We start from the raw sequence: 57,671 nt of genomic DNA on the forward strand, positions 1-57,671 counted from the left end.
ACGGCGGCGACCTCGCCGTGCTCGCGTCCCGCTATCCCGAGGCCCGCCTGATCTGCGCCCATGCCTGCGGCGGGGGCGACTGGGAGTGGACGATCCGGGCGCTCCGCCACGCGCCCAGCGTCCATCTCGACATGAGCGGCAGCGTCCTCGACGCCGGGGTCGTGGCGATGGCCGCGAAGGTGCTGGGCGCGGGCCGGCTCCTGTTCGGCTGCGACATGTCGATGACCGCCGGGGTCGGCCGGATCCGGGGCGCCGGGCTCGCGCCGGACGACGAGGCGCGGGTCATGGGCGGGAACATGGAGGCGCTCCTGAAGGGGCGGGGCTCATGATCGTCGACGTCAACGCCTACCTCGGCCCGTTCGCCTTCCGCCGGCTCCGCGACCACACCGCCCCGGCCTTGCTCCGCCGGATGGATGCCGGGAAGATCGACCGGGCCGTCGTCTCCAGCGCGGCCGCGATCACCTATCGGAACGCCCAGGAAGGCAACGAGGAGCTGGCCGAAACGATCGGCCCCCACGGCGACCGCCTCACCCCGTTCGCCGTCATCAACCCGGCCTATGCGGGCTGGGAGGACGACCTCAAGGCCTGCCACGAACGCCTGGGCATGGTCGGCCTCCGCCTCTACCCCCGCTGGCACAACTACAAGCTTTCGGATGCCTCCTGCCTCGACCTGATCGACGCGGCGACGGCCCGGGGGATGATCGTCTCGATCCCGTTCCGGGTCGAGGACCCCCGGCAGAGGAGCTGGCTGGTCGACGTGCCCGACCTCGGCTTCCCTGAGGTCGCGGCCCTGATCGCCGCCCGTCCCGACGCCCGGTTCATCCTGCTCAACGGACTTGGCTACGCCCGGTCCCCGCTCGGTCGGAAGGACGGCGGGCTGCCGGCCAACTACATGGTGGAGTTCTCGCGGATCGACCCGTTGCTGTCCGACGAGTTCGCCGGCCTCCTGGACGCGATCGGCCCCGGCCGGATCGCCTTCGGGACCGGGATGCCGTTCCACGACCCGGCCCCGGCCCTGCTCAAGCTCGACGTCCTGGACCTGCCCGCCGACCGGAAGGCCCTGATCGCCGGGGGCAACGCCGCCCGGTGGCTGGCCTCGGCGGGACGGGCCCGCCCGGATCCAAAACGAACCCAATGAGGCCGGGGGAGGGCCCGACGATGCGAGGTGATGACGAACGGCGGACGCGGCGGGATGTCCTGAGGTCGGCGGGGGCGGCCGCCGCCGGCCTGGCGGGGCTCCCGACGACATCGGCGGCCGACGAGCCGGCGATGCTCGGCGGGCCGCCCGCCGTCGCCGCGTCGGACCGGGCCCACGCCGATGCGTCACGCTGGCCGATCTACGGGCCGGAGGAGGAGAAGGCCGTCCTGGATGTCCTCCGCCACCCCGACTACGGCCCGGTCGCCGCGCTGGAGGCCGACTGGCGGGGCTTCCTCCAGGTCCCCCACGCCAAGGCCCATTGCAACGGGACCTCGGCCATCGCCTCGATGTTCTTCGCCCTGGACCTCCCGCCGGGCAGCGAGATCCTGGTCCCCAGCTACACCTTCTTCGCCACGATCGTGCCGATGCGTTTGTTCGGGCTGGTGCCCGCCTTCGTCGACGTCGATCCCCGGACGCTGAACCTCGACCTCGACGACGCCGCGAAGCGGCTGACCAGGCATACCCGGGCGATCTTCCCGGTGCACTGGATGGGCCTGCCCTGCCCCATGGACGAGGTCACGGACTTCGCCGACCGCCACGGCCTCGTCGTCCTGGAGGATGCGGCCCACGCCCACGGGGCCTCCTACCGGGGCAAGAAGATGGGCGCCTGGGGGCGGATGTCGATCTTCAGCTACCAGACCTCCAAACCCTTGCCGGCCCTGGAAGGCGGCATGGGGGTCTACCGGGAACGCGCCGACTACGAGAGGGCGACGACCTTCGGCCATTCCGATGCCCCCCCGTCGTTCCCCGAGAACAGCCCCTATCGCAAGTACGCCGGCACCGGCCTGGGACTCAAGCTGCGGATGCACCCGATGGCCGCCGCGCTGGCGCGGGCCCAGCTGCGGACGATCGACGACCGCAACCGGCATGGCGTGGCCCGGGTCCGCGCCCTGAACGACCGGATCGCCCGCCTGCCCGGCCTGACCGAGCCGCCGGTGAAGGCCGGCACGGAGCGGATCTACTATTCCGCCAACATCCTGTCCCTGGACGAATCGAAGGCGGGGATCTCCCGCGATGCCCTGATCAAGGCGCTGCGGGCCGAGGGGGTCCGGGCCCGGGCCCATCGCTACCCGCTCCAGCACACGATGGCCCTGTATCGCGAGCCGGGCCTGTGGCACCACCCGCCCGCCATCCCCGACCTGCCCGGGTCGGACCAGGCCAACCGGACCGCCATCTCCCTCCCCTACTTCACGAGCGAGGTGCCCGAGCTGATCGATGCCTACGCCCGGGCCTTCGAGAAGGTCTGGGCGCACCGCGATCGGCTCGCCTAGAATCCGGCCGTCACCGAGGATGAACCCGCCATGATCCTGCCGCTGTGCCTCGCCCTGCTCGCCCAGCCGGGGACGGACGCCCCCCCGGCCTTCCCGCGCACGCCGCCGACCGAGCCGGCCGCGGCGGCGGCGACCTTCCGGGTCCGCGACGGCTTCCGCATGGACCTCCTCGCCGCCGAGCCCCTGGTGATGGACCCGGTCGCGGCGGCCTACGACGAGGACGGGCGGCTGTTCGTCGTCGAGATGTCCGACTATCCCCACGTCAAGGCGGAGAACGACAAGCCCTTCGCCGAGAACACCCTCGACCCGCCGGTCGGCCGGCTCAAGCGGCTGGTCGATCGGGATGGCGACGGCACCTTCGACGAAGCCTCGATCCTGGCCGACAAGCTGTCGTGGCCGACCGGGGTGGCGATCTGGAAGGGCGGGGCCTTCGTCGCGGCCACGCCGAGCATCTGGTACATCAAGGACGCCGACGGCGACGGGCGGGCCGAGATCCGCGAGGAGGTCTATCGAGGCTTCCGCAAGTACAACGTCCAGGCCGTGATGAACAACCTCCAGTGGGGCCTGGACCACGCCATCTACGGGGCCGGGTCGAGCAACGGCGGCGACGTCCGGCCGGCCGATGATCCCGCGGCGGCAGCCGTCACGGTCCTCCGCCGCGACTTCCGGTTCTCGCCGGGATCGCGGTCGTTCGAGGCGATCTCCGGCGGGGCCCGGTTCGGCAACACCTTCGACGACTGGGGCAATCGCTTCCTCTGCGACATCCGCAACCCGGCCGAGCATGTCGTCCTGCCCGCCCGCTACCTGGCCCGGAACCCGAAGCTGGCGGTGCCCAAAGCCCTGCACGACATCGCCCCGGCCGGCGACTCGATCCCGATGTTCCGGATCAGCCCGCCCGAGCCCTGGCGCGACTTCCGGGCCCGGCGCTGGGCCGGACGCGGCAAGGTCATGCCCCGGAGCGAGCTGGTCGGCGCCGGCTTCCTCACCTCCGCCAGCGGGCTGACCGCCTACCGAGGGGACGCCTACCCGCCCGCGTATCGCGGGCAATTGCTGCTCGGGGAGGTCGCCAACAACCTCGTCCACCGGATGGCCGTGGAGCCCGACGGCGTCACCTTCCGCGCCCATCGCGCCGACGACGGGGCCGAGTTCGTCGCGTCGACCGACACCTGGTTTCGCCCGGTCAACTTCGTCAACGCCCCGGACGGCACGCTCCACGTCCTGGACATGTACCGCGAGACGATCGAGCACCCCTGGTCGATCCCCGACGACATCAAGGCCGCGCTCGACCTCCGGAGCGGCGAGGATCGCGGCCGGATCTACCGCCTGGCCCCGCCCGGATTCGCCCATCGGCCGACTCCCAAACTCTCCGAGGCCACGACCGCCGCCCTGGTGGCCCTGCTGGAACACCCCAACGCCTGGCACCGCGACACGGCCCACCGGCTCCTGTTCGAACGGCAGGACCGGGGGGCGATCGCGCCGCTCCGGGCCCTGCTCCGGGACAGCAAGGAGCCGCTCGGCCGGCTCCACGCGCTCCGGTCGCTCGACGGGCTCGGCGGGCTGGACGATGCCGACCTGCTGGTCGCGCTCAACGACCCGGACCCGGGCGTCCGCGAGCATGCCGTGGCGCTGGCGGAGCCGAGGCTGGCGAAGTCGGCCCCGCTCCGGGGCAAGGTCGTGGCCCTGGCCGCCGACCCGGCGGCGCGGGTCCGGTTCCAGGTCGCGTTCAGCCTGGGCGAGATCGCGAACTCCGGGCCGGACGCGGTCCCGGCCCTCGCGACGATCGCGGCCCGCGACGCGGGCGACGCCTGGATCCGCACGGCGGTGCTCAGCTCGGCCTCGGAGGTCGCGGCCCCGCTGTTCTTCGCGATCACTGCCGGAGACCGCGCGGGCCTCCCACCGGATGCGGTCCTGGTCCTGAAGTCCCTGGCCGGCCAGGTCGGGGCGGCGGGCGACCTCGGGGCCGCTTCCGGCCTGCTCGGTCGCCTCCGCGACGGTTTCACGGCCGAGGCCCGCGAGGAGATCCTGCTGGGGCTGGGCGAGGGGCTCGGCCGGGTCGGGCGGGTGAGCGTCCTCGCCGCGGCGGCCCGGGATCCCGACGCCGCCGGGCTGGTGCGATCGACCCTGGCCGACGCGGCCGGCGCGGCCCGCGACGACCAGGCCCCGCCCGCCCGCCGCGAGCGGGCCATCGCCCTGCTGGCCCTGGACGATTTCGGCCGGGCCCGCGACGCCCTCGGCCCGCTGCTGGTGCCGGGCCAGCCGCAGGCGATCCAGGTCGCGGCGGCCCGGGCCCTGGCGAAGTTCCCGGATGCGGAGGTCGCCCCGCTCCTGATCGGGCGATGGCCGGGCCTCTCCCCCGCGACACGGGCCGAGGTGATCGCCCGCCTGCTCTCGCGGCCCGCCTGGGCCTCGGCCCTGCTGGCGGCGGTCGAATCCGGCGCCGTCCCGGCCTCGGTCATCCCGGCCGCCAACCGGACACGGCTCCTGGCCGACCGCGACCCGAAGACCCAGGCGTTGGCCAGGGCCCTGTTCGGCGGGGCCTCCCCCGGCCCGAGGGGGGAAGCCTTCGCGAAGTATCGCCCGGCCCTGGACCTCCCCGCCGACCGGGCCCGGGGGGAGAAGGTCTTCGATCGCGAATGCATCGCCTGTCACAAGCTCGGCCAGCGGGGCAACGCCGTGGGGCCGAACCTCGCCTCGATCCGGCGCCGGGCGCCCGACGAGGTGCTGCTCCACATCGTCGACCCGAACCGCGAGGTCGCGCCCGATTATATGGACTATGCGGTGACCCTGTCCGACGGCCGCACCGTGGGCGGGCTGATCGCCGGCGAGACCGCCGCGAGCCTGACCCTCGTGGGGGCCGGCGGCGTCCCCGAGACCGTCCTACGATCGGAGGTCGAGGGGATCGTCGGCACGGGCAAGTCGCTCATGCCCGAGGGGCTGGAGGGGCGGATCGCCCCGCAGGAGATGGCCGACCTGATTTCTTTCTTGCTGGGGCTCCAGGAATGACCGGCCCGCCCTCGTTCCCGATCTGGGACCTCCACACCCACCTGTCCGGTGTCCCCGGCCGCACCCCCGACGAGGTCATGGCCGCGCTGATGTCGTCCGCCGAGCGGATGGGGATCGAGCGGGTGTGCGTCTACATGGGGTTCCCCTGGTCCCACGACCCGTCTCCCGACGACATGAGGCGGCAGAACGACCAGGTGCTCCAGGCCCTCAACCACTGGCACGACCGGGCGTTCGGATTCGTCTACCTCAACCCGAAGCACGCCGAGGCGAGCCTCGCGGAGATCGACCGCTGCGTCCGCGACGGCCCGATGGTCGGCGTGAAGCTGTGGGTCGCCGTCCGGGCCAACGACCCCCGGCTCGACCCGATCGTCGAGCGGGCCTCGGCGCTCAAGGCGGTGATCTTCCAGCACACCTGGATGAAGGTCGCCGGCAACCTCCCCGGCGAGTCGACCCCCATGGATCTGGCCGAGCTGGCCGCCAGGCACCCCGGGTCCTCGTTCCTGTGCGGCCACTCCGGGGCGGACTGGGAGCCGGGCATCCGGGCTGTCCGCTCGCTCCCGAACGTCGCCGTGGACCTGGCCGGCGGCGACCCGACGGCCGGGATCACCGAGATGGCCGTGCGCGAGCTGGGGGCGGAACGGGTGGTCTACGGCAGCGATGCTGGCGGGCGGAGCTTCGCCTCGCAACTGGCCAAGGTGACCGGGGCCGACCTCCCGGGCGAAGCCAAAAAACTCATCCTGGCCGGCAACCTCAAACGCCTGCTCGCCCCCATCCTGGCCGCGAAGGGGGTGAAGCCATGACCGGCCGGATCGTCGATGCGAACGTGAACCTGTCGCGCTGGCCCACCCGCCGGCTCCCGCTGGACGAGACGGGCAAGCTCGCCGCCAAACTGCGATCGCTCGGCGTGGAGGAGGCGTGGGCGGGAACTTTTGACGGCCTGCTCCACAAGGATCTCGCCTCCGCCAACGATCGGTTGGCCCGGGAGTGCCGCGAGATCTCGGCCATTCGCCTCGTCCCGTTCGGGACGGTCAACCCGCTCCTGCCCGACTGGGAGGAAGACCTGCGGCGCTGCGCCGAGGACCACCGGATGCCGGGCATCCGCGTCTATCCGGCCTACCACGGCTACGGGCTCGACCATCCGGCCTTCGCCCGGCTACTGGGCCTCGCCGCCACGCGAAGGCTCGTCGTGGCGATCCCCCTGATCATGGAAGACCAGCGGACCATGCACCCCCGGCTGATCGTGCCCCCGGTGGACACGACGCCCCTGGCGGGGCTGCTGGAAAAGACGCCCGGGGCGAGGGTGCTCCTGCTCAATGCCCTGACGCTCCTGAAAGGGGAGAAGCTCGCGGCCCTGTTCCGGGCTGGCGACGTGTCGGTGGACATCGCCATGCTGGAAGGGGTCGCCGGGGTGGCCAACCTGCTCAAGGCGGTGCCCGAGGATCGGGTCCTGTTCGGGACGCATGCCCCGTTCTTCTATCCCGAGTCGGCCGCGATGAAGCTCCGCGAGTCTCCCCTGGCCGACCCGCAAGCCCGGGCCATCCGGGAGGGCAACGCCCGCCGCCTGCTGACCTGGCCCGAGCCCTGACCGAAGGCCGAAGCCCGGAGGATCGACCCATGAATCCCGATGAGATCGTGACCCGCCGCGACTTCCTGGCCGCCTCGTCGGTCGCCTTCGGCCTCGCCGCAATCGGGGCGGAGGCTGGCGCGGCGCCGGAGGCGAAGCTCGCCCTCCACGGCGGCGAGAAGGCCGTGGGCGAGGCGCCCCCCAAGCTCGCCCGCTGGGGCGAGCCCGAGCGCGAACGGCTGAACGCGATGCTCGGCCAGGACTCGCTGTTCGGCTGGAAGGGGCCGCAGACGGCTCTGTTGATCGAGCGGTTCCGCCGGTCCTGCCCGCTGGAGTACGTCACAACCTGCTCGTCGGGGACCGCCGCGCTCCACATCGCGGTCGCGGCGGCCGGGATCGGGCCGGGCGACGAGGTCATCACCGCCCCGATCACCGACATCGGGACGGTGATCGGCGTCCTGTACCAGCAGGGCGTCCCGGTCTTCGCCGACCTCGTCCGGGACACCTACAACCTCGACCCCGAGGACGTGGCCCGGCGGATCACTCCCAAGACCCGGGCGATCATCGCGGTCCACCTGGCCGGGAACCCCTGCGACCTGGCCGCCCTGAAGGCCCTGGCCGACCGCCACAACCTCGTCCTCATCGAGGACTGCGCCCAGGCCTGGGGGGCCCGCTACGGCGAGTGGCCGGTCGGCACCGTGGGCCACATCGCCTGCTTCTCGCTCCAGAACTCCAAGCACGTCACCTGCGGCGACGGCGGCGTGGTGGCCTCGGGCGACGACCGGTTCGGGCCGCTTTTGCAACGGTTCGGCGACAAGGGCCTGGACCGGCTCGGCAAGGGTGGGCTGTTCGAGGCCCTCGCCCCGAACTATCGGATGAGCGAGCCCCAGGCCGCCGTGGCCGCCGCCCAGCTCGACCGGTTGGAGGAGATCGCCGCGAATCGCTCACGGCTGGGTAACCTGCTGAACGAAGGGATCGCCGGCATCCCCGGGCTGGTGCCCCATCGGGTCCGCCCGGAGGACCGGTGCACCTACTGGTTCTCCATGATGCGGGTCAAGCCCGGCGCCATGAAGTGCGACCGGGCGGAGTTCGTCAAGGCGCTGGTGGCCGAGGGCGTCCCGGCCTCCGCCGGATACATCCCCGTGCCGCTCTACGGCAACCCGGTCTTCCGGAACCACGGCTTCTTCGCCGGCCGCTGGCCGGTCAAGGAGATGGGCCTCACCGCGATGGACTACACCAAGGCCTCCTGCCCGGAGGCCGAGGCCATCCTCGCCTCGGGGGTGCGGATCACGATCCACGAGGGGATGGGCGAGGACTACATCCGGAGCCTGGCCGGGGCGATTCGCAAGGTGTCCGGCCACTACGCCGCCTGACCCCGGCCGGCCGGCTCATTTGGGCGGCTGGGACGAGCGCAGGTAGGCGAACAGGTCGCGGAGCCGGTCGTCGGCGAGGTTGCCCAGCAGCCCCTCGGGCATGGGGGACTTGCGGGCGGCGGCCATCTCCTCGACGAGGTCGCGGGGGATGACCACGTCCCGGCCGTCGCCGCCCCGGAGGGTGATCGACCGGGGATCCTGGTCGATCAGGACCCCGGACAGCGAGCGGCCATCGGCGGTCGATACGTCGACGCCGGCGTACCCCTCGCGGATCTCGGCCGACGGGTTGACGACGTGGAGGAGCATCGCGTCGAGGTCATCGCGGCGGTACGAGGTCAGGTCCGGGCCCACCCGGCCGCCCTTGCCGAACAGGGAGTGGCAGCCCGAGCATCGCTCGACGAAGAGTTTCTCGCCCGCGCGGGGGTCGGCCGGCCCGGCGCGGAGGACGGCGGCGACGCGGTCGATCTCGGCCTGCAACTCGGCCGGGGTGGACGGCCGGACGTCGGCGAAGTGCGCCTTCATCAGGGCGATGAGGTCCGGGTCGCGGTGCCGGAGCAGGCGCTGGACGATATCGGGTGGCAAGGATTTCGGATCGACCCGGCCGGAGTCGACGGCCCGGGCCAGCCGGAGCGCCCAGGCGGGCCGGGTGGCGAGCAGCTCCAGCGCCTCGGCGCGGAGGTCGGGGGTCAGGTCGCCGAGCGTCGCGGCCACGGCGTCGCCGATGGCCGGGTCGGCATAGCGGCGGAGGGCGACCAGGGCCGAGCCCCGGAGCGTCGGGTCGGCCGACCGCGTCGCCAGCCGGGTGAGGGCGGGCACGGCCCGGGGCCGGTCGACCTCGCCGAGGACCTGGACGCAGCGGAGCCGCCGGGCCGCGTCCGCCCGGTCGTCGTCGAGGATCGCCAGGGCGGCGTCGACCGCCTTCGGGTCCCCCTCGCGGAGTCCGAGCAGGATCGAGCCGCCGGGCAGGCTCGCCATCGCCCGGGCCAGCTCGGGCGGGAGCCCCGCCACGGCCCGCCCGGCGAACGCGGCCTCGAAGCCGATCATCAGCCTCCGGACGTCGTCCGGCCCCGGGGCCAGCCGGAGCAGGTCCACGCAGGCGAGCAGGTCCTTCCGCGTGCCCGTCGCGGCCAGCCGGCGCATCAGCCGCCCGACGATCGCGTCCCGGGCGATGGGGCGTGACCAGGTCTCCGGCCCCCGGAACAGCCCGAGCACCGCCTCGCGGTCGGAGTCGGCCTTCGCCTCGATCGCCCACCAGATCAGGAGCGGCTGAAACGGGTCGGAGGCGTCCTCGTCGCGGGCGATCAGGCTCCCGACGATCGGCAGCCCGTCCGTCGCGGGGAGCCGCCGGGCCGTGGCCGCCAGCTGGACCCGGACCTCGACGGCGGGCTCGTCCCGGGCCAACCGGCCCAGGGCCTCGGCGATCGTAGGCGAGGCCCGACGCTCGTCGCCGAGCAGGCGGATCGTCCAGAGCCGGACGAACGGGTCGGCGTGGCCGAGCAGGCGGGCGGCGGCCTCATCGTCGAATCCGCCCGAGAGGTGGAGGCCCCACAGGGCTTCGAGCGCATCCTGGCCGGTCCCCCCCTCGGCCATCGCCCGGAGTCGGGGCCGGGCCGATGCGTCCCGGCGGTCGCCGAGCAGGCGGAGGGCGACCTGGCGATGCCAGCGGTTCGGGTGGCGGAGGAGGTCGACCAACTCGTCGGTCGTCTTTCGCGAGAGGTCGAACGGCGCGACCGGCTTCGCCCCGGCCGCGCGGAGCCGGTAGACCCGGCCGTTGCTCCGGTCCATCTGCCCCTGGTAGTTGCGGGTATGGGTGATCTGGCCGTCGTACCAGTCGGCCACGACGAGGGCCCCGTCGGGCCCGGCCTTGATGTCGACCGGCCGGAACCAGCGGTCGTCGGTCGTGACCGGGAAGCCGATGTCGGCGGTGCGGAAGGTCGAGCCGTCGCCGATCACGTCGCTCAGGACGACGTGGCTTTGCAGCGGGTCGATCCCGAACAGCTTGCCGCGATACGCCGGCGGCAGGTTGTCCCCCTCCTCGATCACGAAGTTGTGGGTGAAGCGGGCGGATTTGGCGTGCTTCATCGCGTCGAAGTAGCCGAAGGCGTAGGGGTTGGAGAGCGGCCCGTGCTTGTCGAACCCCTTGCGGTAATACCCCCCCTGGACGTAGTGGAAGCCCCGGGTGTCGCCCCCGTTGTGGCCCGAGTAGATCCGGCCCTTGCGATCGATCTCGACCCCGAAGGCGTTGCCGCCCCCCTCGGCGAAGACCTCGTAGCGGCGGGTCTCGGGGTGGTAGCGCCAGATCAGCTGGCCCAGGGAGTGGACCGGCTCCTCGGCCGACCCGAAGCGGCGGACCCGGCCCGTGACGGTGCTGCCCTGCGCCGCGTAGAGCCAGCCGTCCGGGCCCCAACGCAGGCTGTTGACGACCGAATGCGTGTCCTCCAGCCCGAACCCTTCGAGCAGCACTTCGGGGTCGCCGTCGGGGCGGTCGTCGTTGTCGCGGTCGGCGTAGAACAGGAGGTAGGGTGGGTTGAGGACGAAGACGCCGCCCCGGCCCCGGGCGCAGGCCGTGGCGATGTTCAGGCCATCGACGAAGGTCTTGTGCCGGTCGGGCCGGCCGTCGCCGTCGGTGTCCTCGTGGATCGTGATCCGGTCCAGCCCGCGAAGGCCCGCCGGCGGCGGGGGCGGGACCTTGTCGTAGACGGCGCGCCAGAAGCTGTCCTTGCTCAGCAGGGTCAGCCCCGCCGGCGCGGGGTACTGGCGATACTCGACGACCCAGAGCCGGCCGCGCTCGTCGAAGTCGAGGAACACCGGCTGGGTGATCTCGGGCTCCGACAGGACGAGGTCGATCGCCAGGTCGGGCGGCGTCTTGAACCGGGCGAGCGACGCCTCGGGCGCGAGCGGGCCGTCGGCGGCCGGGACGGGCGCCACCAGCGCCACCAGCGCCAGCGCGATCCAGGGAAAGAGCCAGGTCGTCCGCATGGCCGATCATCTCCGCGGGATGCGTCGTTGCTCGTCGAGCGCTTGCGGTCGCCCGGCCGGGCCTTATCGGGACCCGGCCGGGGGAATCCCCTCGCGTGAAGGCTTACTTGTTCTTCAGCGATTCGAGGTAGGCGAGGAGCGAGGCGAGGTCGTGGGGCGTGAGCGGGTCGAGCAGCCCGTTGGGCATGATCGATTGCTCGGACTTGCCGCGTTCGTCGATCTCGGACTTGGGGATCAGGACCAGGGCCCCGGTGGCGTTGCGCAGCTCCAACTCGTCGCCGGACTCGCGGGACACGAAACCCTCGATCACCTGGCCGGCGACGGTGGCGATCTTCTGGGTTTCGAAGCCCTGGGAGATCCGGGCGCTGGGCCGGAGGATCGACTCGGCCAGCTCGGTCCGGCTGTAGCGGTTGGTGATGTCGCCCAGGTACGGCCCCTTGACCGGGTCGGACTTGGCCACGGTGTGGCAGTTGATGCAGCTCTGGGACTGGAACAGCCGGGCCCCGAGGGCGGCGTCGCCGGGGTCGGCCAGGACGGCCGGGATGACCCCCTCGAACGGCAGCTTGGCGAGGGTCTTCGACGGATCGACCGAGCTTGCCTTGGCCCCCGTGGTCGGGAGGTCCAGTGCCCGGGCCGCGAACTCGGCGGCCGTCCTGATCTCGGGCCGCATGTCGAACAGGAGCGAGGTGACCTTCACCGCCTGATCCTTGGACCGGGCCAGGCCGATGGCCCTCAGCAGGCGGGCGGCGGACGCCGGGTCCTTCCAGGCGAGGTCGAGGGCCTTCTGGGCCTCGGCGACCCGGGCCGGCGCCGCCTTGGGGTTGTTGGCGATGTGGAGGAGCCGGCCGAAGGCCAGGATGCTCTGGCCGGCGTCGTCCCCGTTGGCCCGCTCGACGATGGCGGCGAGGTCGCGGTTGTTGCCGGCCCCCTGGAGCGACTCGCGCCACAGGCCGAGGAGATCGGTCGCGGGGTTCTTGCTCGCACCGATCGACGCCAGGATGTCCTGGGCCGCGTCGCGGGCCTCCGCCTCCTTGTTGTGCCGCATCAGGGCGCGGAGCGCCCGGACCCGGAGGGCCGGATCGGCATCGGCCGCTGCGATCGACCCGAGGAACTTGACCGCGTCGGCGGCCAGGGCGGGGCGGCTCGCCATCAGGTCGATGGACGCCGCCCGCAACGTCGCATCCTTGTCGGCCAACCGCAGGGCCATCGGGGTGGCATCCTCGAAGTCGATCTTGTGGCGGAGCAATTCGGCCAGGTAGCGCCGGGCCGTGGCCTCATCGGCCTGCTTCAGGGCGGCGCGGAGGGCCCGGTCGGCGGCCTCGGTCCCCTCCCACGAGGTGGGATTGTAGTACGGGCCGCTGGTGTCGGGCCGGGTGCTCCACCACTTCCCCTCGTAGGGGGATTCGGTCGCGTGGAGCCGGCACAGGGCCTTGAAGGCGGCCAGCTTCACCGCGTCGTCCCGGGAAGTTTCCATGACGCGGGCCAAACCGGCGACGGACCCGGATTCGTGGATCGCCTGGAGGGCATGCGTCGCGCCGTAGGCGAGCTTCGCGGCATCCGGGCCGAGCAGGGCCGCGACGCAGGCATCCACGGCGCGGAGGGCGGCCAGCGACTTGATCGCGGCGTGGGCGATCAGCGGGTCGGCGTCGGCGGTCAGCCCGACGAGCTTCGCCGCCGGTTCGAGCCGGCCCAGCCGGCCCAGGCCGATCACCGCCTGGAGCCGGACCCGGGGATCCTTGTCTTCCAGGCCCGCCACGAACGGCTCGATCGGGGTGGTCGCGGCGTCCTCGACCCGGTCGGCGAGCGCCTTGAGGGCGAACTCGCGGACGTCCGGCTTCCCGGCGATCCGCACCAGGGCGTCGTCCGCCTTGGCACCGAGCCCCTGCTTGAGGGTGAAGATGGCGGCGACCTTGCCGGCCAGCGGCAGGTCGATCGTGGCGAGCGCCTCCAGCTTCCGGGCGGAAGCGGGATCGACCCCCCGCCTCAGCAACTCGCGCTGGGCCGCCTGGCGGAGCACGGCGCTCTTCGGCGACCCGATGTGCTGGACGAGCTGGCCGGGGGTCGCCTTCTTGAGGTCGGGGAAGGCGGGCTGGGCGTCGCCGTCGGCGGTGATCCGGATCACGTAGCCGACGTCCGGCTTGGAGTAGGTGAAGCCGCCGTCGCGCCAACTCGACACGTAGATCCGGGACTGGCCGTCCACGTCCATGTCGGTCGGGCGGGGCATCTCGACGAACATCTCCTGCCCGGCCTTGAACCCGGCGCCGCTGGGCGTGAGCGGGTGGCGGAAGATCCCGCCCCGGCCCCACTCGCAGGTGTAGAGGGTGTCGCCGAAGCCCTGGGGGAAGCCCGGCTCCTGGAGATAGAGCGAGCCGCACGGCGAGCCCCCGCCGTAGTCGGCCAAAGGCTGGACGATCTCGTCATTAAACCGGGTGAACAGCGACGGGTAGCCGTAGTTCCCGGTCGGGATCACGTGGCTGAGCCGGACGTCCCAGCCGCCGCCGTCGTTGGTGTTGTCGCGGGTGAACAGGTTCATCCGGGGGTCGATGGCGACGTCGTAGATGTTCCGCTGGCCGCGCGAGACCACTTCCAGCCCCGATCCGTCGGGGCGGACGCGGACGATCCCGCCCCCGAGGAACGGCAGCGTCCGTCCGTCCTTCCCCTCGGCCTTGATGAAGCCGTAGTCCCCCACGGCGACGTAGATCCAGCCGTCGATCCCCTGGCGGATGCCGTTGGTGGTGTGGTCGGCACCGCGGAACTTGAGGTCGAAGCCGATCCCCTTGACCAGCACGTCGGAGCGGTCGGCCTTGCCGTCGCCATTGTCGTCATGGAATGCGGTCAGCATCGGCGGGTGGAGGACGTAGACCGTCCGGTCGTCGACCACGATCCCGCGCGGGCTGTCCATCTCGGCGAACGTGGTGAAGGTGTCGGCCTGCCCGTCGCCGTCCTTGTCGACGCAGCGGACCACGCGGCCCCGGTTCCCCTTGGCGTCGAGCGAGCCGTTCTCGTCGATCGCGACGTAGACCTCGCCGGTGGGTGCGGCGGCCAGGCAGGTCGGATAGCTGATCTCCGGCGGGGCGGCGAACGCCGTGGCGGTGAAGCCGGCGGGAACCTTGACCCCGGCCAACACTTTCTTGCCGGGGGCCGCCGCGGCCTTCGCCGACCCGGGCTCGATCAGTTTCGTGCCCAGGACCTCGAAGCTGTACAGGCTGGCCCACTGCCCCTCGCCCAACGACGTGACGGAAAGCCGGACGTGGCGGATCCCCCGGGCGTCGAATTTGTGAGTCCGGTCGGCATCGGTCGCGGACGCCTTGGTCTGGTCGGAGAGAATCGCCCAGGCCTTGCCGTCGGCCGAGCCTTCGACCTTGTAGCGGTAGGGGCCTTCGAATTCCCAGAGGACGCGGCAGCCGGTCAGGGTCTCGGGCTTGCCGAGGTCGACCTGGAGCCACTGGTCGGGCGAGCCTCCGTCGGCGCACCAGCGCGAGTCGTCGTCGCCGTCCACGGCGAACTCGGGCTTCTTGGCGTCGTCCTGGGACGACGAGGCCGTCGCGGTCTTGCCCCGGGCCAGGTCCTCGGCCTTCTTCGGGGCGGGGGCGGCGGACTGGGCGGCGGCCGGCCTGAGGTACGCGGCGTCGAGCTTGCCCGCCGACCACAGGAGGCCCCGCGTGAGCAGGTTCAGGAAGATCGGGTCGGAGACCTCCTCATTGTGGTGGCCGAGCGTGGTGCCGAAGATCCGCGTCTTCTGGGGGCCGTAGGCGTTGGTCCAGATGCAGACCTCGTCCTTCTTGGTGTCGCGGCTCCGCGCGTGGGCCAGCGGCGTGGCGGTGTCCCACAGCTTGCTGATCAGGTACAGCTCCCCCTTGGGCGTCATCCACGAGTCGCCGAACCCTTCCATGATCGGGTCGGCCTTGGCCAGGTTCTCGACCCGGAACGGGTAGTTCGCCCCGTGCCCGTGCGAGGTCACGCCCAGGAACCGGAACCACTCGTCGGTCTTGTCGCGGTACGAGTGCATGGCGCAGTGGAGGACGACGGCCGGCAGCCCCGCCTTGTGCGGCTTCAGGATCCCCTGAACCCAGGCCGGGTCGGTCACGCCCGAGAAGCATTCGTCGTGGACGATCACGTCGAAGCCCTGGGACCAGTCGGGGTTCTCATACAGGGGGATCTTGGCGTCGGTGGTGGATCCGCCCTGATGGATGATGGTCCACTCGACGTTGGCGCGGGCCGAGACCCCCTGGGTCATCAGGGTCTTCTGCTTCTGGTAGTCGTGGCAGCAACCGCCGGCGACCAGCAGGGCCCGGATCGGCTTCGCGGCCTCCAGGGCGGCGGCGGGCGCGGGCCATCGGACCGGCGCCAGGCCGGTCAACAGGACGATCAGGACGATGCGTCGTCTCATGGGAGTGGGCTCTTGCTGGGTTCGCGCGGACCGTCGATGGCGGCCGGTCGATGCGTCGGGGCATCGGATCGGCATCATCCTGGGCGGGGATGCGACCATCATCCCTCGATTCCGGCCGACCGGCAAGGCGGAGGCGGGTCAGCGATCCGGGCCCGGCCCCTCGCCGTCCGTCCGCGGCTCCCCCTTCGATGGGCGTTCCATCGGCCGATAGGCGCGGACCGTGCCGCCGGGGCGGAGCGAGCCCATCCGGAGCGTGGTCTCCTGGACGTCCCCCTTGCGGGCGGGGTCCTGTCCCCTCGTCTCGACGTTCTGATGGAGGATCGTCACGAGCCGGCCGCGATCCGCGACCTTCGCCACGATCGCGGTGTGGTGCTTGTATTCGAGGTGCCAGTACTCGCGACGCCGGCCGGTGGTCTGCTTCCACTCGAAGACGGCATCCTGGAACTGGAGGATGTCCCCGGGCAGGGCATCGGCCAGCGAATCGACCGGGGTGCCCCAGCGGTACTGGCCGTCGGGCTCGTCGAGCGGGGCGGGCTTCGCCCCAGCCTCGCGGAGGGCCTCGATGGCCAGGGTGGTGCAGATGCCGTCGCCGACCGGCTTGCCCAGGTGATCGCGGGCGAACGCCGCGACCCGGGCGTTCAGGGGCGGCAGCTCGGGCGGTGCCGCCGCCGTCGCGGCGATCAGGATCAGGGACAGGGGCCAGAAGCAGCGGCGACGCATGGTCTCACCCCGGCCCGATGGTCCGGGCGAACTCGGCGCGGAGGGCGGCACGAAGGGCTCCATCCTCGCCCCGATCGCCCATCAGGTAAAGGCCCGCCTGGTGGAGCGCCAGGGCGTGCGACACCTGGATCGACCGCTCGCCGCGCCAGATCCGCCCCAGGAACGGGGCGAAGTCCTCCAGGACGACCTCGATCTCCTCGGTGGGGTCGGGCCGGCGGACGCCGTCCGGGCGGACGTCGAGGGCCAGGAACGACCAGGCCGTGTTGTCCTGGTTGGCCGGGTTGGCGGGCAGCCCGGACAGGGGGAGGAACCGGCCCCCGCGATAGCCGGTCTCCTCCTCCAGCTCGCGGCGGGCGGCGACCTCGGGGCCGGCGTCGCCGGGCTCCATGCTCCCGCAAGGGAGGCCGGTGACCACGGCGCCGAGGCCGTGGCGATACTCGCGGGCCAGCACGATCCGCCGCTGCGGATCCAGGGCGACCACGTTCACCCAGCCGGGGAACTCCAGGACATGATAGGCCGCGACCTCCCGCCCCTGGCGATCGACGCAGCGGTCGGTGCGGACCGAGAGCCATCGGTCGCGGAAGGTCGTCCGCGTTTCCAGGATCCGCCACGGCTCGGGCATGCGGGGGCATCTCGGGACGATGGGGGGATCAATGCCCGGCGCGGGGCGCGGCCGTCTCGGCCCGGGGCTCGGGCGACGAGAGGGGGACCACCGTGGTGGCGACCCCGTCCGGCCCCCGGCCGGGCCCGAACGGCGACGGGAGGCGGGGGACGATCCAGTCGCCCTCGATGTCCTCGTCGCGGGTGCAGAGCGGCAGTGCGATCTGGAAGACGGCCGGGCCGGTGCCGAAGAAGGCGATCATGTAGGGCATCGGGTCGTCCTCGTCGACCCGGCGGGCCAGGGCGACCCAGGAGAACGGCATCGCCGCCGGCAGGGCGTGGACGATGCAGGAAAGCCCCCGGATCGACCGGCTATCCAGGCCGTGGTCGGGGTTGCTCACCCATTCGACCGCGTCTTCGAAGACGCCCAACTCGTCCTCGGGCATGACCGCGAGCGCCGCGAGCGCCAGCCCCTTGAAGGCCGCGACCGGCACGAAGGCCTGGGTCGGCCCCGAAACCCCCTGCCCTTCGCGGGCCGGCCGGGTGAACCGCTCCAGGTCGCCGTCCAGCCCGGTGCGGAACTGGGCGTGGCAGTCGTCGCAGACCTCGGAGGTGAACAGCGAGTCGTTGCCCAGGAACTTCGGCAGGGCCGGCCGGGGCCCCGCGAACGTGGCGCGGGGGGCCGTCCGTTCGCAGAACCGGCAGCGCGGCTCGTCCTCGTCGCCGAGGTACTGGGGGGCGATCCCGTCCAGCCGGTGCCGCGCGATCACGCGGTAGTTCAGGGCGAACAGCAATTCCTGCTCGGCCGCCGCCCAGTCCGAATCGTGGTACCCGTGGTGGCCCCCGCGATTCATCCAGCGATGATAGGCCGCCACTTGGATCTGGTCCGGGGAAGGGAACATCGCCGGTCGTTCCTTCGGTATCGCCCACGAATCCCGATCGCCCCGCGCCTCGTGCGCGGGGCGCATTGGGCCTGATTCTAGCCGAACCGACGATTCGGGCGAAGGTCAGACTTCAGGCCGGCACTCCGCCCTTGTATGTTCGATCGCGGCCCGCGCACCGGGCCGCGATCGATCGCACCTCGTCCCGAATCCCGGAGGGGGATGGAGCATGAGCCCGCCCGCCCGCGACGCCTCGGCTTGCCCGCATCGATCCCCGATCGGGCCGGGCGGCGACGATTCGACGGCCCGGTGCGGCATCGTGGCGCGGGTGCTCCGCACCGAGGACCCGGCGTTCTCGCGGGTCGGGCGGGACGCCTGCGAGGCCTGCTGCCGCGGCTTCGCCCCCACGGCCGAGGAGTTCAACCCGGTCGTCGCCTCGCTCGTCTACGAGGCGACCACGCGGATCGCGGAACTTGGCGGGATCCCGGGCTGCGATGCGGCGCGGGCCCGGGTCCTCAACCAGAAGGCCGTGGCCGGGATCCCCGACGAGGAAGATTGCGAGATCGGGCCGACCGTCGCCCGGCCTGGCTCCCTGTTCGAGATGATCCCCTCGCCGTCGCGGAAGGCGGGCCCCCGGGTCGCCCGCTGGGCGGTCGGGGTGACGACCGCACCCCGGGCCGCCCCGACCCTGGCCGAGGGCCTGGCGAGCCTCGCGGCCGCCGGGTGGGATCGGCCCCGTTTGTTCGTGGACGGAGACGTGGCGATCCCTGAACCGTTCTCGGCCCTGCCCCGGACCGTGCGCGAGCCCCTGGTCGGGGCCTGGCCCAGCTACTACCTGGCGGTGGCCGAGCTGCTGATGCGGGAGCCGGAGGCGGACGCCTACCTCCTGGTCCAGGACGATGTCCTGTTCGCCGAGGGGCTGGACGTCCGGGGCTACCTGGAGCGGGTCCTCTGGCCGCGAGGATGCTCGGGGATCGCCTCGCTGTTCTGTTCCCGGGCCTACTCCCAGCCCCGGCCCGGCTGGGCTCGCTTCCGGGGGGCGTGGGTCCGGGGGGCGCAGGCCTTCGCCTTCTCGCCCGAGTCGGCCCGGGCGTTCGTCGCCGACCTCGGCGTCGTCGAGCATCGCCGTCGCGGCAGCGGCCTGACCCATATCGACGCATGCATCGGCGAGTGGGCCGTGCGGCGTCGGATGTCGATCTATTTCCCGACGCCCAGCCTGGTCCAGCACATCGGCGAGGTCAGCACCCTCTGGCCGGGGGAGCGGGCCTTCGGGAACCGGAGGGCCTCCTGGTTCGCCTCGCGCTAGCCGGGCGGGGGATCGTCGCCCCCGCCCATCGCCGGTGTGGCGAACCGAATCAATCCTGGTCCTTCTTCGCGGCTTTCTTCGCGGCTTTCCTGGCGGCCTTCTTGGGCGTCGATCCGTTGTTGGGATCGCCGCCGGGGCGGGTCGAACCGCGGGCCGCGACGACCTCGGGCGGCTCGGGCGTGCGGCCCTGGTCGTCGGTGGCCTCGATCCAGCTGGCGAGGGCCCCGCGGAGGCGTTCGAGCGCGGCCTTGTGCGCCGGGTCGTCCGAGTCGACGAGGTTGTGGATCTCGTCCGGGTCGGTTTCCAGGTCGTACAACTCCTCGGGGGGCATGGTCGGGGCGGCCAGGAACTTCTGTGCCGGCGTGAGCTTGCCCTGGGCGTCCAGCTCCTTGATCAGGTTCCAGACCGGATAGCTGTTCTCCTTGTAGGCGTTCGCCTGGAGGAACGGGCGGTCGGGGGTGAAGTTGCGGATATAGCGATAGCGGGCATCGCGGGCCGTGCGGAGCCGGAACACCGTCTCGTCGCAGCGGTCGCGGGCCCCGAAGGCATAGGCCCGCAGCGGGCCGGCGTGGGGGCCGAAGATCGCCCGGCCCTGCATCCCCTCGGGCTTGGCCACCCCGGCGATGTCGAGGAAGGTCGGCGCCAGGTCGATCGCCTCGATCAAACGGTCGTCGACGAGGCCGGGCTTCACCTGCGAGGGGGCCTGGATCCCCTTCGGCCAGGCGACGATGAGCGGGATGTGGAGCCCTTCCTCGTAGCAGAACTGCTTGCCCCGGACGTGGGCCTGGCCGTGATCCCCCATGAACACGATGATCGTGTTGTCGGCCAGCCCATCGGCTTCGAGCTGGGCCAGGATCAGCCCGACCTTGCGGTCCAGTTCGCTGGCCGAGTCGAGGTACTGGGCCCAGTCCTGGCGCGTGACCGGGTGGTCGGGGTAGTAGGGCGGGATGACCACCTTGGCCGGATCGGCCTTCGCGGGGGCGTGAAAGCCCCGGTGCGTCTCCTGGAAATTGACCTGGGCGAAGAACGGCTGATGGCCCTTGAGTTCGTCCCACCTGTCCGAATCGAAGTCCTTGCCGGCGTGGGTGAAGTTCCAGTCGGTCTTGCCCGATCCCTTGAACCCCAGCGCCTCGGGCAGCTGGCGGACGTTGGCCGTGAAGTACCCGGCGTCGTGCATCCGCTCGCCGATCGGCCGCACGCCGGCCGGGAGCCGGTAGCCGTCGTCGCGGTGCGACCGGTGGTTGTGGGCGCCGATGGTCGTCTGGTACATCCCGGTCATGAACGCGGAGCGGCTGGCCGAGCAGACCGGCGCCGTGGAGTAGGCCCGCGTGAACCGCACGCCCCGCGCCGCCAGGCGGTCGAGGTTCGGGCTGGTCACCTGGGGCGTCCCGTAGCAGGCGAGTTCCGGCCCGAAGTCCTCGGCGATCAGCCAGAGGATGTTGGGCCGGGCCCCGCCGGGGGCGGCCTGGGCCCGGGCCCCGGCCGCCAGCGGGATCAGGCCGAAGGCAAGGGCCAGCAAAATCCGACACATCGCGTTGATCCCCGTTCGTTGCCGTTTCGAGGCGGGCTCGGGGCCCGCCATTTCCTCGCACACGACCACGGTAAAGGCCTGGACCCCCGGCCGCCAGGGGGGAATGCGGCGAATGGCCCCGCCGCGCGGGGCATCCAGGAAGGGTTGCCCGGCGGGCGTCGACGTGAGACGATCCGGGTTGGTGGCTCTGGCCATCCCACGGACCGTTTCGTCAACCGAACAAGAGGCTCCATCGTGTCGCGCATCCCGCACATTGTCACCCCCTTCATCTTCCTGGCCGCCGCCCTGCAACCGGGCCTGGGCTTCGGGCAGGACGAAGTCAAGCCCTTGAAGGTGGGGATCATCGGCCTGGATACCTCGCACGTCGTGGCCTTCACGAAGATGCTCAACGCCCCCGAGCCCAACGCCGCCTTCAAGGGGATCCGCGTGACCGCGGCCTACCCCGGCGGCAGCAAGGACATCCCGTCCAGCTGGGACCGGGTCGAGGAATACACCAGGCAGCTTCGTGACGAGTTCAAGGTCGAGATCGTCGACTCGATCGACGCCCTGCTCGAACGGGTCGACGTGGTCTTGCTGGAGAGCGTCGACGGCCGCCCCCACCTGAAGCAGGCCGAGCCGGTGTTCCGCTCGCGCAAGCCGGTGTTCATCGACAAGCCGGTGGCCGGCACGCTGGCCGACGCCGTCGCGATCTACAAGCTCGCCGAGGAGAGCAAGACCCCCTGCTTCTCCGCCTCGTCGCTCCGCTACAGCCCGTCGATCAAGGACCTGGCCTCGAACCCCAAGGTCGGTGACGTGATCGGCTGCGCCGCCTATGGGCCGTGCGCCCTGGAGGAGCACCACCCCGACCTGTTCTGGTACGGCATCCACGGCGTCGAGTCCCTGTTCACCGTGATGGGCACCGGCTGCGAGTCGGTATCCCGGACCCAGACCGAGGGGGCCGAACTGGTGGCCGGCACCTGGAAGGGCGGCCGGGTCGGGACGTTCCGCGGCATCCGGCAGGGCAAGGCCGACTACGGCGCCCTGGCGTTCGGGTCGAAGGGAATCGTCCTTGGCCAGGGGTATGGCGGGTATGAACCCCTGCTGATCGAGATCGCCAAATTCTTCCGCACCGGCAAGGCCCCGGTCAGCCCGGCCGAGACGCTGGAGATCTTCGCCTTCATGGAGGCGGCCGACGAGAGCAAGCGCCAGGGGGGCAAGCCCGTCACCCTGGAGAGCGTGATGGCCAAGGCCAGGGCCGAGGCCGAATCCCGGCCGAAGTGAAACCACCCCGGCCGGGATCGCCGCATCCGCCCCCCTGCCCCGGGCCGATCAGGCGTGGGTCCAGGGGGCGCGATACTCGTAGTCGAGCATCGCGTTGGCCTGGTCGTTGTTGGTGAACCGCTCGGCCTCGGCGTCCCAGTCGAGCCGGGCCCGGGTGGCCAGGGCGATGTTCGCGAGCAGGGCGAAGGTCGTCGAGCGGTGGCCGATCTCGACGTCGGCGTTGGGCTTCGCCCGCGACTTCACGCAGTCGAGGAAGTTGCGGGCGTGGGCCTGGTCCAGCCCGACTTCGTCCTTGTCGGCCGCCACGACCTGGGGCTTCCGCTTCGGCTTGGGATCCTGGAAGTGCCCGCCCTTGTCCGGCACGATCTCCAGCCGCCTGGGGTTGCCCCGGACCGTGCCCAGGGTGCCGCGCAGCTCGATCTCCCCTTCCTCGATCCCGGTGTAGCTGCTGGCCTCGTAGGTGCCGAAGGTCATCAGCATCCCGGACGGCATCTCGAAGATGATCTCCGCCGTGTCGGGGATCGTCCGCGAGTCCTTCACGGCGTAGACACCCCCGTGCGCCGAGACCGATTTCGGGGCCGTCTCGCCCGACAGCCAGCGCATCGCGTCGATGTAGTGGACGCCCCAGTTGGCGATCTGCGACGAGTAGTCCTTCCACCACCGGAACTTGTACGGGAGGATGCTCTCATTGAACGGCCGCGACGCCCGGGGGCCCTGCCAGAGGTCCCAATCCAGCCCCTGGGGCGGTTCGGAGTCGGGATGGAGCCCGATCCCGCCCGGCATCATGTTGCTGGCATAGCAGGCCCGGCCCCCGGTGATCTTGCCGATCGCCCCGTCCCGGATCATCTCGGCCATCTTGGCGAAAAGCGGGGAGGACCGCCGGTGCGTCCCGACCTGGACGACGCGGTCGTGCTTCCGCGCGGCATCGACGATCCGACGCCCCTCGCGGATCGTCATCGACAGCGGCTTCTCGACGTACACGTCCTTGCCCGCGGCGCAGGCCTCGATCGCCTGGATCGCGTGCCAGTGGTCGGGCGTGGCGATGATGACCGCGTCGACGTCCTTCCGGTCCAGCAGGCGACGGTAATCCTTGACCCGATCCACCGGCCCGCCGAAATCCGGTTGCGCCTTCGGGACGCGGGCCCCGAGCTCCTTGAACCGGGGGTCGATCCGGTCGTAATGGCCGTGGAGGTAGGGCTCGTACACGTCGGCCAGCGCGACGATCCGGGCGTCGGGATTGGCGCAGAAGCCGTTCAGGACCTGGACGCCCCGATTCCCCACGCCGACGCAGGCGACGTTGATCCGGTCGTTCGCCCCGACGATCCGCGCACCCATCGCAGGGATCGGGATCGATCCCGATGCGGCCACGGCCAATGCCGCACCGGAGAATCCGCGACGGCTCAGTCGGTCATTCATCGCACGCGCTCCAAGGGAACCTCGGGATCGTTTCGGATTGCGATCACGGTAGCCCGGCCGGTGCCGTGCGGCAAGCATTGATCGGAGAGCGTGGGGCCGGTTGCTCCTGATGGGGGAACGGCGTGGCGGATCGAGCCGACGAACCGGGGGAGATTGTTTGCGATCCGCGCAGGTCCGATGCACAATGACCCATACCACCCTCGGCCACGACCGAAACAGACGACGGACGCCCGACGAGGGCGGGCGGTCCGATCTCCCTGTCGCCTCCGGAGGATCGATCTCATGGGTTCCGACGCGAAGACGCCTCGCCGCGAGTTCCTCCGAACGGGCGGGGCCATCGCCGCCGCCGGCTATGCCTTCCCGACGATCGTGAGCGGCCGGGCCCTGGGCGGCGCCGACGTGGCCCCGGCCAGCGAGCGCATCCGGGTGGGGATCATCGGCACCGGCCTCCAGGGGATCTTCAACCTCAAGGAAGTGATGAAGCAGAAGGCGGCCGACGTCGTGGCCGTCTGCGACGTCGACAAGAACCACCTCGCCGAAGGCAAGAAGATCGCCGAGGCCGGCGACAAGAAGAACTCGCCGGCCGGCGACCGCAAGATCGCCGCCTTCAGCGACTATCGCCGGATGCTCGACGACAAGACCATCGACGCCGTGCTGGTCGCCACCCCGGACCACTGGCACGCCCTGGCCACCGTCGATGCCTGCATCGCCGGCAAGGACGTCTACTGCGAGAAGCCCCTCAGCCTGACCGTGGCCGAGGGCCAGACGATGGTGGACGTCGCCCGCAAGCACAACCGGATCGTCCAGACCGGCAGCCAGCAGCGCTCGGACAAGTCGTTCCGCCTGGCCTGCGAACTGGTCCGCTCCGGGAAGATCGGCAAGGTCAAGCAGGTGAAGGTGAGCCTGCCCAAGGTCAACTTCAAAGGCGACGCCGTCCCCGATAGCGCCCCGCCCCCCGAACTGGATTATAACTTCTGGCTCGGCGCCGCCCCGGAGCGTCCCTACAACGAGAAGCGCGTCCATTACCTGTTCCGGTTCTTCTGGGACTACAGCGGCGGCCAGATGACCAACTTCGGGGCCCACCACCTCGACATCGCCCAGTGGGGCCTGGGCCGCGACGAGAGCGGGCCGACCACCATCGAGGCCACCGCCCGGTTCAACCAGAAGGGCCTGTTCGAGGTCGCCGAGACCAGCGAGATCACCTACACCTACGACGACGGCGTGAAGATCCTCTGCTCGCAGGGCACCCAGGGCGGCGCCAGCGTGATCTTCGAGGGGGAGAAGGGCTCGATCTCGGTGTCGCGCGGCGACAAGATTACCTCGAACCCGCCCGAGATCCTCAAGGAAGCCCTCGGTCCCAAGGACGTCCACCTCTACGTCAGCAACAACCACCACGAGAACTGGCTCGACTGCATCAAGACGCGCAAGCTGCCGATCTGCGACGTCGCCATCGGCCACCGCTCGGCCACCGTCTGCCATCTCGGCAACATCGCCATCCGGGTCGGCCACAAGATCACCTGGGACCCGACCGCCCAGACAATCGTCGGCGATGCCGAGGCCGCCAAGATGCTCTCCCGCCCCTATCGGGCCCCCTGGCACCTGCCCGAGCCCTCCACCTCGGCCAAGGCCGGCTCCCCCACCCGCGCCTGACCGGCGGGCTTCGAGATCATCATGCGAAACGCCCGCTCGCCCCGAGTCATCGGGGCGGGCGGGCGTTCGCGTTGGTCGAGATCGGGGGGCCGGGCCTCGATCACTTGCCGGGCATGGAGAACCAGTCGCGGCTGCGATAGTCGGTCAGGGTCAGGGCGAACAGGATGATCATCCAGATCAGGGCCGAACTGGCGAATACCCAGGTCACCTTGTCGCTATCCCGGACGTGCATGAAGAACAGGACGATCATCATAGCCTTGATGATCGCGATGGTCATCGCCACGAGGATGTTCAGGTAGCCGGGGAACGGGATATACGCGGCGATGACGGTGAGTACCAGGAGGACCATCAGCGCCGCGAATATCTTGAAATAGAGCGGCTTGTGCGAATGGTACGTCGTGGAATGGGCGGTCATGCGAGTCCTCGTCGTCGCTCGGTGGGTGAGGGGATCCGTCAAGGACGCCGATCACACCTTGTGATTGACGTCGATCAGGTAGAGGAGCGGGAACAGGAAGACCCACACCAGGTCCACGAAGTGCCAGTACAGGCCCAGGGACTCGACCGTCGTGCCGTCGACCCGCTTCGAGCGGTGGATCAGGTAGGCCATCACCCCCAGGGCCGCGATCCCGATCGCCATGTGCAGGGCGTGGAGCCCGGTCATGGCGAAGTAGATCACGAAGAACATCTCGGTGTGCTTCTCGGTGTCCTGGTGGACCTTGGCGCGATGCGAGCCGGACTCGTGCGAGGAGGCGTCCGCATGGGCCTCGCCGGCGGCATGGGCCTCGCCGGCGGCATGCGGGTCGACGCCGGAGGTCTTGGACGGGATGATCTCGGGATTCCAAAGGACGCCCGGGATCAGCCCTTCCTTGTAGTCGACGTAGTACTCGCGTGCCTTGACGCCGAGGAACAGCGTCCCCAGCGCCATGGTCAGGAACAAGAACTGGTTGACCTGCTTGCGCTGACCGAACTTGGCGTAGTCGACGGCCAGGGCCATCGTGAGGCTGCTGACCAGCAGGGCCCCCGTGTTGAGGGCCCCGAGCGTGGTGTTCAGTAGGTTGCTGGCCTCGGCGAACCCGTCGAAGAACTTCCAGCGGAACAGGATGTAGGCCATGAACAGGCCGCTGAAGAACATGACCTCGGTGGCCAGGAACGTCCACATCCCGAGCTTGGTCGACTCGTTCTGCTGGGCCAGGTCTTCGAAGTGCGACAGCAGGATGGCGCCGTCGGGGTGGACGACGTCGCGGGCGTGCTCCTGGCTGGTCTGGGCATCGCTGGGGGAGATGGCGTTAGACACTCGGACCCTCCTGGAGCTCATACTCGTACGGGCCGTCGGTGACGATCGGGATTTCTTCGAAGTTGTGGGCGGTGGGAGGGGACGGCAGGTTCCACTCCAGGCCCCGGGCGTCCCAGGGATTCGGCCCGGCCACCTTGCCGAACTTCAACGAAAGCAGGAGGTAGCTCAAGGGCAGAAGGTACCCGACCGCCAGGATCGAGGCGCCCGCCGACGACAGGACGTTGAGGACCTGGAACTCGGCCGGGTACTCGTGATACCGGCGCGGCATGCCCAGGTAGCCGAGCAGGAACTGCGGGAAGAACGTCAGGTTGAACCCGACGAACACCAGCAGGGCCGACAGCTTGCCCCAGATCTCGGGGTACATCCGGCCGGTGATCTTGGGCCACCAGAAGTGGATCCCGCCCAGGTAGGCCATCACCGTCCCGCCCACCATGATGTAGTGGAAGTGGGCCACCACGAAGTAGGTGTCGTGGACGTGGATGTCGATGGCGAGGGTCGCCACCACCAGCCCGGTCAGGCCGCCGACGGTGAACAGGCCGATGTAGCCCAGGGCGTAGAGCATCGGCGTGTCGTACGAGATCGAGCCCTTGTAGAGGGTCGTGGTCCAGTTGAAGACCTTGATCCCCGACGGGATGGCGATCAGGAAGCTGAGGACCGAGAACACGATCCCGGCGTACATCGACTGGCCGCTCACGAACATGTGGTGGCCCCAGACCAGGAAGCCCAGGACCGCGATGGCGATCATCGCCGCCGCCATGAACCGGTAGCCGAAGATCTTCCGCCGCGAGAAGCAGGGGATCAGCTCGTTGATCACCCCGAAGCCCGGGAGGATCATGATGTACACGGCGGGGTGCGAGTAGAACCAGAACAGGTGCTGGAACAGGATCGGGTCGCCGCCCAGGGCCGGGTCGAAGATGCCGACCCCGAGGACCCGCTCCAGCGCCAGCAGGACGATCGTGACCGCCAGGACCGGCGTGCCCAGGACCATCACGATGCTGGTCGCATACTCGGCCCAGACGAACAGCGGCAGGCGGAACCAGGTCATCCCCGGCGCCCGCATCTTGTGGACGGTGACGATGAAGTTCAGCCCGGTCAGGATCGACGAGAAGCCGACGATGAACACGCCCAGGGCGGCGAGCATCACGTTGGTATTCGAGTAGATCGAGCTGTACGGGGTGTAGAACGTCCAGCCGGTGTCGATGCCGCCGTTGAGGATCGCGGCGATCGTGAACAGCCCGCCGATCATGTAGACGTACCAGCTCAGCAGGTTGAGCCGGGGGAACGCCAGGTCGCGCGCCCCGATCATGATCGGCAGGAGGAAGTTCCCCAGGACCGCCGGGATCGACGGGACCATGAAGAAGAACACCATCACGATCCCGTGGAGCGTGAACATCCGGTTGTACACTTCCGACCGCAGCACGTCGCCGGTCGGGGTCGCCAGTTCCAGCCGCATCAGGGTGGCCGCGGCCCCCCCGATGAAGAAGAACAGGGTGATGGAGATCATGTACAGCAGGCCGATCCGCTTGTGGTCGACGGTGAGCAACCACGACTTCACGGTATGGCCGGCGGTCAGGTAATTATCCTTGGGGATCTCGTAATCGAGCTCCGTCATGGGCCGTTCGAGTACGCTCATTTCGCGGTCCCCTCCTTCCGCCCGATCGACTTGATGTATTCCATGATCTGGAGCAGCTCGTCCTCCTTGAGGACGTCCTGATAAGACGGCATGACCGGCTCGAACCCGGCCACGACCTTCGACTTGGGGAGGAGGATGGAATCGCGGATGTACATGTCGTCGGCGGTCACGAACGTGACGTCCTTGCCGTCCATGACCGGCACCTGGCCGCCGTAGACGCCGGCCAGCTTGGGGGCCCGGAACTCGGAGTTCTCGCCGTGGCAGCCGGTGCAGTGGTACTTCTCGAACAGCCGCGCCCCCTCCGAGGCCATCGTGGGCCGGGAGTCGCTGCCGTCGCCGTTGGGGCCCTTGAGCCACTTCTCATACTCGGCCGGCTCCATCACCACGGCCCAGCCGCCCATCCGCGAGTGGTCCGTGCCGCAGTACTCGGCGCAGAACAGGTGATAGCGGCCCGGCTTGGTCGGTTCGAACCAGGCCGAGGTCAGCCGCCCCGGAAGCACGTCCTGCTTCATCCGGAAGGCCGGGATGTAGAAGCTGTGGATCACGTCCTGCGAGGTCATCAGCAGCCGGACCGGCTTGCCCGCCGGCAGGTGGATCTCGTTGATCTCGCTCCGCCCCTGCGGGTGGCGGACCTTCCACATCCACTGCTTGCCGACCACGTAGATGTCCGACGCGTTCTTGGGCGGGTTGAACATCTCGAAGAAGACTTGCATGCCGAGCACGAAGATGACCATCACGATCCCGAGCGGGCCGACGATCCAGAGCAGCTCGAGCTTGATGTTATGGCTGACCGGGTGAGATCGGTCGACGTCCGAACCCTTGCGGTAGCGGATCGCGAAGAACGTGACGAGCAACGCGATCAGGGCCGTGAAGAAGATCGAGATCCCGATCACGACGAAGTAGACGGCGTCGACGCGCCCGGAAAGGGTCGAGGCACTTTCCGGGAAAAGTGGAAATGACCACATGTTAAGAAATCACCGGTCCTGGAGGGAGTTCGGGGAACCTGGCCTTGCTCGCCCGGGCCATCCGTCGATCGCGCCTGAGCATCACGAGGAGGAAGCCACCCAGGGTCAGGGCGGTGGCGATCCCGAGGGCGCGGATCACGTTCATGATCGCGAAGGTGTATTTACCGGTCGCCGGGTCGTAGTCGTAGCAGAACAGGAGCACCTGCTTGATCGGCGACCCGATCTTGCCGATCGAGGAGTCCATCAACGCAAACTCGATCTCGCGGGCCTCGGGCTCGACGCCGTAGATGTAGCGCGAGACCCTGCCGTTCTTGGTTAGGAAGACCATCCCGGCCGCGTGGGCGTACTTGCCGGTCTGAGCGCTGTAGGAGAACTGGAAGCCGACCGACCTGGCGAGGCTCGCGATCGCGGCCTTGTCCCCGGTCAGGAAGTGCCAGCCCTCGGCGGCCCCTTCGCGGTTGTACCGCCTCACATAGGTGGTCTTCTGCTTCAGCGCCCGCTCCGGGGTCTCGTTCGGGTCGATGCTCACGTTGATGACGTCGAATTCCTTGCCGATCGAGTACCTGAGCGGCCGGAGGCTGCGGGCCAGGCCGCCCAGGACCTGCGAGCACAGCAACGGGCAGTCGGCGTAGCTCATCGTCAGGATCACCGGCCGGCGGCCGAAGTAATCGGAGAGCTGGACCTCGCGTCCGGACTCGTCGCGGAACTTCAAGGTGAGCGGGATCTGCGAATCGAGCTTCTGATCGAACTTCACGTCGGCGAGGGCCCCGCCGGGCTGGGCGACCGCGGCGGAATCGAATCCCGCCACGATCAGGCCCATCGCGACCAGCAACGACCCCAGGCCCGCGCGAGGACCCGCACCCGCCGCGCGGCGGGGCCGGGCGGCTCGGGTTGCGCGGATCTCGGTTGGGGCGGCGAGGCGGTTCATGGGAATTCCTTGGGTGCTAGGCCGTTTACGGCGTCGCCTTGTACGGCTCGGAACGCGCGGGATAGGCCAGTTCCTTGGGCCGCTCCGGCGGATTGGGGCGGACCGGGAGACCTTTCCTGGCGACGACATCGATGGCCCGGGCGAGCGGGATCCGCTGCGCCCCGGTCTTCTTGTCGACGCCGTAGCTCTCCAGGATCGCGTCCTCCTGGGCATACATTTCGAGCATGTCCTTGGTGGTGTCGCGCTGGAGCTGCGGGGCGTACGGCTGGTTCTGGTCCCGCATCACGTCGTCGAATTTCGGGACGTTCGCCGAGGCCGATTGCGGGAAGTAGTACACCGTCATGATCGTCCGCATGACGTACTGGACCGCCCCCCCGAACAGGAGGAGGCCCACCACGAAGTAGACAATCGGCTTCAGGGCCAGGTCGCGAGTCTCATACCCGGGACCGCGGTCCGGCGCTTCGGAACGGGGCGAATGGTCCATGGGTCAATGGCCTCCCGCTTGCCTGAGGGCCGGCAGCAGTTCGGGGTCATGCAGGGTGATGAGCGGCTTCCCCTTGAGGAAGAAGAAGAAGACGAACAGCCAGAGCCCGCCGATGCCCAGGGGCGCCGCGATGTCGGTCCAGTGGTTGAACAACGAATCGTTGGCGATCGCGAACGAGGGGGTGATCAGCCAGTAGTCGTTGACGAAGTGGGCGGCCAGGACCAGGGCCGCGACCGGCCACAGCGTGTCGATCCGCCGCTTGAACGGCCGGCGGAGCAGGAGCAGGAACGGGACGGCGAAGTGGAAGATGATCATCCCCACCCCGACGTACCACCAGCCCCCGGACAGGCGGACCAGATACCAGGGGTTTTCCTCGGACAGGTCGCCCGCCCAGATGATCAGGAACTGGGAGAAGGAAATGTAGGCCCAGAGCATGGTCATGGCCAGGAGCAGGTTGCCCAGGTCGTTGAACGTCTCCGGGGTGTCCAGACCGTCGGTCTCCCCCCGGCCCGTGATCAGCGCGGTGATCAGGATCATGAAGGCCATCGTCGAGACGCCCTGTCCGACGATGATCAGGACCCCGTAGATCGACGAGTACCACTCGGGGTCGAGCGACATCCCCCAGTCGACCAGGGCGAACGAGACCGACAGGAAGTAGAGCACCAGCCCCGGGGCGCTGAGGCCCTGGAGGCGGTACGCGATGTCGGTCGCCTTGGAGGCGTTGCGATCCTGGGCCTTGGAGCCGGCGTTCAGGATCAAGGCCAGCACAATCCAGATCGCGAAGTAGATCGCGGCGCGGATCATCCAGGCGTTGGGCTTGAGCCACAGGTTCTTGAAGTGGAGCCGTTCGACGTTGGTCGCCTCGACCTGATCCTTGAAGTTGAACTTCGCCCGCTTCGCCAGCGAAGGCGACAGCGAGACCGGGCCGGGCTTGGCCTCGGCATGATCCTTCACCTCCGGGTGGGCCGCGTCATCGGGCAGGGCCGACGGCGTGCTCGGGTTCCCCCCCTCCGGGACGTGCGACGCCGCCGGGTGGTTGACCCAGGGGTAGATGGCCCCCATGTTCATCGCGATCGGCAGGAACAGGAGCGCCATCAGCGGGAGCGTCATCGCCCCGGATTCCAGGGGTCGCCGGACCAGGATGCCCCAGGCCCCGCCGACCTGGCGGTGCAGCATCAGCAAGGCCAGGGAGCCGAGCGACAGCCCCAGAAAGAAGATGTAGGCGAACAGGTACGAGCGGCCGAACTGCCGGACATCGACGATGTTGGCGAAGACCCCCACCGCGCAGAGCACCATCCCGACGAGGCCGGCGACGAGGGCCCCCCCGCGGATCGATGCGGCGACGGGGGGGAGCGGTCCTTGATTGTTCATTTCGCGGCCTCCGCCAACTTCTGGCGATCGTCCTCGGTCAGGTCGGCGGGTTGGGCATTCTGGCTATACTGGAGCGTGCGGATGTAGGCGGCGATCGCCCACCGCTGATCGACCGGGATGCGGGCCGCGTACGAGTACATCGCCCCATACCCGTTGGTGATCACGGTGAAGAAGTGGCCGACCGGGACGTCGCGGAGGTACGAGGAGTGGAAGGTGGGCGGCGGGGAGAACCCGCGACGCACGACCATGCCCGCCCCGTCGCCGGTCCGGCCGTGGCACGGGGCGCAGAACACGCCGAAGCGCTCGCGGCCCAGTTCCAGGGTCGCGGCATCGACGGCGAAGGGGAACGTGTCCACCTCCTTGCCGTCGACCTTGCCGGTGTAGTAGTGGTCGTCGGCCCGCAACTCGCCCCGGGCGACCGTCCCGGCCACGATCGGCCGCGACGACGTCCCGTCGACGAACGAGGTCGAGGGCTCGTAGTCTTCATATCTCGGCTGGGCGTACATGTCTTTCCGACAGCCCGTCCAGAACACGAGGCAAGCCGCCGCCAGCCCGATGCGGGCCAGGGCACGCGCCGGGCGGGGGGCTTCGATCTTGGGTTCGTTCCCGGTCCGCATCGTGGCCTTTCAGAACGGGACTTCGGTGAGGGTCTTGGGCTCCAGGCTTTCCAGGAACCGCGAGGTAGTTTCCAGCGAGAACTTGGGGTCGTCGGCGCGGATGCACAGGAAGAACCGGTCCTGCGACGCCCCCTTGAACTCGGGGACGTTGAACACCGGGTCATAGGGCTTGGGGAAGCCGTTGAGGAACAGCATCCCGAAGACCGCCGTGCTGGCCGCCACGAGCACCGTCAGCTCGAAGGTGATCGGCATGAACGACGGCCAGCTCACGTAGGGCTTGCCGGCGATGTCGATCTTGTAGTGGACCGCCGAGGCGAACGCCTGCATCGCGAACCCGCCGATCCCGCCGGCCAATCCCCCGAAGAAGATCAGCCAGGGGAGGTGCGTCCGGGCGCCGATCGCCTCGTCGACGCCGTGCACCGGGAACGGAGAGTAGGCATCGACGGCCGTGTAACCCTCGGCCGTGGCCCGCCGGGCGGCGGCCAACAAGTCCTCGGGCTGGAGGAACTCGGCCATCAGGCCGTAGGGCCCCTTGGGGGCATGATCGTGGTGCATGGGTCAGTGGCTCCCCCCGTGGGTCGAGGCCCCGGCGCCGGCGAGCGGCGTCTCGTGCTCGGTCTCGTGATGGCTGGTCGCGTGGACCAGTTCCTTCATCTCGGAGATCGCGATGGCCGGCAGGAACCGGACGAAGAGCAGCAGCAGGGTGAGGAACAGGCCGATGGTGCCGGCGTAGGTCATCCAGTCCCACTGGGTCGGGGTGTACATGCCCCAGGCACCGGGGACGAAGTCGCGATGGAGGCTCATCACCACGATCACGAACCGTTCCAACCACATCCCCACGTTCACGAACATGGCGATGATCCAGAGCACGATCAGGTTGTGCCGCGGGCCGCGGAACCACAGGGGCTGGATCGACAGGCAGTTGCACACCAGCAGGGCCAGGTAGAACGGGGCGTATGGCCCTTCCAGGCGGTTGGTCATCATGTAGCCCTCGTACTTATTACCGCCGTAATAAGCCATGAAGGTTTCCATGAAGTAGCCGTAGGTGACCAGCATCCCGGTGGCCAGCATGATCTTGGCCATGTTGTCGATGTGACGCATGGTGATCATCCCCTCGAAGCCGTACCACTTCCGGAGGGGGATCATCAGCGTGAGCACCATCGCGAACCCGGCGTAGATGGCCCCCGCCACGAAGTAGGGCGGGAAGATCGTCGAGTGCCAGCCGGGGATGATGCCGATGGTGAAGTCGAAGCTCACGATCGTGTGCACCGAGACCACCAGCGGCGTCGACAGGCCGGCCAGGATCAGGTAGGCCGACTGGTACCGCTTCCAGTGCCGGGCCGACCCGGTCCAACCCAGGGCCGCGGCCCCGTAGGCCATCCGGGCGTAGGCGTTCTTGGCCCGGTCGCGGAAGGTCGCCAGGTCGGGGATCAGGCCGACGTACCAGAACAGGGCGGAGACCGCCCCGTAGGTCGACACCGCGAACACGTCCCACACCAGAGGGCTGCGGAACTGCGGCCACAGGGCCATCGTGTTGGGGTACGGCCCCATCCAGTAGAAGCACCAGGGCCGCCCCATGTGGAGGAGCGGGAACATCCCGGCGCAGGCCACGGCGAACAGGGTCATCGCCTCGGCGAACCGGTTGATCGACGTCCGCCACTGCTGCTTGACCAGCAGCAAGATCGCCGAGATCAGCGTCCCGGCGTGGCCGATGCCGATCCACCAGACGAAGTTGATGATCGCGAAGCCCCACATCACGGGGCGGTTGATGCCCCAGATGCCGGTCCCCTTGAAGAGCAGGTAGGCGACCGCGACCATCAGCCCCTGCAGCAGCCCGAACCCGATCAGCAGGCCGAAGAACCACCCCTTCTGATAGGGGCGGACCAGGGCGACGTCGCTGATCGTGGCGGTGACCGAGGTGTAGGTCTGGCCCGGGGCCAGGACGGGCAGCTCCCTGCCCCCGTCCGGAGCGTGAGTCATGTCCTTGGGCGGCATCGCGTCACGCCTCCAGTTCGGGGTTGGGGTTGCGGATCTTCCCCAAATAGGTGGTCCGCGGCCGCGTGTTCAGCTCGCCGAGCATCGCGTAGTTCCGCTGATCCCGCTTGATCTTGGAGACCTGACTGTCGGGGTTGCTGAGGTCGCCGAAGACGATCGCGTTGGACGGGCAGGCCGCCTGGCACGCCGTCTTCAACTCGTCGTCCTTGATCCGCTCGTGGGGCCCGCGCTCCTTGGCCGCGATCCGCGCACCGCTGATCCGCTGGATGCAGTAGGTGCACTTCTCCATCACGCCCCGCGACCGGACCGTGACGTCGGGGTTGTTGAGCAGCTTGAGGCTCTGGGTCTCCAGGTCGGCATACTGGAGGAAGTTGAAGTGCCGGACCTTGTACGGGCAGTTGTTGCCGCAATACCGGGTGCCGACGCAGCGGTTGTAGATCATCACGTTGAGCCCCTCGGCGTCGTGCACGGTCGCGGCGACCGGGCAGACCAGCTCGCAGGGGGCCTTCTCGCAATGCATGCAGGTCCGGGGCTGGAAGTAGGCCTCGGTGTCGTCGCCGAGCCCGCCGGAGAAGTAGGTATCGACCTCCATCCACTGCATGTTGCGCCCGGTCATGATCTGCTCTTTGCCGATGACCGGGATGTTATTCTCGGCCTGGCAGGCGATCACGCAGGTGCTGCAACCGGTGCACGCGTTGAGGTCGATCGTCATCCCCCAGGCGTACCCCTCGCGATCGTGGGGGTTGTGGGGCTTGTCGGTCGGGGCGTGGTTGAACTCCTCGACCAGCGACCCGGGGCCATGCTCCTTGGTGTGCTTGGCGTGCTCGTCCTCGAACACGTCGGCGTCGGCGATGAAGTCCGCCAGGGTGGCGACCCGGACGTGATCGCGCCCCTCGATGTTGCGCTGCATCTGGGTGGTGGCCAGCGGGTACTCGCCGCCGGCGATCGCCATCGAGGCCCCCATGCCGCCCCAGGGGGCGTCGGCGGTCCGCAACGCGTTGGCGTTGAAGCCGACCTTGGTGCCGACCTTGCCGGCGCGGGTCCGGCCGTAGCCCAGGTGGACCAGGACGGTCCCCTCGGCCTGCCCGGGCACCACGAACACGGGGAGGGTCAGCTCATGGCCCTGGTACTTCAGGGTGACCAGCTTGCCGTTGATCTTGTAGGCCTGGTCGACCCCCTGCGGGCCCCCGCCGAGCTTGAACCCGATCTTCTCGGCCGTGGCCGGGGCGATCAGGGCGGCGTTGTCCCAGACCAGCTTGGTGATCGGCTTGGGCAGCTCCTGGAGCCAGCCGTTGTTGGCATAGCGGCCGTCCCAGATCGTCGGGTCGGGCCGGAACATCAGCTCGAAGTCGCTGCCCCGGGGCGCCGGCTTGGGGCCGAAGTCGCCGACCGGCTTGGCCGTGACCGCCTTCGGGGTGAACCGGGAGTTGGCGATCACCCCGGATTCGACGGCCGTCCGCCAGGCGAGGTCGGTCTCGCCCAGGCCGCCGGCCTTCCGCCAGTAGTCGCGGACCACCGCCAGGGGCGAGCGGTCGAACTGGCCGAGCATGGCCGCGAGGATCTCGTACGAGGTCCGCCCGCCGTAGAGCGGCGCGATCAGGGGCTGGACCACCGACGCCGTCCCGTCGAAGCCCCGGGCGTCGCCCCAGGATTCGAGAAAGTGGGCGGCGGGGACGTGCCAGGACGCGACCGCCGACGTCTCGTCGTCGTGGAGCCCGAGGTGGACGCTGATCGGGACCTTCTGGATCGCCCGGGCGAACCGGGTGAGCCCATCGGGGCCGTTCTTGGCGTCCTCGGCATCCTGCTCGAACCCGACGTCGACCGGGGCCGAGTACGCGGGGTTCCCGCCCAGGATCAGGAGCAGCTCGACCTTGCCGGCCTCGATGTCCTTGGTCAGCTCGCGGAGCGAGGCGACCGGATCGACGGGCTCGGCCTCGACGGTCGGGACGAACTCGATGGTCCCTTCCGGGCCGATGTTGCCGAGCGCCTGGTTGATCGCGTGGCCGAGGGCGTGGGCGTAGGGAGGCAGCGCCTCGCCGACGACGACGAGCCCCTTCTTGGCGTGGGCCTTGAGGTCGCGGGCGACCGCCCCGGCCCACTTGGCCTGGGCCTCGGTCAGCCCGGCCGGGTCGGCCACGCCTTCCACGCCGGCTTCCTTGGCGATCGCCAGGGCCAGGTCGACGATCATGGTGGGCCGGATCGGCAGGCGATGGTCGGCCGACGCCCCGGTGGCGGTGAAGGCCCCCTCGGCGACGTAGAGCCGGTTCATCGCCCCGGCCTTGGGCGTACGCCGGGCGGCGTAAGCGGCCTCGTCGTTGGCCCGCCCCGGGGATCCGCAGGCCAGGAAGTCGGAGTCGAGCGACAGGATCACGTCGGCTCGATCCAGGTGGTAGACCGGGTCCACCGCCTCGCCGAACGCCAGCTTCGCCCCCTCGCGGGAGTTGCCGTGGCCGACCGGCTCATACCGATGCCACCTGGCCTCGGGCTGGGCGGCCAGCACTTCCTGGATCAGCGCGGCGAGGCTCGGCGAATTGACCGATTCGGTCAGGATCCGCAGCCCGGCCCCCTTCTTCGCCCGCTGGACGGCCACCTGGGTGGTCAGCATCGCCAGGAAATTATCCCAGGTGCTGACCTCGCCCTCGTTGAGGATGACCTGGGAGCGATCCGGGTCGTACAGGACCAGCGTCTCCGCCTGGGCGAAGATGTCGGTCTTGCCCCGGCTGGCCGGGTGATCGGGGTTGCCCTCGATCTTGGTGGGCCGGCCCGCGTGGCTCTCGACGAGCAGGCCGGTGGCCAGCCCGCCCAGGGTCATCGCGGTGGCGTAGAACTGCGGGCGCCCGGGGACCACATTCTCGGGGGCCTTGACCCACGGGACGATCTTCTCGGGGACGCGGATCGCGCACCCCGAGACGCCGGCCAGGGCCAGCGAGGCGCCCATCAGCCCCAGGAATTTCCGGCGGCCGACGGGGTCGGTCCATTCCGTCGCGTTCTCGGGGAACTCGCGGTGGAGGTACTGCTGGAACGTTTCCGTCCCGGCCAGCTCCTCCAGGCTCCGCCAGTAGGTCGGCCCGTTCGCCTTGGCGAGACGGGTCCGAATCTCCACGAGGTCGACGTCGGGGTTCTCGCGAGGCATTCTCATCGGTGACAAATCGAGCAGTTGTCCAGCCGCCCGACCTCGATGTTATAGTCTTTGACCAATTTTTTGCCTTCTTCGACCCGGTCCCCCTTGGAAGCCCAGTCCATGACGAACACGGCTTCTTTCGGGCGGACGTGCTGCTCCGGATGGCGGTGGCAATCCAGGCACCATTCCATCGTGAGCGGCTGTTCTTTCCAGGCCAGGGGCATCTTGTCGACGCGCCCGTGGCATTCGGAGCAGCCCACGCCCTTCTGGACGTGGATGCCGTGGTTGAAGTAGACGAAGTCGGGGACCTGGTGGACCCGATTCCATTCGATCGGCTTGTCGTCCCGGAGGCTGGCCCGGACGGGCTCCAGCATCGGGGCGTTCTTCCAGATCTGCGAGTGGCAGCTCATGCAGGTATAAGTCGGCGGCATGCCGGCCGAAGCCGAGACCTCCACCGACGTGTGGCAATACCGGCAGTCGATGCCCAACCCGCGTGCGTGGTGTTCGTGGCTGAACGGGACCGGCTGATCGCGGACGACGCGCACCAGCGTCTCGTAGGGCGATTGATTGATGAAATACGCCAGGCCGGGCACCGCCAGCCCGACCATCGCGGCCACGACGATCGTGAGCCGTGACACCGTATTCATGCTCGGATGGAAGACCTGGGCCATCAGCGTCCCTATCCCTTCCTCCCCGCGATCGCGGGCGGGAACAGTCCCCGCCCCTCGGCACGATCGGGCCTTACCGCAGACTCATTCGTGGGCGTGGTCGGGCCATGCCGCGTCGGCGACCTTCCGGAAGATCAACGGGCGATGGGCTCTCGACGTGATTGGGTGGCCATCGCAAACGCGATGCCCCGACCCGAGGTGGACAGGATCGGGGGGCCCTGGGCGTCGTTCCGCCCCGGCAATACCGACCTCGCCATCGACAGGGGCCGAGCCTAACCCATGAATCGGCCTCCCACAAGTGGGCACACCCTGCAACCGCCCCTTCTTTCGCAACCCGATGCGGGCGAAAGCCCACCGGATAGGACTCTCGACGCATCTCCCTTGAGGGGGATTCCCCTCGCATCCGGAACCGCTTGCGGCGAGGCCGCGCCCGGCCATGACACTCGTCGGGGTATGGTCGTGGAAAATTTCCGACCGGGCCGATCTCCTCGGCCCGCGTCCCTCACGAAATTCTCCGATTCGGGACGGGGATTCTCGACTCCGCGAATCGACCCCTCGGCCCGCCGGAGGCTTGGCCCCTTGCGTCGGCCCGGCCCGTCTGGCACGGTGGGAGGCCGGCTAATCCACGGGGGAGCGACGGGCGAGAATCCATGCCGAGACGATGGCCTTCGCGGGGTCCCGGGCCGCTCTCGGCCCCGATCGCCGCCCTGATCGTGCTGGGGATGGCGGGCGTATCGGCGAGGGCGGCCGAGCCCCGGACACGCCCGGCGACCTCCTCCGACGTCCCCGCCCGGATCGGCGGCGGGTCGTGCGCCGCGAAGGGTTGCCACGGCGGGGTCGGCGCCTCCGACCCGGCCCACGGGGCGGTCGCCTTCCAGGGCGGGGAGTTCACCACCTGGCGGACCTTCGACCCGCACGCCCGGGCCGGCAGCGTCCTGCGGGACGAGCGCTCCCGGGGGATCGCCAAACGGCTCTCGCGACGGCTCGACGGCCGGCCTGCGCACCAGGCCCCGGCCTGCCTGGCCTGCCACGCCCCCGCCGCGTCGCTCGGGCCGATCGGCGGGGCCGATCCCGATCCCGCCGCGGAAAGCCTCCGGGCTGGCGTCGACTGCGAGGCCTGCCACGGCCCGGCCTCGCGGTGGAAGGACGCTCATCTCGCGGCCGACTGGCGGGCGAAGGATGCCGGGTTTAAGGCCGAGGCCGGGATGATCGACCTCGATGCGCCCCTGGCGCGGGTCCGGTCCTGCGTCGGCTGCCACGTCGGCGATCGGTCGCGGGGGATGGACGTCGACCACGACCTGATCGCGGCCGGCCATCCCCGACTCAATTTCGAGTTCGCCTCGTACCTGGCCGCCTACCCCAAGCACTGGCGGGAGCCCGACTCCTTCAACGAGGCCCAGGCCTGGGCGCTGGGGCAGGTCGCGGTCGCCTGGGCGGGGGTTGACCTCCTGCACGATCGGGCCGAGGCCGCCGGCGCCGACGGGCCGGGCCCCTGGCCCGAGTTCTCCGAATACGCCTGCTTCTCGTGCCATCGCGAGCTGCCGAGCACGGTGGGCGGCTCGCCCGGCGGTGCCCATGCCGCCGGCTCCCCCCTGTCCTGGGCGACCTGGCCCCTGGCGATGCTGCCCGCGCTGGACCCGGTCCGGGGGGGCGCGGAGTTCGCCCCGCTCCGCTCTGCGATGGCCCGCGACGAGCCCGACCCCGCCGAGGTGGCCCGGCTGGCCCGCGACCGCTCCGGGTCGCTCGATGCCTGGATCCGGGCGCTGGAAGGGGAGCGATTCGACGCGGCCCGGGTCGACGGGCTGATCAAGGCGCTGGAGGCCGACCCTTTCCCGAACCCGTCCGAAACCTGGGACGCGGCGACGCAGCGCTACCTGGGCCTCTCGGCCCTGGGCCGTTCCCGCCATGCACCCGGGGGCGCGGCCGGGTCGCTCCCGGGGATCGACCCGAAATGGCTGGCGTTCCCCCCCGGATTCGACAGCCCGCGCGTCGTCCGCGATCCCGAATCCTCCGCGGGTTCGAACGCGAAGGCACGCTGATCGCTGGTCGTGTAGCGGATCGGAATCAGAGGGGATGTCGGGATGGTCCCGGCTCCTCGCCTCCCTCGCCGCGATTGGGGTGAGCGGATCGGCCCGGTTGACCGCCGCGAAAGGACAGACGAACCGTGCAACTCGGGATGATCGGCCTCGGCCGGATGGGCGGCAACATGGTGCGCCGGCTCATGAAAGCCGGGCACGACTGCGTGGTTTTCGACCACAATCAGGAATCGGTCAAGGCCCTGGAAGCCGAGGGGGCGGTGGGGGCGACCTCGCTGGAAGACTTCGCCTCGAAGCTGGCACGGCCCCGCGCGGCCTGGGTGATGGTCCCCTCCGGCAACCCGACCGAGGCCACCGTCGAGCAACTGGGCGAGGTCTTCGAGGCCGGCGACATCATCATCGACGGCGGTAATTCCTATTTCAAGGATGACGTCCGGCGCTCGAAGATGCTCGAGCCCAAGGGCATCCACTACGTGGACGTCGGGACCAGCGGGGGCGTCTGGGGCATCGAACGCGGCTACTGCATGATGATCGGCGGGCCCGAGGAGGCGGTGCGGCACCTCGACCCGATCCTCAAGGCGCTCGCCCCCGGCATCGGCGACGTCCCCCGCACCCCGGGGCGCGAGGGCAAGGGCGGGACCGCCGAGGAAGGGTACCGGTACTTCGGCCCCTCCGGCGCGGGGCATTTCGTCAAGATGATCCACAACGGAATCGAGTACGGCCTGATGCAGGCCTACGCCGAGGGCCTGGACATCTTCCGCAACGCCAACTCCAAGGATCTGCCGGAAGAGTACCGCTACGACCTCGACATCGCGGACATCACCGAGGTCTGGCGGCGGGGCAGCGTGGTCGGGTCGTGGCTGCTGGACCTGACCGCGATGGCCCTGATCGAGAACCCCGACCTCTCCAACTACACCGGGTATGTCCAGGATTCGGGCGAGGGACGATGGACGGTCATGGCCGCGGTGGAGGAGGCCGTGCCCGCCGACGTCCTCACGACGTCGCTCTACGCCCGCTTCCGCTCGCGGCAGGATCATACGTTCGCCGACAAGGTCCTGTCCGCGATGCGCAACAAGTTCGGCGGCCACGTCGAGCGCCCGACCGGCGGTTGATCGGGGCGGATCGGACCCGAGACGGCCGGCGCGACCTCGCGCCGGCCCCACCCCCCAACTCGTAGCGGGATCGACCCATGCCCGACGCCAGCCGACCGCCGACCAACCCGCTGACCTCCGGCACGCCCAGCGCCCTCCTGCCCCAGCCGTGCGTGCTGGTGATCTTCGGCGGGGCGGGCGACCTGTCCTGGAGGAAGCTCCTGCCCGCCGTCTACAACCTGAACGTGGACGGGCTCTTGCCGTCGAACTTCGCCGTGGTCGGCTTCGGGCTCGGCTCCCAGGGGGACCCCGACGAGTGGTTCCGGGCCCGGGCCCGCGACGGGATCCAGCACTTCTCGCGGCAGCCCCTGGACGAGGGGCACTGGGCCGACTTCTCCCGGGCCCTGAGCTACGTCGAGGGGAGCTTCAAGGACCTCAAGGCTTATGAGACCCTGAAGGAGAAGCTCCACGCCGTCGACCAGCAGTTCGGCATCCCGGGCAGCCGGATCTTCTACCTGTCGATCCCGCCCCAGATGGTCCCGATCAGCGTCGAGCACCTCAAGTCGGCGGGCATGGTCCAGCCGCCCGAGGAGACGCGGTCGTTCACCCGGGTGATCGTCGAGAAGCCGATCGGCCACGACCTCGACAGCGCCCGGGCCGTGATCGAGGCGGTGGCCCACGCGTTCGCCGAGAACCAGACCTACCGGATCGACCACTATCTCGGCAAGGAGACGGTCCAGAACCTCCTGGTCCTCCGGTTCGCCAACAGCATCTTCGAGCCGCTCTGGAACCAGAAATACATCGACCACGTCCAGATCACCGTGGCCGAGGAGGAGGGCCTCTCCCGCCACGACCCGAGCACCGGCGCCGTGACGGCCAGCCGGATCGGCTATTACGAGGGGGTCGGCGCTCTCCGCGACATGGTCCAGAACCACCTGCTCCAGGTGCTCTGCATGACCGCGATGGAGCCCCCCTGGTCGTTGGAGCCCGACGTGGTCCGCGACGCCAAGTATGGCGTGCTCCGATGCCTCCGCCCGATCAAGCCGGAGGAGGTCGACGGCTCGGTGGTCCGCGCCCAGTACATCCGGGGCGAGGTCGACGGCGAGCAGGTGCCCGACTACGAGCGCGAGGTGGTCGACTACTTCGGCAAGAGGAACGAGCCGATCCCCAACCCGATCACCACCGAGACGTTCGTGGCGATGCGGGTCTTCATCGACAACTGGCGGTGGGCGGGCGTCCCGTTCTACCTCCGCACCGGCAAGAGGCTCCCGAAGCGGTGCAGCGAGATCGCCATCCAGTTCAAGGACGTCCCCAACGTCCTGTTCAACCAGAGCCCGGACGTGCCCCTGGAGCCTACCCTGCTGTCGATCCGGGTCCAGCCCGAGGAGGGGATGTCGCTGCGGCTGGCCTCGAAGCTGCCGGGGCCGAAGGTCCGGATCTACCCGGTGAAGATGGAGTTCAACTACGGCACCAGCTTCGGCGGTTCGAGCCCCGAGGCGTACGAGAGGCTGCTGCTGGACGTGATGGCCGGCGACGCCACCCTGTTCATGCGCCGGGATGCGGTGGAGGCGGCCTGGGAGTTCGTGATGCCGATCCTCGACCACTGGGCGCAGGGCCAAGTCCGGTTCCTCCCGCAGTACCAGTCCGGGACGTGGGGCCCGCGCGAGGCCGACCGCCTGATCGAGGCCGACGGCCGCGAGTGGAGGACGCTCTGAGATGGCCACCGCCTCCCAGGGGGCCGACTTCGGCCCCGACGTCCCGCTCCGCGAGGTCGACGCCGAGCTGGCCCGCCAGGCCGCCGCGATCCGGGGCGACGACCCGGCCCCGCTGCGCCACGCCCGGATGTCCAACCTGATCGTCTATTGCGGGGACCCCGGCGAGGCCGACCGGGTCTGCGGGCTGATCCCCGAGATCGTGGACCGGCACCCGGCCCGGGTCCTCCTGCTGATCGCCGACGCGGAGGGCGGGGCCGGCGAAGTGACGGCCTCGGTGCGGGTGCGCCGGGTCGGCGAGGGGGGCCGCAACGTGTCGGAGCAGATCACGCTCCGGGCCGGGGGCCGGGGCGCGGACCGGCTGCCGTTCGCGGTCCGGGGGCTGGTGATCGGCGACCTGCCGACCAACCTCTGGTGGGCCAGCGCCGAGCCCCCGCCCCTGGCCGGGCCGATCCTCCGCGACCTCGCCGAGTCGGCCCAGCAGGTGATCTACGACAGCCTGGGCTGGCGCGACCCGCACCACGGCGTGGCCGCCACCTCCCCCTGGCTCGACAGGACGGAACGCGACCCGGGCGCCGGCCGGTGGCGGGTCGCCTCGGACATCAACTGGCGGCGGCTCAAGACGTGGCGGCGCGTCCTGGCGCAGGGACTGGACCCGGCGGTCGCCCCCGGCCTGCTCGACGAGGCCTCGGAGATCCTGATCGAGCACGGCCCCCACGCCGTGACCCAGGCGTGGCACCTGGCCAGCTGGCTCGCCTCCCGGCTCCGCTGGTCCTACCGGGCCAACAAGCTGAAACCGGGCGTCGAGATCGCCTTCCAGTTCCTCGCGCCCCACGGGCCGGTCCGCCTGCGGATCGACCGGCTGCCCGAGGGCCCCCCCGCCATCCGCCGGGTCCGCGTGGCCCGGGGTTTCGAAGGCCAGGACGGCGGGGTCGAATTCACCGCCGACCCCGACGGCCGGCTGGCGATCACCCCCCTGAACGGCGAGTGCTGCGCCGACCGGACCGTCATGGGCCGCGACCAGGAGATCGCCGAGCTGATCGGCCGCCAGCTCTCCGACCGCGAGCCCGACCCGATCTTCCGCCAGAGCATGAGGGTGGCCCACGTCCTGGCGCAGCACGTCCCCTTCCATTAAAGGATTGCTTGCATGATTCTGGCCGGCGACATCGGCGGGACCAAGACGACCCTGGCGCTCTTCGAGATCGTCGGACCCAAGCTCCGCGCGACCGAGCACGTGGCGACCTTCCCGAGCGGGGAGCACGCCACCTTCGGCGAGATCCTCTCGGCGTTCCTCGCCGAGATCCCCGCCGGCACGACCATCGACGCCTGCTGCCTGGGCGTCGCCGGGGCCGTCCTGGACGGCCGGGTCGAGACGACCAACCTGCCCTGGGAGATCGACGAGCCGTCGCTGGCGGAGGCGGTCGGCGCCCCCCGCGCCACGCTGCTCAACGACCTGGAGGCGACCGCCTACGGGATGATCCACCTCGACCTCGGCGAACTCCACGTCCTGAACACGGGGACGTCGCGGCGGCGTCGCGGCAACGTCGCGGTGATCGCCGCCGGCACGGGGTTGGGCGAGGCCACCCTGTTCTGGGACGGCCGGCACTTCCAGCCGATCGCCTCGGAAGGGGGGCACTCCGACTTCGCCCCCCGCAACCCTCGCGAGGTCGAACTGCTCCAGTACCTCTGGACGAAGTTCGGCGGGCACGCCAGCTACGAGCGCGTCCTGTCCGGCGCCGGGATCGTCAACCTGTACGAGTTCCTCCGCGTCTCCGGCAACGCCCCGGAGCCGTCGTGGCTGTCCGACCGGTTCGCCGAGGCCGATGATCCCGCGATCGTGATCAGCCAGGCGGGGCTCAAGGGGGAGGATGCCAACTGCGTGGCGGCCCTCGACATGTTCGCCGAGATCTACGGGGCCGAGGCCGGCAACCTGGCGCTCAACTGCCTGGCGGTGGGGGGGGTGTTCGTCGGCGGCGGGATCGCCCCCAAGCTCCTGGATGCGCTCACGAATAACGATGCCTTCATGCGCGGATTCACCGCCAAGGGGCGGTTCAGCGAGTTCATGGAACGGTTCCACGTCAGCGTCAGCCTCAACCCCCGCGCCGCCCTGCTGGGGGCGGCCTATTACGCGATCGAGCCCTGACCGAGGACCCCGCGATGGCCCGCCTCCGAATCCCCGGGATGTTGCTGGCCCTCGCGTCGGCGATGATCGCGGCCCGGCCCGCCCGGGCCCAAACGCCCCCCAACATCGTGTTCGTCGTCGCCGACGACCTCGGATACGGCGACATCGGCTGCTTCGGGCAGGACAAGATCCGCACCCCGAACCTCGACCGCCTCGCCGCCGAGGGGATGAGGCTGACCCGGCACTACGCCGGCAACGCGGTCTGCGCCCCGTCCCGGTGCGTCCTGATGACCGGCCGGCACCCCGGCCATGCCCCGATCCGCAACAACCGCGAAGCCCAGCCCGAAGGGCAATTCCCGCTGCCCGCAGGGACCGAGACCCTGGCCCGCCGCCTTAAAGATCGGGGATACGCCACCGGGGCGTTCGGCAAGTGGGGGCTGGGCGGGCCGGGGTCCTCCGGCGAGCCGATGCGCCAGGGGATCGACCGCTTCTTCGGATACAACTGCCAGCGCATCGCCCACAACTACTACCCGACCTTGCTTTGGGACGACGATCGCCGGCACCCGCTCGACAACCCCCCATTCTCCGCCCACGACCGCCTCAAGCCCGGCGAGGATCCCGCGAAGCCCGAGGCCTACGCCCGGTTCTCCGGCCGGCAGTACGCCCCCGACCTGATCGCCGAGCAGGCCGTCCGGTTCGTCGAGGCCAACAAGGATCGACCCTTCTTCCTGTTCCTGCCGACCACCGTGCCCCACCTGGCGCTCCAGGTCCCGGACGACTCCCTGAGGGAATACGCCGATCAGCGTTGGGACGAGGCCCCCTACCTCGGCGACCGGAACTACCTGCCGCATCCCACGCCCCGCGCCGCCTATGCGGCGATGATCACCCGCATGGATCGCGAGATCGGCCGGATCATGGGCAGGGTCCGCGACCTCGGGCTCGACGACCGGACGATCTGCGTCTTCACCAGCGACAACGGCCCGCTCTACGACCGGCTCGGCGGGACCGACGCCGACTTCTTCCGCTCGGCCGGGGGCCTCAAGGGCCGCAAGGGATCGCTCGACGAGGGGGGCGTGCGCGTCCCGTGCATCGTCCGCTGGACGGGGAAGATCGCCGCCGGCACCACGTCGGATCGCGTGACCGGGTTCGAAGACTGGACGCCGACCCTGATCGAACTGGCCGGCGGCTCGGGCTCGATCCCCGGCCTCGACGGGATCAGCTTCGCCCCCACCCTGATGGGCCAGAAGCAATCGCCCCGCCCGTTCCTGTATCGCGAGTTCCCCGCCTACGGCGGCCAGCAGGCCGTGTGGGCGGGGAAGTACAAGGCGATCCGCCGCAACCTCGCCCCAACCCCGGCCGCCCGCAAGCGGGGCGACGCCCCCCCGCCCTCCGCCGAACTCTACGATCTGGAGGCCGACCCGGCCGAGGCGAAGGACCTGGCGGCCGACCTCCCGGAGACGCTCGCTGAACTCTTGCGGATCGGGCGGAGGGAGCACACGCCCAACCCCGACTTCCCGTTCCCCCGGCTCGACGCCGAATCGAACCCATGAGCCGGGCGACGGCGAGGCGAGGGCGTCATCCCGCGTCGCCGATCGCGAGCGAGACCTCGGGCTTTTCCGGGTCGGCCATCGCCGATCGGATGACGCGGCCCCGCCCGCGTCTTTCGAGGCCGAACGGCCCGGCGCCGAAGGGGTCGGCGACCCGCGAGAAGGCGGGCTCGCCGTCGCGGACCAGGGCGATCCCGGCGCGGAGCATCGCACGCAGGGCGATCCTGCGATCGGCCATGTGCCGGGCGCCGGCGACGGCCTCGACCAGGCTCGCCACGACCGGGTCGGTGGCCCGGCGTGACCGGGCGAACTCGGCCAGGGCCGCCGCATGATCCGGGCGGGGCAGGTCGAGGCATCGGCCGAGTTCGGCGAAGGCAGGGCCGGTCGCCTCGACATGGGCCAGCAGGGCATCGCGATCGTCGCCCACCAGGGCCCTGAGCGCGGCGACCTCGTCCGATTTCAGGTCGATCCGGGCCCAGTCGGCATCGCCGAGTTTCGGGCCCATCGACTTGATCTGGCCGGACAGCACGCCGACCACGAACCGGGATTCGGGCCCGATGACCGCCGAGGCCGGCTCGGGCGGGGCCAGGGCGTCGAACCGGGCCGACAGGTCGTCGAGCGTGGCCCGGCGGAGGTCGGGCAGGAGGCGGCCGAGCGTCAGGAACACGGCGACCTCGCCCGCGCATTCGAACACCCGGGCGATGAGGACCCCGTCGGCACCGATCCGATGGGCGAGGGTCAGGCCGGCGAACAGGTCATCAAGCGCCTCGCGCTCCCGGCCGCCGGCGGCCTGGATTCGGGCGGACAGGCATGCCGCCCGGACCCCATACATCGGCGAGAGGCCGAGGCGATCGCGATTCAGCTTGTCGGCCGAGTCGATCTCGACGCCCCAATCGCAGGGGCCGACGGCGGCCGCCTCCCGCATCGCCTTGAGCATCGGCGCCGCCTTGCGGAGCAAAGGCTCGACGGCGGGATCGGCCAGGTCGACCTTCGGGGCCCCCCGCAGCCGCTCCCGGTCTTCAGGACTCAGATCATCGTCCCAGCCGAACGCCGCCCGGTAGATCGTCGCCGCGTTCGGCCCGACCGCCACGGCCCCGAGCGCCGAGGAGAATCGGCCCAGGCCGAATCGCGAGGCCAGGGACGAGGCGAGGAGGCGTCGGATCAGGTCGCGGCGATGCATCGAAACGTCCCACGATGATGGCGGGTCGCGGCAGATCAAATCCCGATCGTACCTTGCCGGCTCGGTTCTCCGCCAGCACATCCATCTCGTAAGGTGATGACTGTTATTCATGGGGCGGATCCAGGATACTGGAAGACATGAGTCGGCTCCAACCACTTATCCGTTGGCAGGATGCGGCGTGGCGGGCTGGGTCGTTAGGGCACGAGGTGGACGGACGCATGGCGACGGCGAGGCGGACCAGCGCGGAGCACGAGCGGCTCGAAGAGATCAACGACAGCACCTCGGGCTGGCGGCGGTGGGGGCCCTACGTCAGCGACCGGGCCTGGGCCACGGTGCGCGAGGATTACAGCGAGGACGGCGACGCCTGGGACTTCCTGCCCCACGACCTGGCGCGGAGCAAGGCGTATCGCTGGGGCGAGGACGGGATCGCCGGGATCTGCGACCGATACCAGCTGCTCGTCTTCGCGCCCGCCTTCTGGAACGGCAATGACCCGATCCTCAAGGAACGCCTGTTCGGCCTGTCCGGGCCGGAGGGGAACCACGGCGAGGACGTCAAGGAATATTACTTCTACGTCGATGGGACGCCGACCCACTCCTACCTGCGTTTCGTCTACAAATACCCCCACGCCGCCTATCCCTACCAACGCCTGATCGATGAGGCGGCCCGCCGGGGGCCCCGCGATCCCGAGTTCGAGCTGCTGGACACCGGGGTCTTCGACGAGGATCGGTATTTCGACATCGTGGTCGAATACGCCAAGGTCACGACCGAGGACATCGCCATCCGGATCACGGCGACCAACCGGGGCCCCGACCCGGCGCCCCTGCACCTGATCCCCCACCTGTGGTTCCGCAACACCTGGGGCTGGGAGGCGAAGCCCGGGGCGCCGCCGAGGGTCTACCCCGGGCCGGCCGGGCAGGCCCACCAGAGCCTCGTCACCGACGACTCGGCCGTGGAATGCGTGGCGACGATCCCGGTCACCTACCGGGTCGGCCAGAGGATCCTGTTCGCCCCGCCGGGCGGCACCCCCCTGTTCACCGACAACGAGACCAATCAGGCCCGGGTCTTCGGCTGCGAAGGGCCGGGCGCGCCCCGCTTCGTCAAGGATGCGTTCCACCGCCACATCATCGACGGCGAGGACTGCCTGAAACCCGACCGCTGCGGCACCAAGGCCGCCATCCACTACCACTACGAGGCCGTCCCCCCGGGGGAATCCGTCACGCTCCGGCTCCGCCTGGCGGACTCGGTCGCGGTGTTCGCCCCGCTGTCCGAGGTCGACGAGTACGTCGACCTACGCCGCTCCGAGGCCGACGACTTCTACGAGGCGATCCACCCGCCCGGGGCCTCCGCCGACGAGAAGATGATCCAGCGCCAGTCGCTGGCGGGCCTGCTCTGGACCAAGCAGTCGTACCTGTTCGACGTGTCGGTCTGGCTCAACGGCGACAACCCCGACAATCCCCCGCCCGCCTCGCGCGCCAGGATCCGCAACGAGCACTGGGGCCACCTCAACTCGATGCGGGTGATGACCGTCCCGGACAAGTGGGAGTATCCCTGGTTCGCCGCCTGGGACCTCGCCTTCCAGTGCGTCCCCCTGGCGCTGGTGGATGCCAACTTCGCCAAGAACCAGCTCTGGTGCCTCCTGTTCGAACAGTTCCAGCACCCCAACGGCCAGATCCCGGCCTACGAGTGGGAGTTCTCCGACCTCAACCCGCCGGTCCACGCCTGGGCCGTGTGGCGGGTCTACAACATGGACCGGATCCGGTCCGGCTCGGCCGACCGCGACTGGCTGGAACGCTGCTTCCACAAGCTGATGATCAACTTCGCCTGGTGGATCAACAAGGTCGACCGGGCCGGCAACAACATCTTCGAGGGCGGCTTCCTCGGTCTCGACAACATCGCCGTGGTCGACCGCAGCGAGATGGACGGGGACGCCGTCCTGGAACAGTCGGACGCCACCGGCTGGATGGGGATGTTCTGCCTGAACCTGATGCGGATCGCCTTGGAGCTGGCCAAGGCCAACCCGGTGTACGAGGCGCTGGCGACCAAGTACTTCCAGCACTACACCTACGTCGCGTCGGCCATGAAGCACATGGGCAACCGCGACTTCCAGCTCTGGGACGAGGAAGACGGCTTCTTCTACGACGTGCTGAGGCATCCCGACGGCCGGTTCCAGAAGTTCCGGGTCCGCTCCCTGGTCGGGCTGATCCCCCTGTTCGCCGTGGAGCGCCTCGAAGAAAGCTGGATCGAGCCGTTCCACGAGTTCCGGGCCCATCTCCACTGGTTCCTCAAGAACCGCCGCGAGCAGGTGGAGGGCGTCGTCCACACGATCCACCACGAGCAGGACACGACCCACGCCCTGACGATCCTGAACCAGGACCAGCTCCGGCGGATCACCGCCATGATGATGGACCCCGACGAGTTCCTCTCGCCGTTCGGCATCCGGAGCATGAGCAAGGCCCACACCGAGGACCCGTTCCACCACGAGGGGAAGTCGGTGGGCTACGAGCCGGCCGAGGCGATCACCAAGATCAAGGGGGGCAACTCGAACTGGCGGGGTCCGATCTGGTTCCCGACCACCTTCCTCCTGATCGAGTCGCTCCGCAAGCTGGGCAAGGCGTTCGGCGGCGACGTCCTCGACGCCGAGACCCCGGGCATCCCCTTCAACGACATGGCCCGCGAGATCGCCGAGCGGCTGATCGCGATCTTCGCCCGCGACGAGACGGGCCGCCGGCCCGTCTACGGGAACTCCGAGAAGTTCCAGGACGATCCCCACTGGCGCGACTTCATCCTCTTTTATGAGTATTTCAACGGCGACACCGGGCAGGGCCTCGGCGCCTCGCACCAGACCGGGTGGACCTCGCTGATCGCCTCGCTGATCGACGAGTGGCGGGATTGAGCCGCCGGCGGTCTCGGGCAGCAAGCCGATGCGCGGCGGGCACCCCGGTTCCTCCCGGAGCCGCCCGCCGCCCCTCCACCCCGATCATTCCGCGGCGATCCCGGTTTGGCACGGCGCGTGCAATTCCAATCTCCCATCTGGATGCGGCCCGGATCGCTTCGGATCCGCCCGAATCGCCCGAAGGATGCGGGCCCAACTCCTGACCTTTGATGGGGGACATAATCATGATCGGCGCTCTGATCGGCTGGATGGTTCTCGGACTGGTCGCCGGCTTCCTGGCCCGCCTGCTCCACCCGGGGCGCGACTCCATGAGCCTGCTCGCCACGATGGTGCTCGGCATCCTCGGCTCGCTGCTCGGCGGCGGCGTCAGCTACCTCCTCAACCTGGCCAGGGACCCGTATACGCCGGGCGGCTGGATCATGGCCACGATCGGCGCGATCGTCCTGCTCGCCTTCGGCTGGTTCGGCTCGCGGTCCCGCGCGACCCTCTGAGCCGACTCGCCCGCCGTCAAGGCCTGAAATCACAACCAGGGCCCCGGACTCGCCCAGCGAGTCCGGGGCCCTGGTGCATTTGCCCGCCGGCCTGTGGAAGTGAGCGGCGTGCGAATCCCCGGACGGTGCAACGTCCGGCGACTCTCGGCGGCCCATCGGGGCCCGATCGGCCATTCACCTCGCCAGGTAACAGAGCGAATTCCCGGGCCCGCTGGCATCTTCGGGGACGACGCATCGGGGAAGGAAAGCACCCGGAGGACGACCGCCATCATCGTTGCCCGCAAGTCGCCGAGGACCCCCGCGATCGGGCTCGTCCTTGCCGGGACACCCGGGGCTGTCACGAAGGGTCGGGCCAAACGAACCCAACGCCGCCCGTGCCTCGGCTCCACGAAACGAACCCATTCATCGGCCGGCCGGCGGGAGGCGAAACGAACCCAAGCCCGGCCCCGATGTCGGTCGATAAAACGAACCCATGGCCGCCTCCGCACCGGGAGGCGGCGATGGACCCATCAGCTCAAAGTGCCGGTTCGCGCGAAACGAACCCAATCAGACCGCGGCCAGGGGCGTGTCGATCCAGGTCCGCTTCTCGTAGGATTCGAGGACGGCGTCGGCGATGATCTGGGCGTTGAGGCCGTCGTAGAACGAGGGGACGGCGGGGCGGCCTTCGAGGATCGCCGAGACGAACTCCCACATCAGGTCGTAGCGGAAGACGGTGGCGGGCTTGCCCTGGGAGGGGTCGCGGGGGCTGCCGGCGGGCTTGAGGTATTCGACCGGGACGGGGACCGGGGCGAGGTCCTGCCCGGTCTTGCCGACCAGGATCGTGTTGGGCTCGTGCAGACGGTAGACGGCCGAGCCTTCCGAGCCGTTGATCTCGGCCCACTCGTGGCCGAAGCCGTCGCGGCCGTAGCCCTTGGCCAGGGTCGTTCCTTCCCACACGCCGACGGCGCCCGACTTGAACTCACCGATCAGGCTCGACCAGTCGTCGACCTCGGACGGCGGGACGGTCCGGCCGTCGGGGGTCTCGGTCCGGGGGGCGAACCGGGCCACGGCGCCGCAGATCCGCTCGATGGGGCCGAGGAGGTCCAGCGCGAAGTCGATCCGGTGGATGGTCATGTCGTACAGGTCGCCGGCGCCGGCCTTGTCCTTGTACTGCCGCCAGCCCCAACTGGTCTCGGGCCAGTCGAGGAACCGCTGGGAGCGGAAGTGGCGGGGCGTGCCCAGGGCGCCCGACTTGACCAGGTGGCGGAGGTAGAGCATCGACGGGGCGAAGCGGTAGGTGAAGGCCGTCATGTGGACGACCTTCGCATCCCGCGCCGCCTCGTACATCTCGCGGACTTCCCCCTTGTTCACCCCCAGGGGCTTCTCGCACATCATGTGCTTGCCGTGCTGGGCGGCGGCCACGGCGATCGGCAGGTGGGTGAAGTTGGGCGTGGCGATGATCACGGCGTCGACCTCGGGGTCGGCGCAGATGACCTCGGGATCGGTGGAGACCTTGGAGATGCCCCACTCGGCCTTGCGGCGTTCCAGGAGCGAGGCGTCGGCGTCGCAGGCGGCGACCAGCTCGGCCCGGGGGTCCAGGGCCAGGGCCGGGACGTGGTGATAGTCGCTCACTGCGCCGGCGCCGATGATGGCGACCCGCACCTTGCCGTTCTTCCCGCTGTTCATCGATCGATCCCGCGTCCAGAGTCGCGAACCCCTCGGGCGACGCGCCCGCTTGCCTTCGCGACCCGAGCCTAATATCCTGCACCGGATCCCGCAACCGACCGGCGATCGCCAATCGTCGCGGGGCTCTCCTCTCCCATCTCCCAGGAAGACAAACGCCCATGCCCACCGACAAGCCGATTCGCGTGGCCATCATCGGCCTCGGGTTCGGGGCCGAGTTCATCCCGATCTATCAGAAGTACCCGGGCGCGGAGGTCCACGCGATCTGCCGGCGGTCGCGGAAAGACCTCGACGAATGCGGCGACCGCTGGAACATCAAGGCCCGCTACACCGAGTTCGAGGACGTGCTCAAGGATCCCGAGATCGACGCGGTCCACATCAACTCGCCGATCCAGGACCACGCCCGCCAGAGCATCGCGGCCCTGGAGGCCGGCAAGCACGTTGCCTGCACGGTGCCGATGGCCACGACCATCGAGGACTGCGGCCGGATCGTCGCGGCCCAGCGCAAGTCGGGCAAGGTCTACATGATGATGGAGACCGTGGTCTACAGCCGCGAGTACCTGTTCGTCAAGGACCTGTACGACCGGGGCGAACTCGGCCGGATCCAGTTCCTCCGGGGGTCGCACCAGCAGGACATGGCCGGGTGGCCGGGCTACTGGGAAGGCCTCCCGCCGATGTACTACGCGACCCACTGCGTCAGCCCCTGCCTGGCGTTGCTGGGCAAGCACGCCGAGCACGTCGTCTGCCACGGCTCCGGGCGGATCGATGAGAAGCTGATCCCCAAGTACAACAGCCCGTTCGCGATCGAGACGGCCACGTTCAAGATCAAGGACACCGACGTCTGCGCCGAGGTGACCCGGAGCCTGTTCGACACCGCCCGCCAGTATCGCGAGAGCTTCGACGCCTACGGCAGCAAGAAGAGCTTCGAGTGGCAGCAAGTCGAGGGGGAGGAACCGGTCATCCACACGATCGGCAAGCCCGAGCCCGAGATCCCCGCGCGGGTGCCGGTGCCCGACTTCGCCCACCTCCTGCCCGAGCCGATCCAGAGGTTCACGACCAAGGGGGTCTACGACGCCGAGGGGGAAACCCACCTGTCGTTCACCCAGGGCGGCGGCCACGGCGGGTCCCATCCCCACCTCGTCCACGCGTGGCTGAGTGCCATCAAGGGAGAGCGGCCCGCCCTGCCCGACGCCGAGACCTCCGCCAACTGGACCATGGTCGGCATCTGCGCCCACGAGTCGGCCCTGAAGGGGGGCGAGAAGGTCCCGATCCCGACCTTCTGAGCCGGTCGACTCCCGGAACCCGGCACCGAGAGGGCGTCCCCCGATACCGGGACGCCCTCCCGGCGTTAGAATGGGATGGCGAACGATCCGTCACGTCGCGGATCCCGCCGCCCCTCCTCGTCGTCCGGGGGCCGACGCCCCCGGAGGAGTCGCACCCATGAGAACGCTCGCGGTCCTGTTCGCCGCATCGAGTCTCTCGCTCCTCCCTTCGGCCCGCGCCGCTTCGCACCGGCCGAGCCCGGCCCATGCCCAGGCCGCCCACGTCGACGCGATCCGCAACGAGGTCCAGCATCAGCAGCAGGCCATGCAGAGGGCCATGAAGCAGCAGCAGGCCATCATCCGGCAGCAACAGGAGGCTTATCAGAAGCAACGGAAGGCCGAGCAGGCGCAGCACCGACCGGTCCCCGCCCCGCACCCGTCGACCATCCATCATGGTGCGGCCGGCCAGATGATCCGCCATCGCGCCGCCCACGGCTATCGCCATCACACCCGGTGGCCCGGCGTCTCCGACCCGGAGACGGCGGCCTTGGTGCACCTCAAGAAGACGCTCGACGGGGTCGCCCGGGGATCGACGGTCAACCCCCGCCACGCGGGTTCGCTGGCGAACGCCCTGGGCGGGGTGGTCGAGGTCGGGACGCCGCCGACGCCGGCCGCGGTCCGCGACCTGGCGGGCCACCTGGTCGACGGGCTCGCCCACCGGGAATCGACCGGAGTCAACACCGAGGCGATGGCCCTGTCCCTGCGCGGCGTGATGAACGGCGCCGCCCTGGCGCCGGCCGAACTGTCCGCGGCGATGTCCCAACACCGGGCGGCCTTGAGGGCGGCGAAATTCCCCCCGGATGACATCGGGTCGATCGAGGCCGACCTGGCCAACATCGCCCGCCAGGAGCGGGGGCGGCTCTGAAGCCGGACGCGGACGGTCGGGCGGAGGTGGGTCGGCCACGAGCGGTCGCCTGGCTTACCCATCTCCTCATCGCGAGATGTGGCCGGGACCATTTCTCGCAACTCCGGGATTGACCATGGTTTGAGTCCGGGGGAGGGTTGAAGGAGCCGGCGGGGTTTGATAAAGTCATGATCCGTCCCCGCACCACTTCCCGGGAATGCACCATGACCACCCCCGAAGATGCCCCCTGGTATCAGGATGGCCTGGCCTTCGAGTGCACCCGCTGCGGCGCCTGCTGCACCGGGGCCCCGGGCTATGTCTGGGTCAACGACGCCGAGATCGCCGACCTGGCCCGCCATCGCAACATGGCCGTCCCGGCCTTCCTCCGGGCCTTCGTCCGCCAGGTCGGCGGCCGGTTGAGCCTGATCGAGCGGCCGGGCGGGGATTGCATCTTCTGGGAGCGGGGGACCGGGTGTACGGTCTACGCCTCCCGGCCGGTCCAGTGCCGGACCTGGCCGTTCTGGCCCGAGAACATCGAGTCTCCCGAGGCCTGGGAGCACGTCACGGAGGTCTGCCCCGGCTCCGGTCGGGGCCCGATCTTCAGCGTCGAGGAGATCCGGGCATCCGCGGCGCGAGTCCACACCTCATGATGCCCTCCGAACTCGGGGCCCATGCCGGCCTCGATCCCGCCCGGTTCCGCGACGCCCTGAAGGTCGTCTACGCCGGGCTCGACGACGAGATCCGGCGGCTCAACCCGGCCTGCGCCGTGAGCGGCCGGTGCTGCCGGTTCGAGGAGTACGGGCACACCCTGTTCCTTTCCGCCCCCGAGGCTGCCCTGCTGCTGGCCGACGCCCCGCCGCCGTCCAGGCCGCTCGACGATGGCGCGACCTGCCCGTGGCAGGATGATCGGGGGCGATGCACGGCCAGGGAGGCCCGCCCCCTGGGCTGCCGGGTCTACTTCTGCGATCCGGCCTACCAGGAGCACCTGCCCGACGTGGGGGAGGCCGCAATCGCCCGGCTCAAGCGGCTCGTGGAAGAGATGGGCCTCCCCTGGGACTACGCCCCGCTCCATCGCCACCTCCGCATCGCCCGGGACGAGGGACGATTCCCCACGCTTCCCGTCCTGGCGTCGTAAGCAGGGAGTGGCCACCGCCACGTCCGTGGATCGAGGCAGGGATTGGCCGCGAGCATTGCAACGCCCACGGTAAATTCTTCCTTGACATTAGTCGTTATCCTCCATAATGTTGAGCCAATCCCAGCTCGGATCAGGGTCGGATTCGCCCCCAGGAGAGCGTTGACGTGACGAAGAAAGAAATCGTCAAGAAAATCTCGGAGGATATTGGGCTGACCCAGCTCAAGACCAAGGACATCGTGCAGCGCACGCTCGATGCCATCATCCAGACGCTCGTCTCCGAGGGCCGGATCGAACTGCGGAATTTCGGCGTCTTCGAGGTCAAGCGGCGGGCCCCGCGCAAGGCGCGGAACCCCCGGACCGGCGACAAGGTCTACGTCCCGTCCAAGAACGTGGTGACCTTCAAGCCGGGAAAGGAAATGGAAGAATTGGTCCGAAAGATGGACCCCGCGAAACTTCCACTTGAGGATGGGGCCGATGATGCCGATTTAACTGGCAACGGACCCGTCGAGTCGGAAACCAAGTCCCCCAAGGCGAAGTCGATCGCCCCCGGGAAGGACGAGGACGACGAAGACGAGTGATGCGGGGATCCCGGCTCTCGCCGAGCGAGATGGGGACCCGCTCCGAGTCGTGCCGAACCTTCGGCCCGGCCCGGTCCGAGCGATCACCGATCGCACGCAGCGTCCCCGGCGTGGGGGGGAGCCGCCCCGAGCCGTGGTCCCCGGGCTGATCGCCCGAGGGCCACTCGCGGCCTCTCCTCCCCTGCCCCTCGGGTCGGACCCACGCGAAGGACCGCGTGGATGGACCGGCCCGCGGTATCGAAGGCGGGAGGAGCCCTCATGCGGAAGACTCTGGCGGTCCTGGCCCTCTTGGGTGCGGTCCTCGCGACGAGCGAAGGATGCGCCCCGGTCCCCCTGCCGCACTACGCGGCCTATCGTCCCAAGCGGGTCGAAGAGTTGCTGGTCGACTCCGAGAACCTCCGCCAACTGGGCGACGAATGGGAGCGGTTCTGGTTCCTCGACCAGCCGTCCCACATGACCCCGTTCCGCACCCACGGCGGCCTCGGTCCCTGATCGACGCCCCCCAAGGGATGGGGATGACCCGGCTCGCCGGTCATCCCTCGCCTTCGAAACAACAGGCCGACGCCGACCGACCCCGGTCCGCGTCGGCCTCGTTCGATTCCCGGATCAGTACCGGGGGACGCTCGGGTCGACCTGCGTCGTCCAGGCGTCGATCCCCCCGTCCAGGTTGTGCACGTCGGCCTGACCCCGGTGCGTCAGCCACGTCGCCGCGGCCTGGGACCTCATCCCGTGATGGCATAGCACGACCAGGGGCATGCCGGCCGTTTTCTCGGCGATCTCCCCCGCGCGATCGGCGACTTCCCCCAGGGGGATGTGGAGGTCGACGGCCGTCTCCGGCA

General features: G+C 69.7%; 46 protein-coding genes (2 of these 46 cut by a window edge). 24 read left to right on the forward strand and 22 right to left on the reverse strand.

Annotated features, from left to right (window positions below):
• The 7 genes in view from TA3x_RS03550 to TA3x_RS03580 are tightly spaced (at most 30 nt apart) and all read left to right on the forward strand, a layout consistent with a single transcriptional unit that may run on beyond the window.
• A protein-coding gene (locus TA3x_RS03550; protein WP_435018725.1) for an amidohydrolase family protein crosses the window boundary here: on the forward strand, positions 1 to 329 show its 3' portion. It extends 568 nt beyond the left edge of the window; the window shows 329 of its 897 coding nt (coding positions 569–897); its start codon lies off the left edge, out of view; the stop codon is at positions 327 to 329.
• On the forward strand, positions 326 to 1,138 hold the full coding sequence (locus TA3x_RS03555; RefSeq protein WP_435018726.1) for an amidohydrolase family protein: 813 nt from the start codon (positions 326 to 328) through the stop codon (positions 1,136 to 1,138). Before TA3x_RS03550 ends, TA3x_RS03555 begins: the two co-directional genes overlap by 4 nt.
• Before the next feature lie 20 nt (positions 1,139 to 1,158).
• Positions 1,159 to 2,469, forward strand: a complete 1,311-nt coding sequence (locus TA3x_RS03560; RefSeq protein WP_435018727.1) for a DegT/DnrJ/EryC1/StrS family aminotransferase — start codon at positions 1,159 to 1,161, stop codon at positions 2,467 to 2,469.
• A 30-nt stretch (positions 2,470 to 2,499) separates the two neighbouring features.
• Complete coding sequence (locus TA3x_RS03565) at positions 2,500 to 5,472, forward strand: PVC-type heme-binding CxxCH protein (protein ID WP_435018728.1); 2,973 nt, start codon at positions 2,500 to 2,502, stop codon at positions 5,470 to 5,472.
• Positions 5,469 to 6,272, forward strand: a complete 804-nt coding sequence (locus TA3x_RS03570; RefSeq protein ID WP_435018729.1) for an amidohydrolase family protein — start codon at positions 5,469 to 5,471, stop codon at positions 6,270 to 6,272. Before TA3x_RS03565 ends, TA3x_RS03570 begins: the two co-directional genes overlap by 4 nt.
• Positions 6,269 to 7,057 carry an amidohydrolase family protein gene (locus TA3x_RS03575; RefSeq protein WP_435018730.1) on the forward strand — a complete coding sequence of 263 codons (789 nt, stop codon included), beginning with the start codon at positions 6,269 to 6,271 and terminating at the stop codon, positions 7,055 to 7,057. The genes TA3x_RS03570 and TA3x_RS03575 overlap by 4 nt, the downstream gene beginning before the upstream one ends.
• 29 nt (positions 7,058 to 7,086) lie before the next feature.
• On the forward strand, positions 7,087 to 8,409 hold the full coding sequence (locus tag TA3x_RS03580; RefSeq protein WP_435018731.1) for a DegT/DnrJ/EryC1/StrS family aminotransferase: 1,323 nt from the start codon (positions 7,087 to 7,089) through the stop codon (positions 8,407 to 8,409).
• Between the two features lie 15 nt (positions 8,410 to 8,424).
• Here the strand turns inward: TA3x_RS03580 and TA3x_RS03585 are convergent, their stop codons facing one another.
• From TA3x_RS03585 to TA3x_RS03605, 5 genes are all read right to left on the reverse strand, one after another.
• A complete protein-coding gene (locus tag TA3x_RS03585) occupies positions 8,425 to 11,388 on the reverse strand; it encodes a PVC-type heme-binding CxxCH protein (protein WP_435018732.1) in 2,964 nt (987 codons plus the stop codon).
• Between the two features lie 103 nt (positions 11,389 to 11,491).
• A complete protein-coding gene (locus tag TA3x_RS03590; RefSeq protein ID WP_435018733.1) occupies positions 11,492 to 15,778 on the reverse strand; it encodes a DUF7133 domain-containing protein in 4,287 nt (1,428 codons plus the stop codon).
• Between the two features lie 138 nt (positions 15,779 to 15,916).
• Positions 15,917 to 16,498, reverse strand: coding sequence for a hypothetical protein (locus TA3x_RS03595; protein WP_435018734.1), 582 nt, complete (start codon positions 16,496 to 16,498; stop codon positions 15,917 to 15,919).
• A 4-nt stretch (positions 16,499 to 16,502) separates the two neighbouring features.
• Complete coding sequence (locus TA3x_RS03600; RefSeq protein WP_435018735.1) at positions 16,503 to 17,120, reverse strand: NUDIX hydrolase; 618 nt, start codon at positions 17,118 to 17,120, stop codon at positions 16,503 to 16,505.
• Between the two features lie 28 nt (positions 17,121 to 17,148).
• Positions 17,149 to 18,000 carry a DUF2934 domain-containing protein gene (locus TA3x_RS03605; RefSeq protein ID WP_435018736.1) on the reverse strand — a complete coding sequence of 284 codons (852 nt, stop codon included), beginning with the start codon at positions 17,998 to 18,000 and terminating at the stop codon, positions 17,149 to 17,151.
• 208 nt (positions 18,001 to 18,208) lie between these two features.
• Between TA3x_RS03605 and TA3x_RS03610 the strand changes: the two genes are divergently transcribed.
• Entirely contained in the window at positions 18,209 to 19,285 is a 1,077-nt protein-coding gene (locus TA3x_RS03610; protein WP_435018737.1) for a hypothetical protein, read from the forward strand.
• A 49-nt stretch (positions 19,286 to 19,334) separates the two neighbouring features.
• Here the strand turns inward: TA3x_RS03610 and TA3x_RS03615 are convergent, their stop codons facing one another.
• Positions 19,335 to 20,816, reverse strand: coding sequence for a sulfatase family protein (locus tag TA3x_RS03615; RefSeq protein ID WP_435018738.1), 1,482 nt, complete (start codon positions 20,814 to 20,816; stop codon positions 19,335 to 19,337).
• A gap of 234 nt (positions 20,817 to 21,050) precedes the next feature.
• On the opposite strand from TA3x_RS03615, the gene TA3x_RS03620 reads away from it, so the two are divergent.
• Complete coding sequence (locus TA3x_RS03620; protein ID WP_435018739.1) at positions 21,051 to 22,076, forward strand: Gfo/Idh/MocA family protein; 1,026 nt, start codon at positions 21,051 to 21,053, stop codon at positions 22,074 to 22,076.
• A gap of 48 nt (positions 22,077 to 22,124) precedes the next feature.
• Here the strand turns inward: TA3x_RS03620 and TA3x_RS03625 are convergent, their stop codons facing one another.
• Positions 22,125 to 23,492, reverse strand: a complete 1,368-nt coding sequence (locus tag TA3x_RS03625) for a Gfo/Idh/MocA family protein (protein ID WP_435018740.1) — start codon at positions 23,490 to 23,492, stop codon at positions 22,125 to 22,127.
• A gap of 282 nt (positions 23,493 to 23,774) precedes the next feature.
• On the opposite strand from TA3x_RS03625, the gene TA3x_RS03630 reads away from it, so the two are divergent.
• Positions 23,775 to 25,142 carry a Gfo/Idh/MocA family protein gene (locus tag TA3x_RS03630; protein WP_435018741.1) on the forward strand — a complete coding sequence of 456 codons (1,368 nt, stop codon included), beginning with the start codon at positions 23,775 to 23,777 and terminating at the stop codon, positions 25,140 to 25,142.
• A gap of 100 nt (positions 25,143 to 25,242) precedes the next feature.
• Here the strand turns inward: TA3x_RS03630 and TA3x_RS03635 are convergent, their stop codons facing one another.
• The 12 genes from TA3x_RS03635 to TA3x_RS03690 are packed head-to-tail and all read right to left on the reverse strand — an operon-like array spanning position 25,243 to position 38,221.
• A complete protein-coding gene (locus TA3x_RS03635; RefSeq protein WP_435018742.1) occupies positions 25,243 to 25,557 on the reverse strand; it encodes a cytochrome C oxidase subunit IV family protein in 315 nt (104 codons plus the stop codon).
• 51 nt (positions 25,558 to 25,608) lie between these two features.
• A complete protein-coding gene (locus TA3x_RS03640) occupies positions 25,609 to 26,436 on the reverse strand; it encodes a cytochrome c oxidase subunit 3 (RefSeq protein WP_435018743.1) in 828 nt (275 codons plus the stop codon).
• Positions 26,429 to 28,069 carry a cytochrome c oxidase subunit I gene (ctaD, locus tag TA3x_RS03645; protein ID WP_435018744.1) on the reverse strand — a complete coding sequence of 547 codons (1,641 nt, stop codon included), beginning with the start codon at positions 28,067 to 28,069 and terminating at the stop codon, positions 26,429 to 26,431. The genes TA3x_RS03640 and ctaD overlap by 8 nt, the downstream gene beginning before the upstream one ends.
• A complete protein-coding gene (gene coxB, locus TA3x_RS03650) occupies positions 28,066 to 29,034 on the reverse strand; it encodes a cytochrome c oxidase subunit II (RefSeq protein ID WP_435018745.1) in 969 nt (322 codons plus the stop codon). The genes ctaD and coxB overlap by 4 nt, the downstream gene beginning before the upstream one ends.
• A 1-nt stretch (position 29,035) precedes the next feature.
• Positions 29,036 to 29,962, reverse strand: a complete 927-nt coding sequence (locus TA3x_RS03655) for an SCO family protein (protein WP_435018746.1) — start codon at positions 29,960 to 29,962, stop codon at positions 29,036 to 29,038.
• 25 nt (positions 29,963 to 29,987) lie between these two features.
• On the reverse strand, positions 29,988 to 30,446 hold the full coding sequence (locus TA3x_RS03660; protein ID WP_435018747.1) for a hypothetical protein: 459 nt from the start codon (positions 30,444 to 30,446) through the stop codon (positions 29,988 to 29,990).
• Positions 30,447 to 30,449: 3 nt separating this feature from the next.
• Positions 30,450 to 31,817: a hypothetical protein gene (locus TA3x_RS03665; RefSeq protein ID WP_435018748.1), complete on the reverse strand. Its 1,368-nt coding sequence runs from the start codon at positions 31,815 to 31,817 to the stop codon at positions 30,450 to 30,452.
• Positions 31,814 to 32,434: a c-type cytochrome gene (locus TA3x_RS03670; RefSeq protein WP_435018749.1), complete on the reverse strand. Its 621-nt coding sequence runs from the start codon at positions 32,432 to 32,434 to the stop codon at positions 31,814 to 31,816. Before TA3x_RS03670 ends, TA3x_RS03665 begins: the two co-directional genes overlap by 4 nt.
• Before the next feature lie 9 nt (positions 32,435 to 32,443).
• Positions 32,444 to 32,989 (reverse strand): DUF3341 domain-containing protein, encoded by a 546-nt coding sequence (locus TA3x_RS03675; RefSeq protein WP_435018750.1) that lies wholly within the window; start codon positions 32,987 to 32,989, stop codon positions 32,444 to 32,446.
• A 3-nt stretch (positions 32,990 to 32,992) separates the two neighbouring features.
• Positions 32,993 to 34,429 (reverse strand): NrfD/PsrC family molybdoenzyme membrane anchor subunit, encoded by a 1,437-nt coding sequence (nrfD, locus tag TA3x_RS03680; RefSeq protein ID WP_435018751.1) that lies wholly within the window; start codon positions 34,427 to 34,429, stop codon positions 32,993 to 32,995.
• A gap of 4 nt (positions 34,430 to 34,433) precedes the next feature.
• The gene (locus TA3x_RS03685; protein ID WP_435018752.1) at positions 34,434 to 37,568 is read right to left on the reverse strand and encodes a TAT-variant-translocated molybdopterin oxidoreductase; all 3,135 of its coding nucleotides are present in this window, start codon (positions 37,566 to 37,568) and stop codon (positions 34,434 to 34,436) included.
• Complete coding sequence (locus tag TA3x_RS03690) at positions 37,565 to 38,221, reverse strand: cytochrome c3 family protein (RefSeq protein ID WP_435018753.1); 657 nt, start codon at positions 38,219 to 38,221, stop codon at positions 37,565 to 37,567. Before TA3x_RS03690 ends, TA3x_RS03685 begins: the two co-directional genes overlap by 4 nt.
• 647 nt (positions 38,222 to 38,868) lie before the next feature.
• On the opposite strand from TA3x_RS03690, the gene TA3x_RS03695 reads away from it, so the two are divergent.
• The 6 genes from TA3x_RS03695 (at position 38,869) to TA3x_RS03720 (ending at position 46,729) form a co-directional block, all read left to right on the forward strand.
• Entirely contained in the window at positions 38,869 to 40,257 is a 1,389-nt protein-coding gene (locus tag TA3x_RS03695) for a multiheme c-type cytochrome (protein WP_435018754.1), read from the forward strand.
• Positions 40,258 to 40,382: 125 nt separating this feature from the next.
• Positions 40,383 to 41,366, forward strand: a complete 984-nt coding sequence (gene gnd, locus TA3x_RS03700; protein ID WP_435018755.1) for a phosphogluconate dehydrogenase (NAD(+)-dependent, decarboxylating) — start codon at positions 40,383 to 40,385, stop codon at positions 41,364 to 41,366.
• A gap of 77 nt (positions 41,367 to 41,443) precedes the next feature.
• Positions 41,444 to 43,060 carry a glucose-6-phosphate dehydrogenase gene (gene zwf, locus TA3x_RS03705; protein WP_435018756.1) on the forward strand — a complete coding sequence of 539 codons (1,617 nt, stop codon included), beginning with the start codon at positions 41,444 to 41,446 and terminating at the stop codon, positions 43,058 to 43,060.
• A gap of 1 nt (position 43,061) precedes the next feature.
• A complete protein-coding gene (locus TA3x_RS03710; RefSeq protein WP_435018757.1) occupies positions 43,062 to 44,192 on the forward strand; it encodes a glucose-6-phosphate dehydrogenase assembly protein OpcA in 1,131 nt (376 codons plus the stop codon).
• Between the two features lie 12 nt (positions 44,193 to 44,204).
• Positions 44,205 to 45,200: a glucokinase gene (glk, locus tag TA3x_RS03715; RefSeq protein WP_435018758.1), complete on the forward strand. Its 996-nt coding sequence runs from the start codon at positions 44,205 to 44,207 to the stop codon at positions 45,198 to 45,200.
• A gap of 14 nt (positions 45,201 to 45,214) precedes the next feature.
• Positions 45,215 to 46,729, forward strand: coding sequence for an arylsulfatase (locus tag TA3x_RS03720; protein ID WP_435018759.1), 1,515 nt, complete (start codon positions 45,215 to 45,217; stop codon positions 46,727 to 46,729).
• Positions 46,730 to 46,754: 25 nt separating this feature from the next.
• Here the strand turns inward: TA3x_RS03720 and TA3x_RS03725 are convergent, their stop codons facing one another.
• Positions 46,755 to 47,906 carry a hypothetical protein gene (locus tag TA3x_RS03725; RefSeq protein ID WP_435018760.1) on the reverse strand — a complete coding sequence of 384 codons (1,152 nt, stop codon included), beginning with the start codon at positions 47,904 to 47,906 and terminating at the stop codon, positions 46,755 to 46,757.
• Between the two features lie 218 nt (positions 47,907 to 48,124).
• Here TA3x_RS03725 and TA3x_RS03730 point away from each other — a divergent pair, with 218 nt between their 5' ends.
• Together TA3x_RS03730 and TA3x_RS03735 are read left to right on the forward strand one after the other, a co-directional pair.
• The gene (locus TA3x_RS03730) at positions 48,125 to 50,800 is read left to right on the forward strand and encodes an MGH1-like glycoside hydrolase domain-containing protein (RefSeq protein ID WP_435018761.1); all 2,676 of its coding nucleotides are present in this window, start codon (positions 48,125 to 48,127) and stop codon (positions 50,798 to 50,800) included.
• 224 nt (positions 50,801 to 51,024) lie between these two features.
• Entirely contained in the window at positions 51,025 to 51,291 is a 267-nt protein-coding gene (locus TA3x_RS03735) for a GlsB/YeaQ/YmgE family stress response membrane protein (protein ID WP_435018762.1), read from the forward strand.
• Between the two features lie 546 nt (positions 51,292 to 51,837).
• Here TA3x_RS03735 and TA3x_RS03740 read toward each other — a convergent pair.
• Positions 51,838 to 52,956, reverse strand: a complete 1,119-nt coding sequence (locus TA3x_RS03740) for a Gfo/Idh/MocA family protein (protein ID WP_435018763.1) — start codon at positions 52,954 to 52,956, stop codon at positions 51,838 to 51,840.
• A 158-nt stretch (positions 52,957 to 53,114) separates the two neighbouring features.
• Between TA3x_RS03740 and TA3x_RS03745 the strand changes: the two genes are divergently transcribed.
• From TA3x_RS03745 to TA3x_RS03770, 6 genes are all read left to right on the forward strand, one after another.
• A complete protein-coding gene (locus tag TA3x_RS03745) occupies positions 53,115 to 54,236 on the forward strand; it encodes a Gfo/Idh/MocA family protein (protein ID WP_435018764.1) in 1,122 nt (373 codons plus the stop codon).
• A 157-nt stretch (positions 54,237 to 54,393) separates the two neighbouring features.
• The gene (locus tag TA3x_RS03750) at positions 54,394 to 55,140 is read left to right on the forward strand and encodes a hypothetical protein (protein WP_435018765.1); all 747 of its coding nucleotides are present in this window, start codon (positions 54,394 to 54,396) and stop codon (positions 55,138 to 55,140) included.
• Between the two features lie 203 nt (positions 55,141 to 55,343).
• Complete coding sequence (locus TA3x_RS03755; protein WP_435018766.1) at positions 55,344 to 55,769, forward strand: YkgJ family cysteine cluster protein; 426 nt, start codon at positions 55,344 to 55,346, stop codon at positions 55,767 to 55,769.
• Entirely contained in the window at positions 55,766 to 56,254 is a 489-nt protein-coding gene (locus TA3x_RS03760) for a hypothetical protein (RefSeq protein ID WP_435018767.1), read from the forward strand. Before TA3x_RS03755 ends, TA3x_RS03760 begins: the two co-directional genes overlap by 4 nt.
• 164 nt (positions 56,255 to 56,418) lie before the next feature.
• A complete protein-coding gene (locus TA3x_RS03765) occupies positions 56,419 to 56,832 on the forward strand; it encodes an HU family DNA-binding protein (protein ID WP_435018768.1) in 414 nt (137 codons plus the stop codon).
• 258 nt (positions 56,833 to 57,090) lie between these two features.
• Positions 57,091 to 57,324: a hypothetical protein gene (locus TA3x_RS03770; protein WP_435018769.1), complete on the forward strand. Its 234-nt coding sequence runs from the start codon at positions 57,091 to 57,093 to the stop codon at positions 57,322 to 57,324.
• A gap of 114 nt (positions 57,325 to 57,438) precedes the next feature.
• Here TA3x_RS03770 and TA3x_RS03775 read toward each other — a convergent pair whose 3' ends face one another.
• Positions 57,439 to 57,671 carry the 3' portion of a rhodanese-like domain-containing protein gene (locus tag TA3x_RS03775; RefSeq protein WP_435018770.1) on the reverse strand. It continues 100 nt past the right edge of the window, so 233 of the gene's 333 nt are visible here — the last part of the coding sequence; its start codon lies beyond the right edge, outside the window; the stop codon is at positions 57,439 to 57,441.

The organism is Tundrisphaera macrotermitis (assembly GCF_051175315.1).
Taxonomy (GTDB): domain Bacteria; phylum Planctomycetota; class Planctomycetia; order Isosphaerales; family Isosphaeraceae; genus Tundrisphaera.

Bases quoted from the DNA above. Each gene is read 5' to 3' on its own strand.
- TA3x_RS03595 (WP_435018734.1), bottom strand. From the start codon at position 16,498: ATGCGTCGCCGCTGCTTCTGGCCCCTGTCCCTGATCCTGATCGCCGCG.
- TA3x_RS03740 (WP_435018763.1), bottom strand. From the start codon at position 52,956: ATGAACAGCGGGAAGAACGGCAAGGTGCGGGTCGCCATCATCGGCGCC.
- TA3x_RS03590 (WP_435018733.1), bottom strand. From the start codon at position 15,778: ATGAGACGACGCATCGTCCTGATCGTCCTGTTGACCGGCCTGGCGCCG.
- TA3x_RS03615 (WP_435018738.1), bottom strand. From the start codon at position 20,816: ATGTGTCGGATTTTGCTGGCCCTTGCCTTCGGCCTGATCCCGCTGGCG.
- TA3x_RS03580 (WP_435018731.1), top strand. From the start codon at position 7,087: ATGAATCCCGATGAGATCGTGACCCGCCGCGACTTCCTGGCCGCCTCG.
- glk (WP_435018758.1), top strand. From the start codon at position 44,205: ATGATTCTGGCCGGCGACATCGGCGGGACCAAGACGACCCTGGCGCTC.
- coxB (WP_435018745.1), bottom strand. From the start codon at position 29,034: ATGTGGTCATTTCCACTTTTCCCGGAAAGTGCCTCGACCCTTTCCGGG.
- TA3x_RS03675 (WP_435018750.1), bottom strand. From the start codon at position 32,989: ATGCACCACGATCATGCCCCCAAGGGGCCCTACGGCCTGATGGCCGAG.
- TA3x_RS03660 (WP_435018747.1), bottom strand. From the start codon at position 30,446: ATGGACCATTCGCCCCGTTCCGAAGCGCCGGACCGCGGTCCCGGGTAT.
- TA3x_RS03635 (WP_435018742.1), bottom strand. From the start codon at position 25,557: ATGACCGCCCATTCCACGACGTACCATTCGCACAAGCCGCTCTATTTC.
- TA3x_RS03655 (WP_435018746.1), bottom strand. From the start codon at position 29,962: ATGAACCGCCTCGCCGCCCCAACCGAGATCCGCGCAACCCGAGCCGCC.
- TA3x_RS03750 (WP_435018765.1), top strand. From the start codon at position 54,394: ATGAGAACGCTCGCGGTCCTGTTCGCCGCATCGAGTCTCTCGCTCCTC.
- TA3x_RS03665 (WP_435018748.1), bottom strand. From the start codon at position 31,817: ATGAACAATCAAGGACCGCTCCCCCCCGTCGCCGCATCGATCCGCGGG.
- TA3x_RS03730 (WP_435018761.1), top strand. From the start codon at position 48,125: ATGGCGACGGCGAGGCGGACCAGCGCGGAGCACGAGCGGCTCGAAGAG.
- TA3x_RS03760 (WP_435018767.1), top strand. From the start codon at position 55,766: ATGATGCCCTCCGAACTCGGGGCCCATGCCGGCCTCGATCCCGCCCGG.
- TA3x_RS03585 (WP_435018732.1), bottom strand. From the start codon at position 11,388: ATGCGGACGACCTGGCTCTTTCCCTGGATCGCGCTGGCGCTGGTGGCG.
- TA3x_RS03710 (WP_435018757.1), top strand. From the start codon at position 43,062: ATGGCCACCGCCTCCCAGGGGGCCGACTTCGGCCCCGACGTCCCGCTC.
- TA3x_RS03605 (WP_435018736.1), bottom strand. From the start codon at position 18,000: ATGTTCCCTTCCCCGGACCAGATCCAAGTGGCGGCCTATCATCGCTGG.
- TA3x_RS03725 (WP_435018760.1), bottom strand. From the start codon at position 47,906: ATGCATCGCCGCGACCTGATCCGACGCCTCCTCGCCTCGTCCCTGGCC.
- TA3x_RS03745 (WP_435018764.1), top strand. From the start codon at position 53,115: ATGCCCACCGACAAGCCGATTCGCGTGGCCATCATCGGCCTCGGGTTC.
- TA3x_RS03685 (WP_435018752.1), bottom strand. From the start codon at position 37,568: ATGAGAATGCCTCGCGAGAACCCCGACGTCGACCTCGTGGAGATTCGG.
- TA3x_RS03630 (WP_435018741.1), top strand. From the start codon at position 23,775: ATGGGTTCCGACGCGAAGACGCCTCGCCGCGAGTTCCTCCGAACGGGC.
- TA3x_RS03670 (WP_435018749.1), bottom strand. From the start codon at position 32,434: ATGCGGACCGGGAACGAACCCAAGATCGAAGCCCCCCGCCCGGCGCGT.
- TA3x_RS03600 (WP_435018735.1), bottom strand. From the start codon at position 17,120: ATGCCCGAGCCGTGGCGGATCCTGGAAACGCGGACGACCTTCCGCGAC.
- TA3x_RS03735 (WP_435018762.1), top strand. From the start codon at position 51,025: ATGATCGGCGCTCTGATCGGCTGGATGGTTCTCGGACTGGTCGCCGGC.
- TA3x_RS03625 (WP_435018740.1), bottom strand. From the start codon at position 23,492: ATGAATGACCGACTGAGCCGTCGCGGATTCTCCGGTGCGGCATTGGCC.
- TA3x_RS03570 (WP_435018729.1), top strand. From the start codon at position 5,469: ATGACCGGCCCGCCCTCGTTCCCGATCTGGGACCTCCACACCCACCTG.
- ctaD (WP_435018744.1), bottom strand. From the start codon at position 28,069: ATGAGCGTACTCGAACGGCCCATGACGGAGCTCGATTACGAGATCCCC.
- TA3x_RS03755 (WP_435018766.1), top strand. From the start codon at position 55,344: ATGACCACCCCCGAAGATGCCCCCTGGTATCAGGATGGCCTGGCCTTC.
- TA3x_RS03560 (WP_435018727.1), top strand. From the start codon at position 1,159: ATGCGAGGTGATGACGAACGGCGGACGCGGCGGGATGTCCTGAGGTCG.
- TA3x_RS03770 (WP_435018769.1), top strand. From the start codon at position 57,091: ATGCGGAAGACTCTGGCGGTCCTGGCCCTCTTGGGTGCGGTCCTCGCG.
- TA3x_RS03575 (WP_435018730.1), top strand. From the start codon at position 6,269: ATGACCGGCCGGATCGTCGATGCGAACGTGAACCTGTCGCGCTGGCCC.
- nrfD (WP_435018751.1), bottom strand. From the start codon at position 34,429: ATGCCGCCCAAGGACATGACTCACGCTCCGGACGGGGGCAGGGAGCTG.
- TA3x_RS03555 (WP_435018726.1), top strand. From the start codon at position 326: ATGATCGTCGACGTCAACGCCTACCTCGGCCCGTTCGCCTTCCGCCGG.
- TA3x_RS03565 (WP_435018728.1), top strand. From the start codon at position 2,500: ATGATCCTGCCGCTGTGCCTCGCCCTGCTCGCCCAGCCGGGGACGGAC.
- TA3x_RS03610 (WP_435018737.1), top strand. From the start codon at position 18,209: ATGAGCCCGCCCGCCCGCGACGCCTCGGCTTGCCCGCATCGATCCCCG.
- TA3x_RS03720 (WP_435018759.1), top strand. From the start codon at position 45,215: ATGGCCCGCCTCCGAATCCCCGGGATGTTGCTGGCCCTCGCGTCGGCG.
- zwf (WP_435018756.1), top strand. From the start codon at position 41,444: ATGCCCGACGCCAGCCGACCGCCGACCAACCCGCTGACCTCCGGCACG.
- TA3x_RS03690 (WP_435018753.1), bottom strand. From the start codon at position 38,221: ATGGCCCAGGTCTTCCATCCGAGCATGAATACGGTGTCACGGCTCACG.
- TA3x_RS03695 (WP_435018754.1), top strand. From the start codon at position 38,869: ATGCCGAGACGATGGCCTTCGCGGGGTCCCGGGCCGCTCTCGGCCCCG.